General features: G+C 54.3%; 48 protein-coding genes and 1 pseudogene (2 of these 49 running past the window's edge). 35 read left to right on the top strand and 14 right to left on the bottom strand.

What is annotated here, in order from left to right:
• From ACH1XZ_RS08890 to ACH1XZ_RS08815, 16 genes are all read left to right on the top strand, one after another.
• A protein-coding gene (locus ACH1XZ_RS08890; RefSeq protein ID WP_395595581.1) for a type VI secretion system Vgr family protein crosses the window boundary here: on the top strand, positions 1-2,438 show its 3' portion. It extends 70 nt beyond the left edge of the window; the window shows 2,438 of its 2,508 coding nt (coding positions 71-2,508); its start codon lies off the left edge, out of view; it ends in the stop codon at positions 2,436-2,438.
• A gap of 14 nt (positions 2,439-2,452) precedes the next feature.
• Positions 2,453-4,762, top strand: coding sequence for a hypothetical protein (locus ACH1XZ_RS08885; protein ID WP_395595242.1), 2,310 nt, complete (start codon positions 2,453-2,455; stop codon positions 4,760-4,762).
• Positions 4,762-5,733, top strand: coding sequence for a formylglycine-generating enzyme family protein (locus ACH1XZ_RS08880; protein WP_395595241.1), 972 nt, complete (start codon positions 4,762-4,764; stop codon positions 5,731-5,733). The genes ACH1XZ_RS08885 and ACH1XZ_RS08880 overlap by 1 nt, the downstream gene beginning before the upstream one ends.
• 126 nt (positions 5,734-5,859) lie before the next feature.
• A complete protein-coding gene (locus ACH1XZ_RS08875) occupies positions 5,860-6,393 on the top strand; it encodes a hypothetical protein (protein ID WP_395595240.1) in 534 nt (177 codons plus the stop codon).
• Positions 6,394-6,403: 10 nt separating this feature from the next.
• Positions 6,404-6,661 (top strand): PAAR domain-containing protein, encoded by a 258-nt coding sequence (locus ACH1XZ_RS08870; protein ID WP_395595239.1) that lies wholly within the window; start codon positions 6,404-6,406, stop codon positions 6,659-6,661.
• 3 nt (positions 6,662-6,664) lie between these two features.
• Positions 6,665-7,846, top strand: a complete 1,182-nt coding sequence (locus ACH1XZ_RS08865; RefSeq protein ID WP_395595238.1) for a hypothetical protein — start codon at positions 6,665-6,667, stop codon at positions 7,844-7,846.
• Positions 7,847-7,867: 21 nt separating this feature from the next.
• Positions 7,868-11,305, top strand: coding sequence for an ImcF-related family protein (locus tag ACH1XZ_RS08860; protein WP_395595237.1), 3,438 nt, complete (start codon positions 7,868-7,870; stop codon positions 11,303-11,305).
• Positions 11,305-12,891 (top strand): type VI secretion system protein TssA, encoded by a 1,587-nt coding sequence (gene tssA, locus ACH1XZ_RS08855; protein ID WP_395595236.1) that lies wholly within the window; start codon positions 11,305-11,307, stop codon positions 12,889-12,891. The genes ACH1XZ_RS08860 and tssA overlap by 1 nt, the downstream gene beginning before the upstream one ends.
• Before the next feature lie 31 nt (positions 12,892-12,922).
• Positions 12,923-14,686, top strand: a complete 1,764-nt coding sequence (tssF, locus tag ACH1XZ_RS08850; RefSeq protein WP_395595235.1) for a type VI secretion system baseplate subunit TssF — start codon at positions 12,923-12,925, stop codon at positions 14,684-14,686.
• The gene (gene tssG / locus ACH1XZ_RS08845) at positions 14,641-15,735 is read left to right on the top strand and encodes a type VI secretion system baseplate subunit TssG (RefSeq protein WP_395595234.1); all 1,095 of its coding nucleotides are present in this window, start codon (positions 14,641-14,643) and stop codon (positions 15,733-15,735) included. Before tssF ends, tssG begins: the two co-directional genes overlap by 46 nt.
• On the top strand, positions 15,716-16,252 hold the full coding sequence (gene tssJ, locus ACH1XZ_RS08840) for a type VI secretion system lipoprotein TssJ (RefSeq protein ID WP_395595580.1): 537 nt from the start codon (positions 15,716-15,718) through the stop codon (positions 16,250-16,252). The genes tssG and tssJ overlap by 20 nt, the downstream gene beginning before the upstream one ends.
• Position 16,253: 1 nt before the next feature.
• Entirely contained in the window at positions 16,254-16,709 is a 456-nt protein-coding gene (gene tssE, locus ACH1XZ_RS08835; protein ID WP_395595233.1) for a type VI secretion system baseplate subunit TssE, read from the top strand.
• A 27-nt stretch (positions 16,710-16,736) separates the two neighbouring features.
• Positions 16,737-18,065, top strand: a complete 1,329-nt coding sequence (locus ACH1XZ_RS08830) for a VasL domain-containing protein (RefSeq protein WP_395595232.1) — start codon at positions 16,737-16,739, stop codon at positions 18,063-18,065.
• A 94-nt stretch (positions 18,066-18,159) separates the two neighbouring features.
• Complete coding sequence (locus ACH1XZ_RS08825; RefSeq protein ID WP_395595231.1) at positions 18,160-18,648, top strand: hypothetical protein; 489 nt, start codon at positions 18,160-18,162, stop codon at positions 18,646-18,648.
• 466 nt (positions 18,649-19,114) lie between these two features.
• Complete coding sequence (locus ACH1XZ_RS08820; protein ID WP_395595230.1) at positions 19,115-19,756, top strand: hypothetical protein; 642 nt, start codon at positions 19,115-19,117, stop codon at positions 19,754-19,756.
• Between the two features lie 1,073 nt (positions 19,757-20,829).
• Positions 20,830-24,252, top strand: coding sequence for an autotransporter outer membrane beta-barrel domain-containing protein (locus tag ACH1XZ_RS08815; protein ID WP_395595229.1), 3,423 nt, complete (start codon positions 20,830-20,832; stop codon positions 24,250-24,252).
• A 37-nt stretch (positions 24,253-24,289) separates the two neighbouring features.
• Here the strand turns inward: ACH1XZ_RS08815 and ACH1XZ_RS08810 are convergent, their stop codons facing one another.
• Complete coding sequence (locus tag ACH1XZ_RS08810; protein ID WP_395595579.1) at positions 24,290-25,174, bottom strand: LysR substrate-binding domain-containing protein; 885 nt, start codon at positions 25,172-25,174, stop codon at positions 24,290-24,292.
• A gap of 107 nt (positions 25,175-25,281) precedes the next feature.
• Between ACH1XZ_RS08810 and ACH1XZ_RS08805 the strand changes: the two genes are divergently transcribed.
• The 3 genes from ACH1XZ_RS08805 to ansP all read left to right on the top strand — a co-directional run bounded on the left by ACH1XZ_RS08805 (position 25,282) and on the right by ansP (position 28,491).
• Complete coding sequence (locus ACH1XZ_RS08805) at positions 25,282-25,863, top strand: nuclear transport factor 2 family protein (protein ID WP_395595228.1); 582 nt, start codon at positions 25,282-25,284, stop codon at positions 25,861-25,863.
• Between the two features lie 270 nt (positions 25,864-26,133).
• On the top strand, positions 26,134-26,733 hold the full coding sequence (locus tag ACH1XZ_RS08800) for a transporter (RefSeq protein ID WP_395595227.1): 600 nt from the start codon (positions 26,134-26,136) through the stop codon (positions 26,731-26,733).
• 315 nt (positions 26,734-27,048) lie between these two features.
• On the top strand, positions 27,049-28,491 hold the full coding sequence (gene ansP / locus ACH1XZ_RS08795; RefSeq protein ID WP_395595226.1) for an L-asparagine permease: 1,443 nt from the start codon (positions 27,049-27,051) through the stop codon (positions 28,489-28,491).
• A gap of 44 nt (positions 28,492-28,535) precedes the next feature.
• On the opposite strand, the gene ACH1XZ_RS08790 is transcribed toward ansP, so the two are convergent.
• Together ACH1XZ_RS08790 and ACH1XZ_RS08785 are read right to left on the bottom strand one after the other, a co-directional pair.
• Entirely contained in the window at positions 28,536-29,861 is a 1,326-nt protein-coding gene (locus ACH1XZ_RS08790) for an OprD family outer membrane porin (protein WP_395595225.1), read from the bottom strand.
• Positions 29,862-29,925: 64 nt separating this feature from the next.
• A complete protein-coding gene (locus ACH1XZ_RS08785; protein WP_395595224.1) occupies positions 29,926-30,714 on the bottom strand; it encodes a histidine phosphatase family protein in 789 nt (262 codons plus the stop codon).
• Between the two features lie 501 nt (positions 30,715-31,215).
• Here ACH1XZ_RS08785 and surE point away from each other — a divergent pair.
• The gene (gene surE / locus ACH1XZ_RS08780) at positions 31,216-32,091 is read left to right on the top strand and encodes a 5'/3'-nucleotidase SurE (protein WP_395595223.1); all 876 of its coding nucleotides are present in this window, start codon (positions 31,216-31,218) and stop codon (positions 32,089-32,091) included.
• Positions 32,092-32,097: 6 nt separating this feature from the next.
• Here surE and ACH1XZ_RS08775 read toward each other — a convergent pair whose 3' ends face one another.
• Positions 32,098-33,051, bottom strand: coding sequence for a hypothetical protein (locus tag ACH1XZ_RS08775; RefSeq protein WP_395595222.1), 954 nt, complete (start codon positions 33,049-33,051; stop codon positions 32,098-32,100).
• Positions 33,052-33,219: 168 nt separating this feature from the next.
• Here ACH1XZ_RS08775 and ACH1XZ_RS08770 point away from each other — a divergent pair, with 168 nt between their 5' ends.
• The 7 genes from ACH1XZ_RS08770 to ACH1XZ_RS08740 all read left to right on the top strand — a co-directional run bounded on the left by ACH1XZ_RS08770 (position 33,220) and on the right by ACH1XZ_RS08740 (position 40,765).
• Entirely contained in the window at positions 33,220-33,582 is a 363-nt protein-coding gene (locus ACH1XZ_RS08770) for a hypothetical protein (protein WP_395595221.1), read from the top strand.
• A gap of 47 nt (positions 33,583-33,629) precedes the next feature.
• A complete protein-coding gene (locus ACH1XZ_RS08765; RefSeq protein WP_395595220.1) occupies positions 33,630-35,669 on the top strand; it encodes a protein-disulfide reductase DsbD family protein in 2,040 nt (679 codons plus the stop codon).
• Positions 35,670-35,675: 6 nt separating this feature from the next.
• The gene (locus tag ACH1XZ_RS08760; protein WP_395595219.1) at positions 35,676-36,398 is read left to right on the top strand and encodes a DsbA family protein; all 723 of its coding nucleotides are present in this window, start codon (positions 35,676-35,678) and stop codon (positions 36,396-36,398) included.
• Between the two features lie 44 nt (positions 36,399-36,442).
• Positions 36,443-37,201, top strand: coding sequence for a thiol:disulfide interchange protein DsbG (gene dsbG, locus ACH1XZ_RS08755; RefSeq protein ID WP_395595578.1), 759 nt, complete (start codon positions 36,443-36,445; stop codon positions 37,199-37,201).
• A 491-nt stretch (positions 37,202-37,692) separates the two neighbouring features.
• The gene (gene glsA / locus ACH1XZ_RS08750) at positions 37,693-38,706 is read left to right on the top strand and encodes a glutaminase A (protein ID WP_395595218.1); all 1,014 of its coding nucleotides are present in this window, start codon (positions 37,693-37,695) and stop codon (positions 38,704-38,706) included.
• Positions 38,707-38,709: 3 nt separating this feature from the next.
• Positions 38,710-40,317 (top strand): MFS transporter, encoded by a 1,608-nt coding sequence (locus ACH1XZ_RS08745; protein WP_395595217.1) that lies wholly within the window; start codon positions 38,710-38,712, stop codon positions 40,315-40,317.
• Positions 40,318-40,384: 67 nt separating this feature from the next.
• Complete coding sequence (locus ACH1XZ_RS08740; protein WP_395595216.1) at positions 40,385-40,765, top strand: hypothetical protein; 381 nt, start codon at positions 40,385-40,387, stop codon at positions 40,763-40,765.
• 49 nt (positions 40,766-40,814) lie between these two features.
• On the opposite strand, the gene ACH1XZ_RS08735 is transcribed toward ACH1XZ_RS08740, so the two are convergent.
• The 5 genes from ACH1XZ_RS08735 to ACH1XZ_RS08715 all read right to left on the bottom strand — a co-directional run bounded on the left by ACH1XZ_RS08735 (position 40,815) and on the right by ACH1XZ_RS08715 (position 44,785).
• The gene (locus tag ACH1XZ_RS08735) at positions 40,815-40,955 is read right to left on the bottom strand and encodes a hypothetical protein (protein ID WP_368300672.1); all 141 of its coding nucleotides are present in this window, start codon (positions 40,953-40,955) and stop codon (positions 40,815-40,817) included.
• 49 nt (positions 40,956-41,004) lie between these two features.
• Positions 41,005-41,241: a hypothetical protein gene (locus ACH1XZ_RS08730; protein ID WP_395595215.1), complete on the bottom strand. Its 237-nt coding sequence runs from the start codon at positions 41,239-41,241 to the stop codon at positions 41,005-41,007.
• 548 nt (positions 41,242-41,789) lie between these two features.
• On the bottom strand, positions 41,790-42,917 hold the full coding sequence (locus tag ACH1XZ_RS08725) for an ABC transporter substrate-binding protein (protein ID WP_395595214.1): 1,128 nt from the start codon (positions 42,915-42,917) through the stop codon (positions 41,790-41,792).
• A gap of 24 nt (positions 42,918-42,941) precedes the next feature.
• Positions 42,942-43,715 (bottom strand): ABC transporter ATP-binding protein, encoded by a 774-nt coding sequence (locus ACH1XZ_RS08720; protein ID WP_395595213.1) that lies wholly within the window; start codon positions 43,713-43,715, stop codon positions 42,942-42,944.
• Positions 43,712-44,785, bottom strand: a complete 1,074-nt coding sequence (locus ACH1XZ_RS08715) for a FecCD family ABC transporter permease (protein ID WP_395595212.1) — start codon at positions 44,783-44,785, stop codon at positions 43,712-43,714. The genes ACH1XZ_RS08720 and ACH1XZ_RS08715 overlap by 4 nt, the downstream gene beginning before the upstream one ends.
• A 428-nt stretch (positions 44,786-45,213) precedes the next feature.
• Here ACH1XZ_RS08715 and benC point away from each other — a divergent pair.
• Positions 45,214-46,224: pseudogene (benC, locus tag ACH1XZ_RS08710) on the top strand (benzoate 1,2-dioxygenase electron transfer component BenC); the annotation flags it as partial.
• Between the two features lie 33 nt (positions 46,225-46,257).
• A complete protein-coding gene (locus tag ACH1XZ_RS08705; protein ID WP_395595577.1) occupies positions 46,258-47,991 on the top strand; it encodes a cytochrome P450 in 1,734 nt (577 codons plus the stop codon).
• On the opposite strand, the gene ACH1XZ_RS08700 is transcribed toward ACH1XZ_RS08705, so the two are convergent.
• Positions 47,988-48,941 carry a helix-turn-helix domain-containing protein gene (locus ACH1XZ_RS08700; RefSeq protein WP_395595211.1) on the bottom strand — a complete coding sequence of 318 codons (954 nt, stop codon included), beginning with the start codon at positions 48,939-48,941 and terminating at the stop codon, positions 47,988-47,990. The two genes, ACH1XZ_RS08705 and ACH1XZ_RS08700, sit on opposite strands and share 4 nt — an antisense overlap.
• On the opposite strand from ACH1XZ_RS08700, the gene ACH1XZ_RS08695 reads away from it, so the two are divergent.
• From ACH1XZ_RS08695 to ACH1XZ_RS08675, 5 genes are all read left to right on the top strand, one after another.
• Positions 48,940-49,149, top strand: a complete 210-nt coding sequence (locus tag ACH1XZ_RS08695; protein ID WP_395595210.1) for a hypothetical protein — start codon at positions 48,940-48,942, stop codon at positions 49,147-49,149. The two genes, ACH1XZ_RS08700 and ACH1XZ_RS08695, sit on opposite strands and share 2 nt — an antisense overlap.
• A gap of 68 nt (positions 49,150-49,217) precedes the next feature.
• Positions 49,218-50,954 carry an FAD-dependent oxidoreductase gene (locus ACH1XZ_RS08690; RefSeq protein ID WP_395595209.1) on the top strand — a complete coding sequence of 579 codons (1,737 nt, stop codon included), beginning with the start codon at positions 49,218-49,220 and terminating at the stop codon, positions 50,952-50,954.
• An 11-nt stretch (positions 50,955-50,965) separates the two neighbouring features.
• Positions 50,966-52,087 carry an NADH:flavin oxidoreductase/NADH oxidase gene (locus ACH1XZ_RS08685; protein WP_395595208.1) on the top strand — a complete coding sequence of 374 codons (1,122 nt, stop codon included), beginning with the start codon at positions 50,966-50,968 and terminating at the stop codon, positions 52,085-52,087.
• Entirely contained in the window at positions 52,084-52,398 is a 315-nt protein-coding gene (locus ACH1XZ_RS08680) for an NIPSNAP family protein (RefSeq protein WP_395595207.1), read from the top strand. The genes ACH1XZ_RS08685 and ACH1XZ_RS08680 overlap by 4 nt, the downstream gene beginning before the upstream one ends.
• Positions 52,399-52,508: 110 nt before the next feature.
• Positions 52,509-53,408: a helix-turn-helix domain-containing protein gene (locus tag ACH1XZ_RS08675; RefSeq protein ID WP_395595206.1), complete on the top strand. Its 900-nt coding sequence runs from the start codon at positions 52,509-52,511 to the stop codon at positions 53,406-53,408.
• 3 nt (positions 53,409-53,411) lie between these two features.
• Here ACH1XZ_RS08675 and ACH1XZ_RS08670 read toward each other — a convergent pair whose 3' ends face one another.
• The gene (locus ACH1XZ_RS08670) at positions 53,412-54,227 is read right to left on the bottom strand and encodes an SDR family NAD(P)-dependent oxidoreductase (protein WP_395595205.1); all 816 of its coding nucleotides are present in this window, start codon (positions 54,225-54,227) and stop codon (positions 53,412-53,414) included.
• Between the two features lie 158 nt (positions 54,228-54,385).
• Here ACH1XZ_RS08670 and ACH1XZ_RS08665 point away from each other — a divergent pair, with 158 nt between their 5' ends.
• Complete coding sequence (locus ACH1XZ_RS08665) at positions 54,386-54,997, top strand: class I SAM-dependent DNA methyltransferase (RefSeq protein WP_395595204.1); 612 nt, start codon at positions 54,386-54,388, stop codon at positions 54,995-54,997.
• Between the two features lie 18 nt (positions 54,998-55,015).
• Here the strand turns inward: ACH1XZ_RS08665 and ACH1XZ_RS08660 are convergent, their stop codons facing one another.
• The 3 genes in view from ACH1XZ_RS08660 to ACH1XZ_RS08650 are tightly spaced (each overlapping or abutting the next) and all read right to left on the bottom strand, a layout consistent with a single transcriptional unit that may run on beyond the window.
• Entirely contained in the window at positions 55,016-56,011 is a 996-nt protein-coding gene (locus tag ACH1XZ_RS08660) for an ABC transporter permease (protein WP_395595203.1), read from the bottom strand.
• Positions 56,008-56,943 carry an ABC transporter permease gene (locus ACH1XZ_RS08655; RefSeq protein ID WP_395595202.1) on the bottom strand — a complete coding sequence of 312 codons (936 nt, stop codon included), beginning with the start codon at positions 56,941-56,943 and terminating at the stop codon, positions 56,008-56,010. Before ACH1XZ_RS08655 ends, ACH1XZ_RS08660 begins: the two co-directional genes overlap by 4 nt.
• Positions 56,921-57,671, bottom strand: the final stretch of a protein-coding gene (locus ACH1XZ_RS08650) for a dipeptide ABC transporter ATP-binding protein (protein ID WP_395595201.1). 890 nt of this gene lie beyond the right edge of the window; only the last 751 of its 1,641 coding nucleotides appear in the window; the start codon falls outside the window, past its right edge; it ends in the stop codon at positions 56,921-56,923. The genes ACH1XZ_RS08655 and ACH1XZ_RS08650 overlap by 23 nt, the downstream gene beginning before the upstream one ends.

The following is a 57,671-nucleotide window of genomic DNA, read 5'->3' as shown; positions in this document are numbered from 1 at the left end:
CGATACTGGATGTGGAAGAATTCAGTGGTAAGGAAAACCTGAGCGAGCTTTATTATTACTACATTATCTTTACCAGTCCGGATAAAGATATTGATGCCACACTGCTGGTCAGTAAACCGGCGACACTGACGATGGGCGGCGGCGTATTGCAGAGCCTGACCGAGTGCAAACGTGTCCATGGTGTGGTGACGGCCTTCCGGCGGATCAGCTGTTCGGCGGACCAGTCGACGTATCAGATAACCCTCGAACCTTTTCTTTCCCTGCTGGATAAACAGTTTCGCACGCATCGCTTCTTCGTCAACAAATCGGTGCCGGAAGTGGTGGAGCAGGTCTTACAGGACCATGCGCTGCACGGCTGGGAGTATGAGTTTAACCTCAAACAGAGTTACCCGAAGCGCGAACAGATAAACCAGTATCAGGAGAGCGACCTGGCGTTTATTCAGCGTCTGCTGGCAGAGGTGGGGATATTTTACTACTTCACCCTGCAGGAAGATGCGCAGACCGAGGTGGTGCATTTTATTGATGCCCAGCGGGGGCTGATATTTGATAAGACGCTGACAGTAAACAGCCCGTCAGGGATGAGCGACAGCGGGGCAGAATCGGTGTGGGGGCTGAATGTCTCTCATAACGTGGTGGAGGCCAGCGTCACCACCCGGGATTACAACCACCGTGAGGCGCAGAGTGTTCTGCAGTCGGTTCCGGCGGATATGACCCGTGGCGACGGTGAGGGAAATACCTACGGTGAGGTGTATCACTATAAACTGCGTCACCTTGAGCGTGGTGACAAAGTTGACCCCACAGCAGAAACGGCGAACTTTTACGCCCGCCTCGACCATGAACGTTTTCTGGCAAACCAGACGCGGATAACCGGCGTCAGTACGGAGGCGTCACTGGCCCCGGGGCAGGTGGTCACCATTACTGATAGCCTGCCGCCAACCTTGCCGACGCCGTTAGAAAAACCGATCCTTATTACCGGAACCGGGTTTACCGCCAGCCGTAAGAGTGCGTTACAGGTGGGGATGATTGCCGTTCCTTACAGCGAAACCGTGTGCTGGCGACCGCCGTTGCTGCCGCGCCCGAAAATCAGCGGTACGCTGACGGCACGGGTAACCAGCGCCAAAGCGAATGATATCTACGCCTGGCAGGATGCATCCGGCCTGTACCGGGTGAAATTTGATGCCGACCGGGATGATAAAAAACAGGGCCAGGAGAGTATGCCTGTACGCCTTGCCAAGCCTTACGGCGGCGATGTGTACGGTTTTCACTTCCCGCTGATTCAGGGCACGGAAGTGGCGATAGCGTTTCACGAGGGGGACCCTGACCGTCCCTATATTGCTCATGCGCTGCATGATTCGCGGCATGTTGACCATGTGACTGAAAAGAATAGTACCCGCAATGTTATCCGCACTGCTGGCCTGAACAAACTGCGGATGGAGGACAAGCGCGGCGAGGAACATATCAAGCTCAGCACGGTTTACGGAGGCAAGACCCAACTGAATTTAGGGCACCTGGTCAACGCAGACAGGGAGTTGCGGGGGGAAGGTGCGGAACTGCGAACAGATAAATGGGTGAGTATCCGCGGTGGTGCAGGGGTGTTCATCACTGCCGACAAACAGCCATCGGCCAGTGGGAATATGCTGGATATGAATGCAGCGATTGCACAGTTACAGAATGCATTGCAGCTAGTGACATCGCTGGCACAGAGCGCGAGCGTCTCCGGTGCGATGAAAGCAGATGCCGGATCTCAGCAGCAGCTTGGTAATGCCCTCGCTCAGCTAAAAGGTGCTGGATTACTGGCTTCCGCTCCTGCTGGTATTGGTCTGGTTACGCCGAAAAATATCCAGCTTTCCGCAGGCCATACTCTGACCGCGACAGCGGGAGAGAATGTGGATATGGGCATCATGAAAAAACTCACTGTTGCAGCAGGTGAAGCCATCAGTCTGTTTGCCCAAAAGATGGGGATGAAATTGTTTGCCGCCAGAGGTGTGGTGGATATTCAGGCGCAAACGGACGCTATGCGCCTTCAGTCAGATAAAGCAATGAATATCAATAGTGTCAGTAGTGAAATCGTATTAAATGCCGCGCAGGGAATAACATTAACAAGTACTGGCGGCGCTTATATCAAAATCAAAGATGGTTCCGTCGAGATTGGTGCCCCAGGTAAAATTGACCTTAAAAGTAGCACCATTTTGTGGGGAGGAAACGCTTCGCTTGAGCGGGCTCTTTCCCCTGTAACGATAAGCGATCCGGAGTTTCATAATCCGATGAATGGTGGTTTTCAGGTGTTGGATCAGTCCAGTAATCAGCCGAAAGCATATATTCCATATCGTATTGAAACCGAAGATGGGCAAATTATTCGTGGTGTGACGGATGAGAATGGCTATACGCAAGCGCATTATGGTATCGACCCTGATGCAATCAAACTATTTTTTGAGTAGTCAGGGAGGGGATAATGAGCGAACAAGAAACGCCAGTTGCAGAGCATACGTTAAGCAAAGTAGAAAAAAACGTTAAAGTTGCTTTTCATAAATCGTGCCAGTGCTATTTCAGGATAGAAACGCTTGAGCTGATTTTTATTGATGAAGCTGATGCCGCAGAGTTTGAAAAGGTCATGAGCAAACTGAGTGAGTTGATAGATAAACAACATAAAGCCAAAGCTGATTACTCGGATGCAATAGAGAACTACGGTAATAATCTGAAAGATATTGCGAATAAAAATAAGCTACCAGAATATGAGGATAAAATTACCTCATCTGAAACCGCTCTCGACAAAGCGACTAAAGATCTCCAGGCTGAATTGGGTGAGTTCAATGAGCAGACTGGCTATACGCCAGTGATTGAGTTGATTCCCATTCAAGCTTTAAATAAAGGTGTTTATGGTCGCTGCTATTCATATGTTAAACAATCCGATTATGATTCATTTAAAAATAAATTTATTATTATTTCGATTGATGCATTTAGTGGAGATGCTATCTTTACGAAAGACGATAACGGCAATATTACAGGAATCAATATCAGCGCGTTAAAAACGAAGCTAAGTTCAGCACAAACCGTCATCAAGCAAATGATGGACCCCACCATGACGGTCAGCGCTGATATTAGCTATGAAACAACGTTGACTGACTGGGCTAATGCATGGAACAGTCAGTATAAAGATTGCAGCAAAAAAGGCAATTACATTGATGTTTCTGCCGGCGCTCAATTTCTGAGACTTACGGCAAATGCCTCCACTCTGAACACCTGGAACCCGGATACCGGTGAAGCCCGGATAAAAGGGGAAGCGCATGCGGAATTAACACTTTTGACCGGGAAAGTGAATTCAACTATTTATGTTCCGGATCGGGTTGGCTGGCCGCTTAAATTTATGGTTACTGACAGCAAGGAGGCGAATATTGGTGTTTTACGGGCAAAGATTGATGGCGAGTTGACCGGCTATGTTGGTGCATCGGCGCAGGTGGAAGGTAACCTACAGTTTGTGACATTCAACAATAAGCAGTTATTGATGGGAAACCGCACGCCAGGTTCGCGTTTTGCTACCCGAAAAAAAGGGGTGACAATCAAAGACAGCAAAGAAAAACCTCATGCACTGGAAGTTAAGGGCGAAGCCTTTGGTGGGGCGAAAGTCGGTGGCAGCCTGGGAGGGGCGTTACAGTGGTTAAAGCCCTTTGATTCACTGGTGGATGAGCTTCCCAATATGCTGCATACCTTTGGACTGGACTCCCCCGCACTGGAGCAGATCATTCTCCCTGTTCAGCAGTCTGAAAAGAAAAAAGATGCGCAACTGGGGAAATTTACGGACTTTGCGTCTCTGACTGTAGGGGGGGATGCAGAGTTAGGTGTGGGGTTAAGCGGCGAGTTTAGGGTCCGCTTTGTGAAAGGGCGTTTCAGATTTCATATTAAAGGTAGTCTGTGCCTAGCCGCAGGCGCTAAAGGAGAGGTGGAAGGGGAAATATCTCCAGAGTTGTTCGGTGAGTTTGCTATATGGGTGATTTATCAGTTATATGGGATTGATTATAAGCATTTAACGATAATTACCAGTGAAGCATTTATGGCGTTGTCCTATATGTTGGTGATGGGGGGCAAGAACATATATAAATATTATTATGACGAACTTTCTGCTGAAATTGCAAATGTTAAGCAAGACTTTATCGATTTTATTGATGAAATGTCGAATGAATTTATTGATGCTAGAAGTCAATCTATCGAACGGAATAACTTCGCTGACGTAATTAATGCAAATCCAGGCAGCGTATATCTTTTTTCTCCAGAAGCGAAAGGTATAGCGCTGTATGTTTTGACCGGGGATGGCGCATACGATCGTATCGATATTAATAACCAGGGGGATGGTTTTTTCCCTGATACAAATAAAAATCGAAAAACGGCGGTGTTGTATATTTTATCCAGCATTCAGACCAAGCGAGAGTGGAAGAAAGTACTGACACGAATTACTAAAGATGGCAGTATTTTCCCTGGTAATGAGGATACCATAGTCGAGTTGGCTCAGAAAAATCTAAAAACATTTTTACAGATAGGACTCAACCGAGATAAAGAACTGGAAGATATAATTAACAGGTTAGATTTGCGGGATTTTGACGAAGTGGTCAGACGTCTGAAAAATAATCCAGCCAGGGGTTATGCGTTTTCTCCTAACTGCACTAAACAATACCTTGCGCATTGTGATGACAACATATTTTATACCTCATTATGTTACTTTGAACCGGTGAATACGCAATATAAACAAAAGTGGGAAGGGAATGAATAATGAGAAAATATAGTTTTTATAAATACGGTGTTCCCCTGCTCTTGCTCCTTGGCGGTTGTGATAATGCCACTAAGCCAGTCAAACATACGCCGCAGGAGCAGGCAGAATTACAACAATATATAAAACGCGTTAAATCCGACATGGTATATGTCAAAGGTGGAATGTTCTGGATGGGCGATTTTTGTAAAAAAATGCGTGATGGTGGCCCTTATTGTTCACCGGAGAAAGATACCAAACCTGTTCATGAAGTAGAACTCAGCAGCTTTTCTATTGGTAAATTTAAAGTAACCCATGAGGATTACAGGTTTTATCTCGAGATGGCAGGTTTACCAGAACAGCATTTTGAAAAGAAGAGCTATGATGATGTTTTTCTTGAAGTGACACATTTTAAAAATAGTCCAGCCATAGTGACTTGGACTGAAGCAGATAATTACTGTACTTGGTTGAAAACAGAGACTGGATTACCCTTTTCACTCCCAACTGAAGCTCAGTGGGAATATGCGGCCCGCAGTCGGGGTCAGTATATTCTGGTGGCAACGGATGATGGTGTTTGGCGAGAAGATGAAAAAACCGGGAAAGGTGAAAATTACGCTACAGATGAGGATCGGCAAGCAGTGGAAGATACTACAGGAATTGATAGTACATCGATTCATTTTCCTGTTGATAAATACCCACCAACTCCATTTGGTTTGTATGGTATGGCAGAAAATGGTTACGAGTGGGTGAAAGACTGGTATGATCCTAATTATTATAGGAATTCGCCAAAAAAAGATCCTCAGGGGCCAGACAAGCCTATTATTAAAGATAAAAAAACCGGACAATATCGCAAGGCGCGACGAGGAGGGAATAATCCAGATCCAACAGGAGATGTTGGATTAACATTTTTTCGTGGCTATAGCATTAAAGATAATAACTTCCCTGACAGTACCACTGTTCGCTGTGTGATTAACTCACCTGAGCCGATAAAATGAAATCAATCTCATCTGTGATATATGTGGTTAAATTCAATATATTGATTTTCGGTTTAATTAAGTTTAATCAAATGATATTTTTTAAATGGGTTTAGGGATAATGTCCTTATGATAATTGAGAGCGATATGAACAGTGAACAGCCCGTTTCTACATCAGAACTAAAACGTCGACTTCTGAATTTGAATTACAGAGATGATATTCCATTTTCTGTGATTGAAAAAAAAGATAAACTGATTGCTTCATGGAAAATTGTGGATACAAAATGGATTGAGTTATTTGGTGCTGGTGGGCTAAAGAAACAATATGAGCTGACATTACGTTTTGATGAGCTGAATAACCTGGTGCGTTATAAAGAAAAATCAACCGACATCGAAAGTGAGATAAGTACAGAGAGATGTGGTTTCAAAAAGGAAGTTCGATGGGGTAGTCGCAAAGAGTTTAGCTTCGGAAAGTCCTGGGGAATGAAAACTGATGGTTCTGTTGGAGAACAGTACTCTTATAAATTCAGTACATCAGATATAAAAAATCCCGTTTTTAGTATTATCGATAAATCCGGGTGGACACTCAAAAGAAGCCTTATTGATAAATATGGATTTCGTCTGGTCTGGCTAATTTTTATCGCGATAATGTTACCTGTAATAATTTATTATCTGGCTTAAGGAGTTATGTATGCGGGGCGTTATTCGTATTAATGATAACACAACCCACGGCGGTACTGTCCTTGAAGGAAGTTCTGGTGTGAAATTCATGAGACTGGAAATTGCCTGTCTGATGGATAAAGTTTCCTGTCCTGAACATGGCGAAACCTATATTGCCGAAGGTGATGATGGGGCAAAAATCAATGGAAAACCTATCGCCCTTCACGGACATCGCTGTGGCTGCGGTTGCACGCTGATTTCTTCATTACCCAACGCCGGAAAACGTTAATTTATGCCTGTTGATCTTAAACAGATCCCGAAGGCGGAGCCGTTACCCGTTCCTCCGGATAAATACCGCTGGTTGCTTGTGATTGTTTTGCTCGTTATTGCGGGAGCCATACTGGTGCTTTCCCTCTGGCCTAGGGAACTATCCACGCATTCCGCATGGTTCTGGTTCTGTACACTGATGCTCCCTTTCACTGTCGGGCTGGCAGGCTATATTGTCAGGCTGCGGCACTATGAAAACGAACGTGATCGCGTTCTGTGGTGGAATCGTTTACATCAGGAGCATCATGACAAGCAAATCTTACTGGGTCAGCAGTCGGTTGGTGTACTGGGGATGAGTTACATCACTCCGGTTGCCAGTAATAAACTTGCTGCTGCGCTTTTGCAGGGAGGAAATGCGCTTCAGACACAATATTCACCGGCCCTTCCGGCAGTGCTGACCACTGCTTCACTCTCTCCGCCATTAAAAATACTTACTAAAGCAGGATATCAGTCACGGCTGGAATCAATGCTGACCAGCATTATCCGACAGCTTCATACAGAGCTGGCGCAATTTAGCGGTAACCTCTCTGTTCGTCTTCATCACGATGGCACTCTGGAAAATGAGCTGGTTATCATGGCCTGGCAAACTGTTTTTCCTGCGTCATATGCTGTCAGTAACGTCAGTGCCAGTATGGAAAGCGACGGTCTGATGTGGATTGATGAGTGGCTGGACAGGCAGGATGAAGCGCTACTCCTTTGTGTAGAAATCAACCTGTTTCTGCAAGCACGCGACCAGCAGGCTGAATCAGTATCTGCCCTTTTGTTGGCTTCTCCTGCGTGGCTGGAGACGCGAAGCATAAAGCCGAAAATGTGGATACACCGCCCGGTTGTGATGAAGGACGCTGATGAATCGGTCGCCGATGTGGCCCGCTGGGGGGATATCTCCCCCGGATTACCCTGGTACTTCTGGCGTGCGCAGATAAAAAGCGACGCACTGGCAGTTGTCCTTCAGGCGATGGATAAATCCGGGTACATATCCGCAAGAAAAGGCGAGCAGATTCTGGAGGATGCTTTTGGCAGGCCAGGGGCGGCGGTGGGCAATATTACCCTGATTTGTGCCTGTGAGTATGCTGTTGCTTCCGGGCTGGCTCAGTGGTTGCTCGTTGGCGATAAAACCACGCAAATGGCCGTTGTCCGCCCGGCATAATGTTACGCAAAGGATAATGATGTGAAAAAGAAAAAACGGCTCAGTACATGGTTAATTATTCTGCTGATAGCGGTTATCGGCGGGGTTCTTATCTGGACTGAGAATCCTGTCGTTCATCTTCGTACCACAGAGAAAAAACTGACGGTATCGCTGGCTGTGGCCGGGTGGTGCCTGTTTATTCTGCTCTGTGACGATGTATTTGTCCGGTTGTGGCAGTGGCTCATTTCACTGAGTTTTATCCAGCAGCTTCGCGAATTATCGGGTAAAAGCCAGCAACAGGAAAACGGGAGGCGTGCTGCGGATAAGGAAAAGTATAGTGAAACACTCAAAAATATCCGCCTGTATCTTCGCCATACCTACGGTCGTCGCTGGCCCCGCAAAGTCCGCATCCTGCTGGTGACCGGCAACGCTGCCGATGTCGAACAACTCACCCCAAAACTCCCCCGTGAACTCTGGCAGGAAGACCAGGGAACGTTGTTGCTGTGGGGAGGCGATCCGGCTATGCCCGCCGATACGGCCTGCTTTACCGCACTGCGTAAACTGCGCCGCCGCCCGGTGGATGGCATGGTGTGGGTGACATCCGCATTTGACCGCCTGTCGGGGGCAGACACGGAGTTTCCTGCGCCGCTGACGCCTGAATCCATGGATACCCTGGCCCATGCCCTGAGCCGTCGTTATGACGCGCTGGGCTGGAAACTCCCCCTCTATGTCTGGTCCCTGCATCTGCGTAGTGGAGTGCCGTCGGGCCGGGTGACCCAGCCCGTGGGCTGCCAGCTGCCAGCTGGTTGTATCCCGCAGACCCTGGCCCGTCAGGTGACAGCCCTGATCCCGGCGCTCACCGCCCGGGGCATTCAGCAGATTTGCGATAAGCCACAGCATCATTTTTTACTGGCCCTGGCCGATCAGCTTGCCCGTGAGCCGGAGAGTCTGGCCGGACCGTTATCGGTGCTGCTGAACCCGTATCGCCCTTTACCGCTGGCAGGCATCCTGTTCAGCCCACCATCCGTCGGGGCGGCGCGCAGCATCGCGCACCACTGGGGTAAGGATAACCGCTGGGATATTCTGCCGGACAGGATGACGGAATTACCCGCAGGCCTGCGCCCGCGTAAACCGGGCGTCAGCTGGCCGCAGATGGTGGGGGCGACGGCGGTTACCCTGATGGCGCTGTGGGGGATATCCATGGCGGTCTCCTTTGTTGCCAACCGTCACCTGGTGACGGATGCCACCGAGCAGGTTGCACGGCTTGCGGCGGATAAACAGCCGCTGGCGGTGCGACTGCATGCCCTGGCTGAATTACAGAAAACACTGTCCCGCCTGCAGTACCGCTCAGAGCAGGGTGTTCCCTGGTATGCCCGCAGCGGGCTGAACCAGAATGATGCCCTGTTGACGGCGGTATTCCCGCACTATGCTGAAAGCGCTTTACCGTTGCTGCGGGATGCGGCTGCGGAGTACCTGACCCAACAATTGCAGGCGTTTGTCCGGTTGCCGCCGGACAGCCCGTTGCGTGAACGCATGGCAAAACCGGTTTACGACCAGCTCAAGCTGTACCTGATGCTGGCCCACCCGCAGAGAGTGGATGCCGCCTGGTTTTCCGGAACGCTGATGCGCGACTGGCCGCAGCGTACCGGTGTGACTGCCGGTGTCTGGCAGGGCAGTGGCCCTGCGCTGCTCTCTTTTTATGCCGCGAATCTGGCGACGCATCCGCAGTGGCGTCTGCACGCCGATGAGACGCTGGTCAGCCAGACGCGCACGCTGCTGGTGCGCCAGATGGGGATGCGCAATAGCGAATCCACCCTGTACCAGAAGATGCTGGCGCAGGTGGCGAACCAGTATGCCGATATGCGTGTGGCGGACATGACCGGGGAAACCGATGCGTCGCGCCTGTTTACCACGGATGAAATCGTGCCGGGGATGTTCACCCGTCAGGCATGGGAGGAGGCGGTACAGCCTGTCATTGATAAGGTGGTGAATGAGCGTCGCGAGGAGATGGACTGGGTGCTGAGCGACAGTAAACAACCTGTCTCGCAGCAGGTGTCGCCGGAGGCCCTGAAGCAACGACTGACAGAGCGCTACTTTGCTGATTTCAGTACCGCCTGGCTCGATTTTCTCAACAGCCTGCGCTGGCAGCGTGCCGCCACGCTGTCGGATGCCATCGACCAGCTTACCCTGATGGCGGATGTCCGCCAGTCGCCGCTGGTGGCGCTGATGAACACCCTGAATATTCAGGGACGCACCGGCGAGACCGGAGAGGCAATATCCGATTCGCTGGTGAAATCGGCGAAAAATCTGCTTGGCGGTGATAAACAACCGGCGATTGACCAGAGCGGCGGGGCGCATGGCCCGCTGGATGCCACCTTCGGGCCTGTACTGGCGCTGATGGATAATCAGCAGAAAGGCGGCAGCGATACCGACCTGAGTCTGCAGACTTATCTTACCCGGGTGACGCAGGTGCGCCTGCGTCTGCAGCAGGTGACTAACGCCGCTGACCCGCAGGAGATGGCGCAGACTCTGGCACAGACCGTATTTCAGGGGAAAGCGGTGGATTTAACCGAGACCCGTGACTACGGCAGCCTGGTGGCTGCCGGGCTGGGGCAGGAGTGGAGCGGGTTCGGCCAGACGGTATTTGTTCGTCCGATGGAGCAGGCCTGGCAACAGGTACTGCAACCGGCGGCGGACAGTCTGAATGCCCAGTGGCGCAGTGCGGTGGTGGATGACTGGAACAGTGCCTTTGGCGGACGCTATCCGTTTAAGGATGTCAGCAGTGAAGTGTCTCTACCGCTACTGGCGAAATACCTCAATGCCGACTCCGGGCGTATCACGCACTTTCTGCAGACCCGTCTCAATGGTGTCCTGCATAAAGAAGGCAGCCACTGGGTGCCGGACAGCATTAATGCGCAGGGACTGACGTTTAATCCTGCATTCTTACAGGCAGTAGATTTGCTCAGTCATATTTCCGATGTGGTCTTCACCAACGGGGAGGCGGGGCTGTCCTTCGAACTCCGGCCGGGTACTGCCGATGGCGTGATGCAGACCACGCTGGTGATTGACAGCCAGAAACTGGTCTACATGAACCAGATGCCCGCCTGGAAGCGCTTCAACTGGCCAGCCGACACCGAAGCGCCCGGTGCCGCCCTGAGCTGGATAAGCACCCAGGCCGGAACCCGGCAATATGCTGATATGTCCGGTGCCTGGGGCTGGATACGTCTGCTGGATAAGGCGAACGTCAGCGCTTATTCCGGAACGGGCAGCAGTTACAGCCTCACCTGGCAGGCGCAGGATGGCAGGCCGCTGAACTACACCCTGCGTACCGAAGCTGGTGAAGGGCCGCTGGCGCTGCTGAAACTGCGGGATTTCCAGCTGCCGGAGTCCATATTCAGTGTTGATGCCACCGCGACGGCACAGACAGAGGGCATCAGTGATACGGCTGATGCGGATACCGGTAACGGAGAGATGAACTGATGGCCTCCTCTGATTCACTGCTGACGGCCTGCCATGCCGAAGCGAATGTCCTGGCACAGCAGACGCAACAGCGTCTTGCCTTGTGGGACAACTGGTTACAGCCAGTATCTGCTGACAATCCGGCCGGGGAAGATCCCGGCTATCACGATGATTTTCAGCAGATGCGCGAGGAGGTCAGTCAGCTCTCCGGTGCGGATACGGAATGCGTCTGCCAGCTTGCTGAAAAATTACTCACCACCACCACCAAAGATATCCGCGTCGCCACGTATTACGCATGGGCACGGTTGCATCGCGATGGCGAAACCGGGCTGGCTGACGGGCTGGAACTGCTGGCCGGGTTATTACAACACTTCGGCGCACAGCTACACCCGCAGCGCGACCGTAGTCGCAAAGGGGCGCTGGAATGGCTTGCCAGCGCCAGAATGCTCGACAGTCTGTCTCTTTATCCGGAGGTCAACAGCGTCGATACCCTGCGCATTACCGGAGCATTGCTGCTGATTGCACAAACGGCCGATGGATTAGCGCAGGAAAGTCGCCCGCAACTGGATTCCCTGTATCGCGCGCTGGAGAACCGCCTGCAGCAGTCCGGCGGTACGGATGCCGTGGTCCCGCAAAATGCCACCAGTACGCCTTTACCGTCACACCTCAGCCCGCCTGAACTGACCAGCATTCGTTCCGGGCAGGAGTTGCTGGCGCAGGCGCGCATTCTGGCGGCATACCTGCAGGAACAACCTGACGGCTGGCTGGCGGCACACCGGCTACTGAAGAATATCCGTCACGACACCCTGACGCAGCTTCCCGCACTGGCTGGCGATGGCCGGACCCGCTTTGAACCGCCGAAAGCGGATCCCCGGGCGCAGCTCAGACGGTTGTATCTGCAACAGCAATGGCAGCCCCTGCTGGAAACGGCAGACGATCTGTTATCGCGCGGTGCCTGCCACCTGTGGCTCGATCTGCAGTGGTATCTGCATCAGGCGCTGTTAAAGCTGGGCCGGGAAAATGAAGCGACCATCATCCGGGATGACCTGAAAGGGCTGCTGAACCGTTTGCCCGGGCTGGAGAATCTTGCCTTTAACGATGGAACGCCATTTGCGGATGAGGTGACTCTGGCCTGGATACAGCAGCAGGTGCTGGATACGCCTCTGAGCTTTCAGGATGCACCGGTCGCTACTCCCCGGTTATCAGGGGACAACGACATTCTGCAACTGGAGCCGGAAGCGCTCGCGCTGGCCGACAGCGAGGGCCCGGAGGCCGCCATGGCCTGGCTGCAAAATCGTCCCGGTATCGCCACTGCACGGCGTCACTGGCTGCTGCGCCTGCTGATGGCGCGACTTGCCGAGCAGACGGGTAAAAATGACCTGGCACTGCATCTGCTGGCAGAGCTGGATACCCGCGCCACGACCATCACATTGACGCAGTGGGAGCCTGACCTGTTGTTTGAGGTAAAGGCCCACCGCCTGAAACTGCTGCGCATGAAATACAGCCGCAGCGAGGCGGATAAAGCGCGCCTGCAACCCGACATGGAGTCCCTGCTTGCCGGGCTGATCGCCATCGACCCGGCGCGGGCTGCTGTACTGTGCGCTTAACCTTCACCACTCTCTGAATCTGAGAAAATAAATGGAAGATTTAACCCTGCGTTATTTTGATGCCGAGATGCGCTGGCTGCGTGAGGCGGCCAAAGAGTTTGCCCTGGCGCACCCTGACCGTGCGGCGATGCTGGACCTCGACAAAGCCGGAACGCCGGACCCGTATGTTGAACGGCTGTTTGAAGGCTTCGCCTTCTCAGTGGGACGGCTGCGCGAAAAAATTGACGACGATCTGCCGGAGCTGACCGAAGGGCTGGTCAGCCAGCTGTGGCCGCATTATCTGCGCACCATTCCGTCGCTGTCGGTGGTGGCCTTCATGCCGGACGTTCCGGCAATGAAGATGGGGGAGCGGGTGCCCGCCGGGCTGGAGGTGATGTCCCGGCCGGTGGGGCCGAAAAATACCGTCTGTCGTTACCGGACGACCCGCGATATGGCGCTCAACCCGCTGGTGGTTTCTGCTACCACGATGACGACGGAGCCTGATGGTCGTTCTGTTCTCCGGATGCGTTTCTCCTGCAGTCCGCAGGCCGACTGGTCACAGACTGACCTCAGCCGCCTGGCGCTGTACCTCGGGGAAGAGCCGGTAACCGGGAGCCATCTGCATCTGTGGCTCACGAAGCGTCAGGCCGGGCTGTACATTCGTCTGCCGGGACAGGCTGACCGGATACCGCTGGATGGGTTCTTCTCCCCGGGCGGCTTTACAGATGAAGACCGTCTGTGGCCGAAGGGCGACAGCGCATTCAGCGGCTACCAGCTGTTGCTGGAGTATTTCACCTTCCGCGAAAAGTTTATGTTTGTGCACCTCAACGGGCTGGACAATATCACGCTGCCTGCGAGGATGGCTCACTTCGATATCGAGATGGTGTTCAGCCAGGTCTGGCCGGGAGATTTGCCGGTCACTGAAAACAGCCTGCGCCTGCACTGTGTACCGGTGATAAACCTGTTCACCCTGGAAGCCGACCCGCTGACCATCAGCGGGCTGGAGAGTGAATACCTGCTGCGCCCGAAACGGCTGCAGGACGGACATACCGAGATTTATTCGGTGGACAGTGTGACCGGCTCCGGCCGGACCGGGGATGCCCGCTATGTGCCGTTTACCAGCTTTCGCCATCAGGGCGGGATGCTGCGCCGGCAGGCTCCTGAACGCTACTACCACACCCGCGTGAAGCGGGGTGTGACAGGGATGCACGATACCTGGCTTATCCTCGGCGGACAGCAGTGGGAAACCGACCGGCAACTGGCAACAGAAACGGTATCGCTGCGTATCACTGGCACCAACGGCCAGTTGCCACGCAGGGCGCTGATGAGCACTCTGCTTGACCGCTGCGAACAGGTATTCGAAACCCCGGTGGCCGTCCGTAATGTCTGCAAACCGACGTTGCCGGTTTACCCGCCTGCCGAAGACCGTTTTCACTGGCGGGTGATGAGCCATCTGGGCACGCGTTTTCTCAATATGATGAGCAGTGCTGATGTGCTGCGTGGCACCCTGTCGCTTTATAACTGGCTCGATGATGAGCTGAATAACCGTCGCCTGGAGGCGATTCAGTCCGTACAGCATCACCGTATTCAGCGTTTTGAGGACGGCTTTCTGCTGCGCGGGCTGGATATTGAGGTGACCCTCGACAGTCACGGTTTCAGCGGTGAAGGGGATGTGCATCTGTTCGGTGAAATGCTTAATCGTTTTTTCGCGCTGTATGCCGACATGAACCAGTTTAACCAGCTTACGCTGATTGTTCAGCCTGAAGGGAAATGTATCCGGTGGAAAGAGAATCACAGTCCGCGCCTGCCCGGCTGATGGAACACCTGCGGCATCACTTGCCGTATATGAATTTTTACCGTTTCTGCCAGCTACTGGAACGCAGCCAGCCGGGTGAGCCTGTTTTTGGCAGCGACGGGCAGATTCGTCACGAACCGGTCCGTTTCCGTCCGCATGCGGGCATGGGGTTTCCGGCCAGTGAAATAAAAGGGATGGTCGACCCGGAGTATTCGCATCTGCCGCCGTCGGTGCAGGTCACGTTTATGGGGCTGTACGGTGTGGAGTCACCGTTGCCGACGCACTATATCGACGATATCACCCAACGGCGGGAAGGCTTCGAAGCCACCCGCGATTTCCTCGATATCTTCAACCACCGGCTGATTACCCAGTATTACCGCATCTGGCGCAAGTACTCGTATCCGGCAACCTTTGAGCCGGGTGGCACCGATAACACCTCACAGTATCTGCTGGGGCTGGTGGGGCTGGGTTTCCCGGGATGTGAAAAGGCCGCCGCCACGCCATTGTCACGGTTTCTGGCGCTGCTGCCGCTGATGCTGCTGCCGGGGCGCATGGCAGAGGGGCTGGATGCACTGGTGCGCCTGCTGGCCCCGGATACCCGTGCCAGGGTATACCACCATGACCGTTGCCGCATTCCGCTGAAAAACCAGGTTGCCATGAGCACGCAACGTCCGGTCAGCCTGAAACATCGCCCCGTCATGGGCACCCACGGCACCGATGTTAACAGCCAGGTGTTGCTGCAACTGAGCACAGACAATGCTGAGGAGGTCCGGAGCTGGCTACCCGATTGCGAACTGTATCAGGACCTGATGGCACTGCTGCATGTGTATCTCGGCTCGCATCTGGATGTCCGGCTGCAGCTTTGTGTTAACCGGAATTTGCTGCCGGATGCACAACTGACGTGTGATAAAACACAGGCGGTTCAGCTCGGTCGTACGGCGGTTCTACGGCCCCTTAAGCCGCAACAGAACGCAGACACTGTTATCACCATTAATCTGGGCCGCTATCAGCGCGTCCAGGAAAATATCCACCGAAGAGAGAGCGATGAAGATGGCGATTACCGCTGGTAAGGTTTCCGGTACGCTGCTGGCACTGGGCCTGATGACGACATTAACTGGCTGCGGCCTGACGCAGAGCGTGACGGACAGCACCGTTTCGGTCACAAAATCCATTTTTTACAAACAGGTGAAAACCCTGCATCTGGATATCCAGGCCCGTGATGGCGTAAACAATAATGCCAGAGGCGCGGCTCTTGCCACCGTGGTGCGTATCTACCAGCTTAAAGACCGCAAGGCTTTTGACAGCACTGATTATCCGTCGCTGTTTGCAGACGACAGCCAGGCGATCAAGACGGACCTGGTGGCGGAAAAGGATATCCGCGTTCGCCCGGGTGAGTCGGTGACGCTGGATATGCCGATGGAGGAGACGGCGCAGTATGTGGCGGTCGCGGGGATGTTTATGGCCCCGGACCAGGTGAACAACAGCTGGCGTATCACCCTGACCCGCGATGACCTTGACCCGGACAAGCCGCGCGTTATTGAAGTCAGCAATAACCAGCTGACGCTGCAACCGCTGAAGGATGACTGAGATGCCGGGACAACATCGAAATCCTTCACTGTACGACATGCTCTTTGGTAACTTCACCGGTGGGCTCGACCTGCATCAGGTTAGTGAGAATGACCAGGTGATTTTGTCTGTGCTGGATAACATGCAGCGCATCCTGAACTGCCGCGCCGGGACACTGGCCCACCTGCCGGACTACGGCCTGCCGGATATGACCAAAATCCTCCAGGGGATGCCTGGTACGGCCCATCAACTGATGACCACGCTCTCTGAGGTGTTGCTGAAATACGAACCGCGCCTGCGGCGCATTGATGTGGTGATGCTGGAACAAGCTATTCCCGGCGAACTACGCTACGCCATTGATGCGGAACTGAAAGGCGTGGGTCTGGTGCGTTACGGTACCGAATTTATGCCGGAAGGGAAGATACTTATTCGCCATCTGAAACAGCAGCAGTATCTGGCCTCCCGTACCGCAATATAGTTTCCCATTCTGAATGAACCTACCACGATGACCACACACTCTGAACGTTATCTTAAAACGGGCGGTGACCCGCGCACGCTGGCAGATTACGCCGCTCTGCGTGATGAAATGAACAAGCTGACCCATCCGGCGCGCCCGGACGTCAACTGGCAGTATGCAGAAAAACTGTGCCTGTCGCTGTTTGAGCATAATGGCGTGGAGCTTCAGACCGCGGCGTGGTACACGCTGGCCCGTGTACAACTGACCGGTCTGTACGGGCTGAACGAAGGGCTGGCGATACTGGATGCGCTGGTCTCCCGGCAGTGGGGGAATCTGTGGCCGCAACCTGTCCCTGCGCGAATGGACATTCTCAGCGCGCTCAGCAAACGCCTTCAGCAGACCGTGCGCACGCTGACGCTGACATATGCCGACCTCAGTCAGTTATACCGGGCGGAGCAGCACCTGACGCATATTAGCGAGGTACTGCAGCGTCTGGAGCTGAAACACCTCAGCCAGACGGAGACGCTGCGTGCGCAACTGCATAATGCGGCGGTCAGGCTGGAAAGCGCCGGGAATGGCGGGCGGCAGGATATGTCACTCGCTTTTGCAGGCGCGTTACCCCCTGCCGCCAGCGCGGGCGAGTCCGACCCGGTTGTTATGCCTGAGGTCCATCGCCAGTGGATATTTGTGGCGCAGCCGGAGCCAGAGCCAGTGATGAAAATCATCGTACCGACTCACCCCTGGAAAGCGTTTGTGGCGGGTATGGCGTTGACGCTGGCGGCGGGTAGTGCGGCACTGTGGGGCTGGCAGGCATTTCATCGTCCTGACCCGCTGGTGGCACAACTGAACGCCTCGCTGGCGCTGGCGCCTGAACCGCTGACCGCTGTACAACTGCAGACGCTGCGGCAGCAGAACCTGTCGCCGGACGTTATTTCGAGGACGCGGCAACAGCTGGAACGCCTGTCCCGGTTGCCGCCGGACTACGCTCTCCGTCGGGGGGAACTGCTGATGCAACAGTTACAGACGCTGTTACCCGAAGACCCTACGGTACAACAGCTTGCACGCCAGTGGAGGCAGCAGCGTGAAGCCGTCGCGCTTCCTGTGGAAGCGCTCGGCGGCTGGCATCAGGGGATGATGCAGCTACAACAACTGACGAATCAACTGAACGCGCTGGATGAAAAGCGTGGGAAATACATGACAGTCAGTGAACTCAAATCGCAGGTGTTTGCCATTACGCAGTCGTTCAGCCAGACGCCGCCGGTGGAAGAGCAGCTTCGGCAGTTACAAACGCAGCCGGTCTCTCCGGGATTGTCTGACGCCACCAGTAGCCATCTGCGGCAGTTACTGAGTCGCTATGTATTGCTGGAAAACAGATAACGGGACGTATGCGCAGTGGAGAAAGCCCGGGGCAGTTGTTGAAAAAAATGGACCCCGTTAATCACGCTGACGAAATGATAAACCAGGAGTGAATGTGTCAGCCAGAGAGCGTTTTTTTAAGAAAATGCAGCAGAATAAGGTGTTCCCCCGAAACGATGGGCCGGTAGAGGCCGATATCCGGGCATTTTGCCAGCAAATGGATAAACTGTCGGGGCAAATTGAGGAATGGCTGGAAGGGGCCGGGATAGACATTATTCTGGCAACAAAATACCTCAATGATCTCAGCACGCTTGGCGTCAGCCTTAACAGCGGTGTGTCACGCTATGAGATTGCCACCATCCGGCTACAAAACGGGAACCGGAGCGTCTGTATTATTCCGGAGCAGTTGTACAAACCCGGCGAAAAAGGATGCGCCACGCTGATTGTGGATGTGCCGGGTCGGCCCGCTGGCAAGCAGACACTTTTGCTGACAATGGCTCCGGATGAGGGCTGGTTTATTCGCGGTCAACATCAGGACTTACAGCGTCGTATTATGTTGACGGAAGAGTGCTTCTTTCGAACGATTGACTGTCTGGCCGGATGAAATCCCATTTACAGGATAGTTCTACGCACGTTTCAGAGTTCAGGGGTTACCGGAAGGTAACCCCTTTTTACTTAACACCGCCGCTTTACCCAATGCTTTAAGGCTTACCCCTCCGTAATTTAGACGGCTATATCTTTTTTTGCCGGACACTTCTTTACGCTTTTACTCAAAATAGCGTTCACTTTCCTCTCGTTTAATTAAATCACCAAATTATTAACGTGATAACTAGTATCATGCTCTTTATATCATTCGCGAACGTTAGATTAATTTTTGAATGATAACAAGCCTTGCCAGAACGCAAATATATTTGGCCTCCTGTATCCCACGTACTTTCTTAGTCTGCCATACTCAACGTCTGATAAATAAGAAATTAGTTTTACCGACTTTTCATTTCATTATAGATTTTAAAATTTCGTTGACAGCCCTATATCAGGATGGAAGTATTGAATTATAACCAAGGAAGGTGATGATGTTGCTGAGTATTGATTGTGAAAGAATCAACTGTATGAATTGTGCTTTAAAACCAGAAGCGACAACTGATGATGTACGGAACAGGGTGTTCTGTCAGGATGAGTGTTTTCGTGCCTGGCCTAAATCCAGCCCTTATTTTTCATTGGGCGTAATGGAAGGGCTGTTAGATTCTAATGATAGAAAACAGTGTTCTGGGTTTGTATTTATTGACTTTTCTATCAGCTACCTACGTTTTTTTATCGATGAGCGATGGGTAGATTTTCTTGTGGATAAAAATTTAAAGGTAATCATTGTCTGCGATAAATACCTCAGACCATTAGCAAACTACTGGCTTAAGTATAAAAAAGAATTGTTTTTAGCTATTTATCATGACGTTAATGTTATTAATGCCTGTGATCTTTTAAAGAAAAAAATGATGTATCAACGTGGTGCCTTTAATAGAGGTGATGCGCTCTCTGCGTTAGAGTTTCTGGTACTCAAAACGCTTATTGCAGGCCGAAGTTGTCACGGGTTGGCTGATACGCTGAATGTTAATATCCGCAGAATCTACTCTGCAAAACAGCGCGTAGAAAAGAAAATGGGCGCTGATGTCAATACACTCTTTTTGTTGTCCTACCCAGTAGTGTCATCACGATAGTCATTTTTAACTAGTGCTAGTCTCAGCGTATATATCGCGTCGTCAGGAGATAGTGGTAATATTCTTATTTTACTGGAAAGAATCATTTTTGATATTTATCAAATTGTCTTCTTTTATTCTATTTATTGCATTGATAGTGCAATCATCGTGGTTCAAATAGTTCCGCAGAGTTAAGAGTTGAACAGCAATGTTGATCTGCCTAATACATAAGAAAGGCTATTCATTTTTTTATTTTAATGCGTTAAACAAGAAGAACATGGCTTTTATGGGTGCTAATTGATTAGCGTTGTTACATGATCATGTTTTTGATTGATTGGCTGTAACATTAAGATTTTTACCAATTATAGATTTTATCTATCGATTCTTTTGACGTGTTGTTAAAAAATCTATTGGAAACAATTTGTTAAATGTTCAACTCTTAAATAGAGGAAATGATACTTTTTAATAAAGATGGTTATGGATTGCCACTGAATAATAAATTGACTGGTTTCTGCGTCTGTTAACCAACGCCATTGTCTGCGATTTATTGCCCATGCTTTACGAATAAGCAGGCCGCTTTTCGAATCAAACCATCCGATAGCATATGTAGGGAGACATAATGTATGAAATTTCATAATATAATAATATCACAAATACTACTCACAACGATAGTTGGGAATAATGCGTGGGCACAGAGTACGTATACTATAACCGATGGGGTGCATGACTGGGATGTCGATCGGGTTATTAATGGCGTATCCGGTTCACCGGGTAGTGGTTTACGCGGTGATGGTAGTTTAATCGCAATAATAAATTCCGCCAGCAACATTGATGTCAGCAATAATTTTAGCGGTATGTTCTTATCCAATAGTGCATCGGTAACGATAAATAACACAAACACCGACAGTGTATTCTCGGCGAGCGATAATGGTTGGGAAGGCATTCTGGTCGAGTCTGGGGCCGACTTGACCGTCAATGGTATGAATATCAGTGCTAATGGCAACGTGGATAACGGTATCCGGGCCGATACTGGAGGGGTAATAACGATCACCGACGCGGGTAAATTAACTTTTAATAATAACGAAAAAAAAGGCATGTTTGCTTTTTCGGATGACAGCGCGATGAGTATTACGGGTAAAAATGATAATTCTTCCTACCTCTACGTCAATGATAACAATACCGCTGACAACTGGGGGGGCGGAATATGGTCGGAAAACAATGCGCTAATTAGTCTCACTAATATGAACATCGAGGTGACCGGCAATGGAGTCGCGGGGATCATGCTATTGTCCGGCGGTAATATGGATATCTCGGGTGATGGCCGACAATATCTCCAGGTAACCGATAATGGAAAGGGCAGAGATGGTGGTGTCGTCGTGAAAGGACAATCATCGCTCAATATTATGGGCATGAACCTGAAGGTTGAAGGTAACGATTCCTACGGGATACGCGCTACCGAAGGCGGGACCGTCGACATTGTGGGAACCCATAATAACCAGTTGAACGTGGCGAAAAACAATAGCGCCGATGGCAACATGGGGAACGGTATTGTAGCAGATCGCTCTTCTTCCGACGGAACCCGTTCGGTTATCAATATCCAGGACATGAATATCAGGGTCGACGATCAGGCCTATCAGGGCATTGCCGCTCGCGACGGCGGGTTGCTCAATATCAGCAGCACTCAGGGTACGCATACTCTGGAAGTTTATAACACCCGAATGGCCACCGATCATGGACAGGACTTAGGTAAAGGTATCCACGCCAAAGGTGCTGACAGTGCCTCAAAACAGGTCTCGACGATTGTTATTACCGACATGGATATCATTGCCAATGATAATGAGCTGGAAGGCGTTGTGGCGGCGAACAGCGGCATTATTCATATTGAAAGTACATCGGGAAACAATACGTTAACGGCAAATGAGAACCGTCGCTATGCAGCCAGCACCCCGGACGACTGGACATACGGCGCCGGGCTGCTGGCTCACGGCGTGTCTGCGGATACCCCAGAAAATCAGGCCGCCATTATCATCAGAAACATGAATGTTGAGGCGAATGACAATGGCCTTTACGGTCTGTATGCGCGCGACGGCGGCATTATTTCTATCATCGGCGATGGCTCTCACACTCTGAACCTTATCGGTAATAAATCCACCGCGGACGATACCTATGACGCGGGTATCGCGATTGAAGGATTGATAGCAGGCGCTACGTCAGAAATACCTGCGGTCATCGAAATCAACAATATGGAAATCACCATTAAGGATAATGGTGGCTACGGCATTGATGTTGCCGGTGGTGGGAAAATGTCGGTCTCGAGCGACAGCGGCAATACCTTAACCGTCTCAGGCAATCAAAAGGGGGATACCGGTAATCGTGCCGGGGTTGGCATCAACGTTAACGGTATTTTTGATGGTTTCCGCTCGCAGTTAGCGATTACCGATATGGATGTGCTGGTCGACGGTAGCCCGGATGCCGGTGTGAAAGTGGCGGACGGCGGCCTGATTAATATTGTCAGCCATAGCGGCAATAACCAGCTGAAAGCCAACGACAATGATAACCACGGTACGCAATATAACGAGGGCGCGGGTCTGTTTGCCGTTGATTCTGAAAGCACGACCAATGAGGTCGCGACGCTGAATGTGATAGGGATGAACATTGAGGCGAAGAACAATGGCTCTTACGGCGTACTCTCGGAAGGCGGGAAGATTGCTATTCAGGGGGACGGCGCTCACATCCTGGATGTTGACGGTAATGGTCGCTACGGCTTACTGGCAAAAGATGGCGGAAGTATGCTGATTTCTGGTATGCAGGTTTCCGGAAATTCATCAGAGCACTCATTGGTCGGTATCGAACGCAATGGGCTGATCCATTTCGCCAACAGTACTATTTCCACTGACAATAATGCGTTGTTTTATACCTGGAGCGATAGCAACTCGCAAAAGAGCCAGTTTATTCTGGATAACGCCACCGCTATCGGTAATGGCCAGATGTTGGCAAACTTTACGGCGGCGAATACTGCGCTCGACGCAACGAATTCCTGGCTGGTCAATGCGATCGTCACCGATTACTCCTCTGATGCAACATCAACGGTGACACTCGATAACTCCGTCTGGCAAATGAAAGCCGATAGCAACATCACCGACCTGATAGCCAACGGTGCTTATTTAGACCTCCGCGGCGCGGCAAGTTTTAATACGCTGACGGTGGATAATAGCTACAAAGGCGCAAATAGCACGCTGGAGATCAATACTCGATTGGGTAATGACAGCTCACCAACGGATAAGCTGGTGGTGGCGGGCGATACCTCTGGTACCACCACCGTGGTGGTGAACAATGCTGGCGGCAGCGGTGATAAGACCCTCAACGGCATTGAAGTCATAGAGGTCGGCGGGCGTTCGGACGGTGAATTTGTCCAGTCCGGCCGTATCGTGGCGGGTAGCTATGAATACTCCCTCGGTCGCGGCAATGGGACAAACAGCAGCCAGTCTAACTGGTATCTGACGAACACCGTATCACCAGCAGACCCGGATGGACCGTCGGTTTATCGCCCGGAAATAGGTTCTTACCTGGCGAACCTGATGGCGGCCAACACCATGTTCAACCTCCGGTTACACGACCGCCTTGGCGATACGCAGTATACCGACCTGCTGACGGGGGAAGAGAAGGTGACCAGCCTGTGGCTGCGCCAGGTTGGTGGGCATACCCGTTTTGATACGGCACAGGAGCAACTCCAGACGCAAACCAACCGCTATGTTGCACAGCTTGGCGGCGACATCGCTCAGTGGAGCCATGATGGTCTGGATCGCTGGCATCTTGGCGTGATGGCGGGCTATGGCAACAGCCAGAGCAATACGGAGTCGAACGTCAGCCACTATCGTTCGCGTGGCCATGTCACGGGCTACAGTCTGGGGCTGTACGGTACATGGTATGCCAACGAAGAGGATAAAACCGGCAGTTATCTCGACAGCTGGGTGATGTATAACTGGTTCAAGAACACCGTGTCCGGTGAGGGACTTGCCAGTGAAAAATATAATTCCGATGGCTTCACGGCGTCAGTGGAAGGGGGATACAGCTTCCTGCTGGGGCATCGTAAAGATGGGCGTTCTACCTACTGGCTACAGCCAAAAGCCCAGGTCACCTGGATGGGCGTGCAGGCGGATACGCATACCGAAGAGAACGGAACGCGCGTCAAAGGCAAGGGCGGCGACAACGTGGAGACGCGTTTGGGCATCAGAACGTATATCAAAGGGCACAATGCGATTGATGACGGTAAAACCCGGGAGTTCCAGCCGTTTGTCGAGGCAAACTGGATCCACAATTCGCGCAGCTATGGTGTCGCCATGAACGGGGTGAGCAGCCACATTCAGGGGGCGCGCAATCTCGGAGAACTGAAGCTCGGCATAGAAGGCCAGCTAAACCGAAATCTTCATGTGTGGGGCAACGTGGCAGAACAGATAGGAAGCAAAGGCTATAGCGATACTCAAGCCATTCTGGGCATGAAATATACTTTTAAATAAAAACCGGCACCTGGATGCAGACCTCGGCATCCAGGTTTTAATCAGGCAAACGGATTGCATGCTGCCTGAACGCTCTCACCGCCTCGCTCGACTCCTGCTCGCGATAGATCAACATCAGATTCGCGCTGAGCGCAATGTCTTCCAGACGGCGATAAACCAGACCGGGGATCTGCACCTGCTGTAAGGGCTCTGGAATTAATGCGATACCTAATCCGGCCGCCGCAATAGCCAGGACGCTTAGCGTACTGCTGGAACGCTGAGCAATATGTAGCTGTTCACCCAGCATTTGCTGTAGCCCTGTAAACAGTCGTTCATGAGCATCATGTGCTTCGTACAGAATCAGCGCGTGCCCGGCAAGCATGCCAGGCGTGATGCTCTCATTGGCGGCCAGCGGATGATCCTCGGGTAGTGCGACGAGAAACGCCCAGCGTCCGATTTGCTGCGCCAGAATACCCGGTTCAGTGGTTTTGCTGCTGTCGGGCGCATAGCCTATATCAAGTTGGCCCGCCAGAATGGCCTCAATCTGTTGCTGAGGAGCGGCTTCTTCTATTAACAGCTCCACATCCGGATAAGCATGACGAAACTCGCGGAGATCGGTCGTCATCTTGCCGCTAAAAATGGCGTTACCGGCAAAACCGACCCGCACTCGCCCGGTCTCACCGCGCAGCGCGCGTTCAACGGCATCGCGGGTATGTTCCGCCTGCTCGAGCGTTCGTCGGGCCTCCGTCAACATGAGCCGTCCGGCTTCGGTGAGTTCAACGCGGCGGCTGGTGCGGAGAAATAATGCGCCACCCAGTTCTGATTCCAGTGCTTTAATTTGCATACTGAGCGCAGGTTGCACGATGTTGAGTCGCTCAGCGGCGCGGCCAAAATGGCCCTCTTCGGCAACGGCCAGAAAATAGCGGAGGTGACGGAGTTCCATAGTGATTTTATTAATCATTAATAATGATGGATCGGTAATATCAATATATTTGAATTGCATCTCGCTTGCCAGCACACTCATCCCACCACCTTACTGGAGATACCTTCATGCAAACGCAAAATAACGATCGCCAACAGCTTAACGACCTGGTCAACGGATGGATCCACCGCGATCTTGGCGAGTGGACGCAGCTACGGAATCTTTTCCATCCGGACGGCACCATTGAGATCACCTGGTTTGAAGGGCTGGCGAGTGATTTTGTCGATGGCTCGATGCGTATGGGGGCATCAGATTTACGTACCAAGCATCTTATTACCTTACCCCGCATTACCTTCAATGCCGAAGGAACCAAAGCCACTCTGGAGACCAACGCGGTGATTATTGCCGAGAACGTCAAACTGAATATCGGCTGCGAATGTCATAACCGCTTTTTCGATCTGGCGGAAAAACGTGATGGCGTCTGGAAGCTGTTTCATCGCCAGAGCATTTACGACATGGGCACCTTCACCTTCCCGCAGGGTTGGGTGGAGATAGAGCCAGGCGTGGTAGCCCGTTATCCTCGCGAATATGCGCCGCTGGCTTATTTGCTGGAAAAGAGCGGTTTCCCACTGAGCCGCGTTTTTGCTACCCGCAGCAGTGAACTGGAAACCAGAATGAAGACGGAAGGGCAACGCTGGCTAGCGGCCTGATGCAGAGAGGTTCATGAGCGGTTGTCGCCGAGGCGGGCCGCGCTGAATGTTTGAAAAATACGCATTGAAGACGATGTTTTTATATCGATCTTAATATACTCGTGAGTAGATTCTCATACTGAAATATTTTACCTGTGTCATGGTGGTATTTATTATTATTCTGGAATAACGCAATAATTGTTAAATTTTGTAGCCATTGAGGCACATAAGGATAAGTTTGGTTATGGTCTGTGATGTAAGCTGCTGCTTTATTAAAAGACCGTGAATATTATGATCTTAGTTAATTTATTTTTGCGCTGTTTCTTTTTATCGCTGGCGACCGGCGTTGCTATTTTATGCCTGCACATCGATGTCAATATTCTCAAAAATGGCCTGTCTGAAGTCTCACTCACTGAGATTGTTCAGGAGTCTATTCTCTTGCTTATCGTCCTGATTCACCTCGTGGCTGCACGTAAGCAACCCGACATGCGCCAATGCAATGTCTTGATTGCTGGCTTCTTTATGGCCATGCTGATTCGAGAGCTCGACGGCGTTTTTGACCTCATTCACCATGGCAGTTGGGTATGGTTTGCGCTGATAGTCAGTATTATTGCAGCGGCCTATGCCGCTCGCCAGCCTCAACGGGTATTAAATCAGCTCACCCAGTACACGGCGAAACCCGCCTTCGGAATGATGCTGTCAGGATTATTAGCGACGCTGGTATTTTCTCGCCTGTTTGGTATGTCGTTGCTCTGGCACTCTCTTTTACAGGATGGCTACGTCCGGGCAGTGAAAAATATGGTGGAAGAGGGGACTGAACTCTTCGGCTATATTCTCTGCCTGGCAGCCTCGGTGGAAATATTTCGTCGGTCGAAGGTTAATCACCGTTAAATCTTGCACGTAAAAAATCATCGCGTTTTTAAAGGCTTCCTTCAGGAAGCCTTTTTTACGCCTATTGCGCAGGCAACGGCGGAGGCCCAGCGTAAGTCACCGGGGTTTTCCTTACAGGCACCGTTTTCTAGCGGAAGTTGTCCCTGGAGTAACCGTATGTTTTGCACCGCTTAATAATTGCAGGTAGGATGCTTCGCGGCAGTTTTATCCCTACGCAGAATGACGGGAAGAACGGCACGGGGCTTCATGGATATGCGTTCCATATTCATTTGAAAACCTTATGTATTCCATAAATCAGACAGGTACAGGGAAATAATGGAAACACAAAACACACAGGCTGCGGAACAACACGCGGCAAAACGACGCTGGCTGAACGCCCACGAAGAGGGGTATCACAAAGCGATGGGCAACCGGCAGGTGCAGATGATCGCCATCGGTGGCGCCATCGGTACTGGCTTATTCCTCGGCGCCGGTGCGCGTCTGCAGATGGCGGGTCCGGCGCTGGCGTTGGTTTACCTGGTTTGCGGCATCTTCTCGTTCTTTATTCTCCGCGCGCTGGGCGAGCTGGTATTGCACCGTCCGTCGAGCGGCAGCTTCGTCTCCTACGCCCGTGAGTTTCTCGGTGAAAAGGCCGCCTACGTGGCGGGCTGGATGTACTTCGTCAACTGGGCGATGACCGGCATTGTTGATATCACCGCCGTGGCGCTCTATATGCACTACTGGGGCGCGTTTGGCGATGTGCCGCAGTGGGTGTTTGCGCTGGGGGCGTTGGCGATTGTCGGCACCATGAATATGATAGGCGTGAAGTGGTTCGCCGAAATGGAGTTCTGGTTTGCGCTGGTTAAGGTGTTGGCGATTGTGGTGTTCCTCGTCGTCGGGACCGTGTATCTGGGCAGCGGCAAACCGCTGGATGGCAACGCCACCGGCTTCCATCTGATAACCGACAACGGCGGCTTCTTCCCGCACGGCCTGCTGCCTGCGCTGGTGCTGGTGCAGGGCGTTGTCTTTGCCTTTGCCTCCATTGAGCTGGTGGGTACTGCGGCGGGTGAGTGTAAAGACCCGCAGACCATGGTGCCGCGCGCTATCAACAGTGTTATCTGGCGTATCGGTCTGTTCTACGTGGGCTCGGTTGTGCTGCTAGTGCTGTTGCTGCCGTGGACGGCCTATCAGGCGGGGCAGAGCCCGTTTGTCACCTTCTTCTCCAAACTCGGCGTGCCTTATATCGGCAGCATCATGAACATCGTGGTACTGACGGCGGCGCTCTCCAGTCTGAACTCCGGCCTCTACTGCACCGGGCGCATCTTACGCTCGATGGCGATGGGCGGGTCCGCACCGAAGTTTATGAGCAAAATGAGCCGCCAGCACGTGCCGTACGCGGGCATCATGGCGACGCTGGTGGTTTACGTGGTGGGCGTGTTCCTGAACTATCTGGTGCCGTCTCAGGTCTTCGAAATTGTCCTGAACTTCGCCTCGCTGGGGATTATCGCCTCGTGGGCGTTTATCATGGTTTGCCAGCTACGTCTGCGTAAGGCCATCAAAGAGGGCAAAGCCGCGGATGTGAACTTCAAGCTGCCGGGCGCGCCGTTTACCTCATGGCTGACCCTGCTGTTCCTGCTGAGCGTGCTGGTCCTGATGGCGTTCGACTACCCGAACGGCACCTATACCATCGCTTCGCTGCCGCTGATTGCTATTCTGCTGGTGGCCGGATGGTTCGGCGTTCGTAAACGGGTCGCGGAAATTCACAGCACCGCGCCGTAACCTTTCTTAAGGGCCTGATAGGTTCACTATCAGGCCTGCTTGTTTTAGAACATCCGGAACCGATACTCAATAATCGCTTCAGACGATAGCGTATGCGTTCGCGTATAGTGACCGTTCGTGAGTACGGGTGTTTTCCCACTGGTTTTATAGGACCAGCCGGGGCCAAACATCAGCCATACGGTGAGATTTTTCATCGGCATAGCGGAAGGTGTCCAGCGGGTAAACGCATTAATCTCGCCGGTGCGAACGTGGTTATCTTTATAGTTAAACTGAGCGATATTTCCCGCCAGCCCAATGGCAAGATCCGGCGTTATCTTATAATCGGAGATATTAGCCAGTACCAGTTCGCCATCACGCATATAATCGTCGCCTGCGTAAGCCATCGAGATAAACGTGCCTCGTGAGTTTTTACTCATATGGCGAGGATAGAAGCCCACCTCGTTCTCTTTTTTAGCACTGGTATAGCCAACGCCCCATTTTGTACTCCAGCGGTCTGCCTGCCAGGTAGCATCAAGAGCAAAATGCCAGGCGTTATGATCGAAATCGCGCTTGCTCGCCGGCATGGCGAGGTATTCGTCCAGCGCCTCGGTGGCGTAAATTTGCGTGCCGATACTCAAACGGCTGAGAGGACGTAACTGGGTAAACAGCAAATGGCGGCGTAGGTAGTTTTCACTCTCTCCATAGCCATATTGCAGGCTGAATGGCTGACTATTCCACAGCAATTCACCAGAGGCCAGGTGGTTAATTTTGGCCCCAGTGTTGGTCTGGAACTGCTTCTTATCCGGAGAGTTTCTATCCATCGAATTTTCCACATAGGCACCACGCAGCGTCAGGTTTTCGTTGCTGATGCCACCGCTAATGCCTGAGTAGGTTGTTGGCGATAAGCGGTTTGATGTGGAAATCACCCCGTAGTTTTTTAACACCTGCCAGCCCCAGCGGGCATTCAGTTGGGTATCGCCAACAGTGTATTTAAGCTTAATATTGCGTTGGCCGAATTTTGAATAACCCTCGGCGTTACTTTTTTTATTCCCATCACCGTTATTATAAAGTACGCCTCGAGAGTTAAAATAATCACTGGCACCTAATTTGACTGCGCCATAATAAACGGCATCCACACCTATAAAGTCAGCAAAGTAGCCTGATTGATAGTCAACGGCCACGCCCTGGCCCCAGGCATTGTGAACGTGCGTTGGATTGGCATTCTCTTCTTTAAGATACTTCCAGTAATTCTTTAATGACAGCGTCATTGATGAATCGCTAAAGAAAGGATCGGCGAATAAATTATTATCAGTGTGACTCGCATCAGCAGCCCAAACGGACGCGTGGCTGCCCAGCAGCAGCATTGCTGCTGCCAGTGTTTTCATTTTCATTGTTTTATCCCAGAATAGCGCCGCGGGGAAATGGTGTTCCGCGGCTTAAAAAGGTGTAGGGCTATTATTGGTTGTTCAGACGCTGTTTACCGGCCTCAACATATTGCAGAGTGCCAATTTCCGGTACGCGGTAATGGCCATCCTTATAAATGATTTTAACGACGGCGGCATTTGCCAGCGGTTTGTTTTTGTCGGCTGAGTCGCTGAGATCGGAAATCATAATTTGCATCGAGGTTCCCGATGAAATGGCCAGCACGTTTTTATCGCCGTTTTCCTGCGCCTGTTTGACGATAGTCGCCAGCGCGGCCTGAGTTCGGGCCTTCACCTGTTCATAATTTTCGGCAAGCCCTTTCGGGTCTGCTTTTGCCAGCGCATTCTGTGAATCTTTCACCGGCAGCGTTCCGGCCTTCATCGCAGCGAAAAGCGCCGCGCCGTTTGCCAGCCCTAGCGCATGTGCACCTGCGTCGGCCATGTCTTTGTTAAAACCGCCCTCAAAACCGCCGAAGAACGCTTCGCGCAGACCTGTGAGTTCATTAAGATGGTAGCTGGTTACGCCCATCTGCTTCAGGATAACGGCCATGGTTTCACGCTGACGGCCTGCGTCACTGGAGTAGAAACGATCAAACTTGATACCTTTTAACCCTTCACCAAGGTAGCGGGCGACCCGTACGCCGTCCTCGGTTAATGGGGTGTCCGCCCAGCCCTGGACGCGGTCAAAAGTATTAAACAGCGTTTTTCCATGACGGGCAAAATAGATGGTAACCGTATCATCTTGTGCTGAGGGCGGGGTATCTGCCGCAAAACAGGTTGCTGCGCTGGTAAGCGTAACGAGAGCAATGAGCCACTTTTTCATCGGATATCCTTTTTATATTTGTAATAAACAAAAAAACCTGCGTTCTTTCTCAACTGCTGAAATAGCATGGTTGAGAAAGAACGCAGGTTTTGCCTGTTGAAAACAGTAACAATCCAGTTTTGCTGGACAATATCACTATCGAAATAGAATGGAAGCAAATTTTTTGTCACAGGCCAATATTTGTGATCATCCTCAAGTCTTAGATTTCGATATATATGATCAAATTTATTTCATCAAATAATTCCCCCGATATAGTTACTTCGCTAAATTAGGTTGTGGAAAAATGGGAGTATTTCTTTGGCTGTTTATGATATCGGTCACAGAATGCGGATAGTGTATCTGGACGCTGGGGGCTATAGCGGTTACTTTCTCTTTCATATCAGGATTGCTACTGAATAAAGGCAAAACCTAAGACATTTTCTGCTCAGCATGAGTGGGGAATCTCTTAGGTTTTTTTTTGCTTGTCATTTGGACTGACTAATAACCTACTAAGGAGTCACTATGAATTTACCTAAGATAATCGCATCGGTGCTGGCAATATGCGCTTTTTCTGTTCAGGCGGGGGCCGCACCGTTGAAAATACTCATTGTGAATGATGACGGTTGCGAATCACCGGGAAGTACATCGCTTCAGGATAAGCTAAAAGCTAAAGGCTATGATGTCTGGATGGTGGCACCGGCCACTAACCAGAGCGGTATTGGCTCGGCTATTACCTTCAAAACGGGCAAGGTTTTTGACGTGAAAAAAGTAGCGGAGCAGCGCTACTGCTTCCCCGGTACGCCAGCAGATTCCGTGGATTTTGGTCTGAAGGGGTTGCTAAAAAATGCCGCACCCGATCTGGTGATTTCCGGCGTTAACGACGGGCCAAATACCGGCATGGCACAAGTGAACTCCGGCACCGTTAGCGCCGCCGCCCGTGCGGTGCGTTACGGCGTTCCGGCGATTGCGGCCAGCATTGGTTATGTTTTCACTGAAGAAGAGATGAAAAATAAATGGCCGAGCACCCACAAATACTGGCCTGACTCGGTGGACTATGTCGTCAGCGTGGTTGATAAATTAAACGCTCAGCATACGCCGGGGCAACCGCTCTTACCGGCTGGAACGGGGCTCAGTATTAACTATCCGGCACTGGCATCCGCAGACATTAAAGGTGTGCACTATGTTGAAAATCAGCGTTTCCCGGTCGCGCAGATTGGTTACGATATTCTGGAAGATGGTACGGCCAGGCAGACGATGAATCCCGAATCTCTTAAGGCCGTCATGGATGATACCGACTCCGGTTGGTTGAATAAGGGCTATATTACTTATACGATTTTTGATGGTTCCTGGAATGCGCCACAATATGAAGCGCAGTATAAGGCGCTACTGAAACCCTGAGGGCCGTTAAAAGCTCATTGCTAACCCCACGCCGTAGCCGCTGGTGCCGTTGCCAAACATATAGCGCGCCACCAGCCGCGTGCGGGTAATAAAGACCGGGTATTTGCTGCTGTCCATCTCAATCCCTAACCCAACCGAACTCAAGCTATCAAACCCTAAGGTGCCGCGCTGCTCGCCGAGATATTCGGTATGCGCGCCTTCCAGCACGTAGCGCACCGGACTTTTCAGCAGCGTCCAGTCGAAAAGCGGCGCACGACGCCGCAGGTAGAGGCCGAGGTTCTGCGCCGTGGCGCTGCCCTCAACGGCGCTTGAGGTGCTGCCGAAACTCTGTAGATTCATGCCTGTATAACGCAGCTCAATATCAATATCCTGAGCCGCTGAAACCAGCTCATAGTCGAGCATCAACGAGCCACCCAGCCCATAGGCGTTTAATCGGCCGCCGTCGAGGAAGTCGTACTCGGTATTGCGGCGGCGTTCCAGCGCCCACTTCCCGACGCGCAGATCGCTTGCCATGGTGCCGAGCATAAAGTTGGCTATCGGGCGCAACACCAGATTGCCACCCCAGCGGTCGCGGTGCAGGCTAAAATCCCAGCCGATGCCGCCGGTGGCGGTCAGGCTGTTCCATTTGGTGGGAATGCGTCGGCTCTGGTCGCCATCACTTATCACGAACTGCGGATCGTAGCGGCTGTAGCCCATCGCCCCTTCAAGATAGAGCGGAAAGGAATCCCCCAGCGTCGCACCGCCGCCAAACTGGGTAATCGACAGCTCGGTTGAATCATCTGAGCCGGAGCCAATATTGAGGTCGCTGGCGGTAATATCCGGCACAATCATATAGCTCATCAGCGACAGCACCGCATCGGCACGCTGCTTAATGCGATGGCCGTCAGCCGCCTGCAGCGTTGCGCTGAAGGTGAGGGCGGAGAGCAGAAGCAGAAACGTGCCGGGAAATGCCGCGATCATGGTTGGTGTAGCCTCAATCGGGTAGCGATGAATTAACTATAGAGCAGGATTTTCACTCCGGTGAACCCGGCTTACTCCGCCGCGCTAAGACAAAACCTTACACGCGCGCCCCTTGCGCATTGGTGAGGATTGTTTATGATTCGGCTGTTGTGAAACGTCTGGTAATTTATGCGAAATCGTCAGCTTCTTGCGAAAGGGTTCTTGATAGTCACCTGCCTTGCCATGGCGCTTTGCCTGGTACAGCGGGCCGTTTATCTGCACCATTTTCTCGAACAGGCGGGCAACCCGGTTCAGACTCTCTCCACCCCTGCAACGGACGAATCCCAGGTTGGACCTTCGCCGTGCCAGCTTAGCGCCAACTCTCTGTTGTGCGCACAGCCTATTTTCTTCGACGGCGCGCTGCCTGCCGTTATCGTCTTCCTGGCCCTGATTCAGCTATTTGCTGAAGTGCGTGCGTTCGCCTTCCGCGACGTGCCCAGACGGCCGCCCACGGTTCGAATACACCTCAAAAACTGCGTTTTCCGTGAATGATTCATCGTCCTGACGACGATTGATTATTTCATTTACGGAGAAAAAACATGTTGAACATCTTCAGGGGATTATTCCTCCTGTTGCTCGGCTGCATGGCTACCGCTCATGCTGCCGATACCGGGTGGCTCACGTCACCACAAAATGACCACGCGAAAATTCGTTTCCAGGCGGAAAGAGGTAAGGATCGCCTGTATGGCTTGCTGACCGTAGAGCTGCAATCCGGCTGGAAAACCTACTGGCGATCGCCGGGAGAAGGGGGCGTGGCGCCCGACATTCACTGGAAAAACGGTGAAAAGGCGCAGTGGTACTGGCCGACCCCCTCGCGTTTTGATATTTCGGGGCTGATGACTCAGGGCTACCATAACCGGGTGGTTATCCCGATGGTTATCACCGGCAATCCGGGCGACGTGCTGGACGGTACGCTGACGCTCTCGACCTGCAGCAACGTTTGTTTGTTAACGGACTACCCGCTGCATCTCGATTTTAATCAGCCGGTCGACGGCCAGTTCCAGGATGCCTTTGAGCAGGCAATGCGCGCTATTCCGGCGGAAAGTGGCCTGTCGGACGATCTGGCGGCGCACCTGGCGGGCGATCGTCTGGTCATCACCGGTACCACCACGGGCGCATGGCGTTCTCCGGGGATCTATTTCGATCCGCTGGACGGCGGTATTCTTCCCGGTGAGCCGAGCATCAAAACCGACGGCGCGACGTTGACCATCAGTGCCCCGGTGACGGACGAATGGGGCGATAAACCGAAGACGCTGGCGGGTAAAACGCTCTCGTTCGTTCTCACCAGCGACGGCAAAGCGCAGCAAACCACGCTGACGGTTGGCGCCGATGAATCGGCCGCGACACCGCCTCCGGTTGCCCGAACCGGCATCGGCCAGATGCTGCTTTTCGCGCTGCTTGGCGGCTTGATCCTCAACCTGATGCCCTGCGTTCTGCCGGTAATGGGGATGAAGCTGAGCGCCGTGCTCCATGCGGGGTCGGATACGCGCAATATCCGTCTGCGTTTTCTGGCGACCAGCGTCGGGATCCTGGTCTCCTTCGCGCTGCTGGCGGCGATGGTTACCGCGCTGAAGTTAACCGGCGCGGCGCTGGGGTGGGGCATCCAGTTCCAAAGCCCGTGGTTTATCGGCCTGATGGTGGCGGTGACCTTTATCTTCGCGTTGAATCTTTTTGGCGTCTTCGCGCTGCTGTTGCCGTCATCAATGGCGAGTCGCATGGCCACCGCGGGGGGAAGCGGCTGGCTCGGGAGTTTCTTTGAGGGCATGTTTGCCACGCTGCTGGCCACGCCGTGCTCGGCGCCGTTCCTGGGTACCGCAGTCGCCTTTGCTTTGGGCGCGCCGTTGCAGGAACTCTGGCTTATCTTTATCGCCCTCGGCGTCGGGATGGCGATTCCCTGGCTGTTTGTGGCGCTGGTGCCGCAAACCGCTGCGCTGCTGCCGCGTCCTGGTCGCTGGATGGCAATAGTCAAAACCCTTCTGGCCCTGATGATGCTAGCCTCAAGCCTGTGGCTGGCCTCATTGCTGAGTCAGCATCTGGGCGAGTTCGTCAGCAATGCTGTCATCCTGGTGCTGGCGCTTGCCGCGCTGGTGGCGGTCTTTATTCGCGGCCCGCGCGGCGGATTCGCGTTCTATCTGGTGGTGTTCGCGCTCACGGCGTTGAGTGGCTATCAGCTTCGCGGGTTGATTCAAGCCCCTGCGACATCTGAACTGGCAACACAGGCTCGCGCAGACATTCGCTGGCAGCCGCTCAGCGAAGACGCTATTGCGCAGGCGCTGGCCGACGGCAAGCGCGTTTTCGTTGATATTACCGCCGACTGGTGTGTGACCTGTAAGGTGAACGACATGCGCGTACTCACCCAACCGGAGGTTATCGCCGCGCTGAATGCGCCTGACGTGGTGGCGCTTCGGGGCGACTGGAGTAAGCCGTCTGACGCGATCTCAGCATTCCTGCAGACGCGTAACCGTTATGCCATCCCCTTCAATGAAGTTTACGGGCCGGGCCTGCCGCAGGGAGAGATGCTCTCTCCACTGCTGGACTCACAATCTCTGCTTCGCGCTCTGAAACATGCCAAAGGTTAATACACCATGAAATACACGCTTCTTTTTACGCTTTTGATGACCGCCTCCCTGCAGGCTATTGCGGCTCCCGCTCTGACACCTGCCCAGGAGGCTCGCGTTCAGGAACTGGTACAGGAGACGCTGCTCAAGCATCCGGAAATTCTGGTCGCCGCGGCGGATAAACTGGACCAACAAAATGCACAGGCGAACCAGCAGCAGTTGAAAAAGGTCATCGCGCAAAATAATGATTTTCTATTCCATGACCCGAACTCCCCGCGTATTGGCGCGGCAAACCCGCGGCTGACGCTGGTGGTCTTTACCGACTACAACTGCCCGTACTGCAAAAAGTTCGATCCTTACCTGGAGAAGATCGTCGCCAAATATCCGGACGTTGCCGTGGTGTTTAAATTCCTGCCTTACCGCTCGGAAAGCTCGGTTACCTCGGCTCGAGATGCGCTGACCGTCTGGCGCGCGCACCCTGAACAGTTCATCAAATTCAACGACGTGCTGATGGCGAAAAAGGGGTATCACGATGATGCCAGCATTGCGCAGGCGAAAAAGAAAGCCGGCGTGGTGGTGGATACGCCGGATGACGAAAGCCTGGTGACGGTCAAGAAAAGCCTGGCGGTAGCACAGGAGCTCGGCATTCAGGGCACGCCCGCGACGCTGATTGGCGATGAAATGCTCTCAGGCTGGGTTCCCTACGACGATTTTGATGCTATGGTCAGCGAAGCGCTGAAAAAACAGTAACTTTATTCTCGGGGGAGGAATCCCCCGTTCACGGAGAGACGATGATGAAATCGATTATCTTAACGTCGCTGGCGCTGCTCCCGGCGTTCGCCTATGCCAGCGCGCCGCTTCCCGATGTTGTTAAGCGTTTTAGCGAGCAGCAGAACATTACCATCATCAAAGAGGTGGATGCTCCCGGCGGCCTGAAAAGCTGGGTGGGGCAATATCAGGATATGGGCGTTAACCTGTTCCTGACCCCGGATGGTAAGCATGTGGTTTCAGGCTACCTGTATGATGATAAAGGGAAAAACCTGAGTGAAGACTACTTCACGCAGGCCATTTACGTGCCGATGGGTCAGGCGATGTGGAAAAAACTCAACGCGGCCCATGCGCTGAAAGAGGGCGCTGAAACCGCGCCGAGAAAGGTCTTTGTATTTGCCGATCCTTTCTGCCCTTACTGCAAAACGTTCTGGGCGGCGGCCCAGCCTTGGGTTGAGGCAGGCCATGTTCAGCTCAATACGTTGCTGGTGGCGTTTCTGAACCCGAAAAGCGGGCGCAACGCGACGGCCATTCTTAACGCGCCGGATCCGGTCGCGGCCTGGCGGGATTACGAGTTGTCTAACGGTAAGAAATTACCGCGTTTTGACGGGACCACGCCGCGCGAAACCTTCAATCTGCTGCAAGCGCATCAGAAGATGATGGATGACTTAGGGGCGAACGCGACACCGGCGATTTACTATATGAACGATAAGAATGAGCTGCAGCAGGTGGTGGGGATGCCTGATGAGAAACAGCTTGAGGCGATGTTTGGCCCGAAACCCTGATCTCTCAGTGCGGTTTTTCCCCCTCTCCCTTCCAGGGAGAGGGTAATATCTGGAGCTGGTGGTAGGTAAGAAAATAATCGACATATTACACGGCAATCAAACCGGTTATTTACCATTATTACCCACAGCAGATGATTAAATTATTCTATATATACCACTTTGTGGTTATCTTATTCCATCGCCAACCTAAATGACACTTATTTACATTCAACAGGCTAATCTTTGACAGAAATAACGCTATAATTCTGCCGCTCTAAGGGAAAACATCAACCATTCATTACCAATAAGTCATGTGCTATGGATAAGCAAATGTATATCACCACGCGAAGTCAACGCTACCTCCAAACTAAACCGCCTTCCACACCATAATTACCCCCGCTGTGCCTCACAGCATCTTATTTTTTTTGTCTTTCTATACGCTAATGAGTATCGCAGAATCGATGTGTTAGATTTTGCCGTGCCGCCGTGCGTAAAAACAAAGGAACGTCTTTATGGAATATTATTCCAGGGACCACTATAGCCAAAATATGTCACTGCCCAGCGGTGAAACTATCGAACGTCTTATTACGGACGTTTATTCCGCACTGCGCCAGGAAAGTGAAGGCGCTATTTCGACAGTCTATCCTGCGCTGACGCGCGTCGACCCGAATCTGTTTGGCATCTACCTTAAAGGGGTGGATGGGTACGAATTCTCCATCGGTGATGTAACGACAGAATTCACCATTATGAGTATCTCAAAACCCTTTATCTTCGCGCTGGTGTGTCAGGCCATAGGGCCGCAAGCCGCGCGGGAACGCCTTGGTGTTAACGGCACCGGGATGCCCTTTAACTCGGTATCGGCTATCGAACAATCCACCACCAAACTGACCAACCCGATGGTCAACTCGGGGGCGATTGCCACGACAAGCTTCACGCCGGGAAAAACCAAAGAAGAGAAATGGCAATATATCTATAACGGCCTCTGTGGTTTTGCAGGCAGGAAATTGACAATTAACGAAGAAATATACCAGTCGGCCTGCCAGAGTAATTACCGCAATCGTGGCATTGCCAATCTGCTTTATAGCTACGGACGGCTAGGATGTGACCCGGAAATGGCGACCGATCTTTATACCCGCCAATGCTGCCTGAATATTAATGCCCGTGACCTCGCCGTTATGGGGGCCACACTCGCCGACGGCGGAATAAATCCGGTAACCGGAGACAAAATTATTAATAACGCAATTTGTCATTATACCCTCGCCGTGATGTTGACCTCAGGCATGTATGAAACCTCTGGTGAATGGCTATATGAAACGGGGCTGCCGGCCAAAAGCGGCATCGGCGGCGGTATTGTTGCCGTATCGCCGGGTAAATGTGCCTTAAGCGCATTCTCACCGCTGCTTGACGGTGCGGGAAATAGCGTAAAAGCGCAGAAAGCGATTCGTTCATTGTCACGATGCCTGGGCATGGATCTTCTGGTCGCCAAACCTTATACGGACAACAGCAGCCTCACGGCTCAGGAGTAAATCATGAGTACAATAACGGCAGAAAATAATCATCAGCAGCACTCCTGGGCGCCGATGATTGCCATCGCGCTGGCGCAGGTGCTGATGTCATTTAACGTGGCTTCGCTACCGGTGGCGCTTAGCGGGATGGTCAACAGCTTTAATGTGCCGCCGACGGATATTGCTACCGGCATCATTATGTATTCGCTGAGCGTCGCCGCATTTGTGATGGTCGGCTCGAAGCTCAGCCAGCGCTTTGGCCCGGTAATCGTCTTCCGCGTGTCGGTACTGGTGTTTGGCGGTGCACAAATCTTTATGGTGATAAGCCAGAACGTGCAAACGATGATTGCCGCGCAGGCGCTGTGCGGCCTCACCGCTGCCGCGCTGGTACCGTCTCTGGTGGCGCTGATTGCGGAAAACTACAAGGGTAAGCAGCAGGCGACGGCGCTGGGCTCGTTGGGTTCCGCCCGTGCGGGGGCAGGCGTCGCCGCGTTTCTGATTGGCGGTGTCTTTGGCACCTGGATCGGCTGGCGGCCGGTGTTCGCCATCATGATTGTCCTTGCACTGATTACCTTTATGCTGAGCTTCCGCTTGCGTAAAGACGAAGGCGACCCGAGCGTGCAAATAGACATGATGGGCATGCTGCTGGCTGCCTGTGCCATCGTGTTGCTTTCCATGGGCTTTAATAATCTGAATGGCTGGGGGGGCCTGATAGCGAAACCTGCCGCGCCGTTTACTCTGAATGGTCTGTCACCGGCACCAGTGATGATTGTGCTGGGCTTTATCCTGTTACAGGCCTTTGTGATGTGGAATCGTCATATCAAACAGCGTGGCCGCACGCCATTGATTGCTCTTGAAGTGATGGACTCACCGTCTGAAAAAGCCGCGGTTATCGTGATGTTTGCCGTGGTGGCCTTAGAGGCGATGCTGAACTTCACCGTGCCGCTGTACATCCAGATTGTGCAGGGACGCACGCCAATGGCGACTACCGTGGCGATGCTGCCGTTCAACCTGTCGGTATTCTTCTCCGCGCTGCTGGTCATTAAGCTGTACGACAAATTCACCCCAAAACAGATTGCCACTTCGGGATTCATCATCTGCTGCGTGGCGCTGGTCTGGCTCTCCTGGGTGGTGACAAATAACTGGAGTGAATGGCCGGTGATGATCGGGCTAATTGTCTTCGGTATGGGACAGGGGGCGCTGGTGACGCTGGTGTTCAACGTGCTGGTCAGCTCTTCGCCTAAGTCGCTAGCGAGTGATGTCGGCGCGCTTCGCGGCACCACCAGTAATCTGGCAAACGCCATCGGTACCGCGGTTGCAGGCGCGCTGCTGGTTGGCCTGCTAAGCGCCAGCGTTATGAAAAGCGTGGTGGCCTCGCCGGTGGTGACCGCAGAACTTCAGGCGGAGGTGAATCTGGATAACATCAACTTTGTCAGCAACGAACGTCTGGCGACCGTGCTCGAGGATACGTCGGCGACGCCTGCGCAGGTGCAGGAGGCGTTGGAAATTAACGAGTCGTCCAGGCTGAAGGCGTTGAAGCTCGGGATCCTGATTATGGCGCTTATCTCCGCGCTGGCCATCCTCCCGGCTCGCAGGCTGCCGGGTTACTCACCGGGCAATCTTCCGGTGTAACTTCCCTTTTCAGCGTTGAGGTCATGCAATCTGCCTCAACGCTGTTTGCTCTTAAATTAAGGATTCTATGATGACGCGTATCGCTTTCTGGAAGGGCGTGATGGCGTGGGTAAAGCTCGCCTCGCTGCTCTTTTTCACTCTGTTTATTCTGCTCGCGCTGCCGTATCTGGGTGTTGCAGGGATGAATTTCTCGGTGCAGTTTTTATCGTTCAAACTAGTGATTGTGCTGTTTATCGTCGCCTACCTGGCGTTTGTGTTTTCCTATGGTCAGCTGCGCTTAAAGCGTCGAGGCTTTTTGATGGCGGGCGTGGGACATATTCTGGTGGTGGCGCTATTTAGCCTGCTGTTCTACCCGATCGTCGGTTTTGCGATTGCGCTGTTTTATCTCGCGGCGGCGTATAAGTTTGCGAGCATTAAGCTTGGCTGCCAGTGCAGCGCGATGGGCTAATCGTGGTGATGGGTTACCGATGCGGGCGCATCGGTAACCCATCAAGCCATCAGGACGGGTCTTTAATACCGTCGAGCAGCTTTTTCACCCGTGGGCCAAGTATCCAGAACAGCGCCAGAATAATCAGCAGCAGCAACGCCGACAGCCCTTTATGGTTATTGATGAGGATAAAAATCATTGCCAGAGTCAAGGCGTGAATCCTTATTGTTGTGCGTTGTGTGCTTTATGCCGCGGTGGGATTATCCCCAGACGCGAATAAAGTTAGTTGCGATAGTGATAATTACCCATACCAGTAAATAATAACGACGGGAATCATTACGTGATTCCAGAGCAGCGAAATAATTAGCGCTATAAAATGCGGAAATAATAATGGCGACGGTGATGACAATATGCCAGACACCTTCTCTGATACCGATAACGGCGCTAATGGAGGCAAAGCAGATAACGATAGCAACGCCATTCAGGGCATTACACATCAACCAACCCCATAGGCTCGATGGCCTGCTAAACATCCGTTCAAGTCTTAAAACCAATTAAACATTCACCCTGTCAATATGAAGAGCGCTATAAAATGCATTTTATAACTATGCAGGGAGTTGACTAAAATCAAATTTAACGGTTTCTATAGGGAATTAGTTTGAAAGTGATATATATCAATTTACGCTATATTTCTTGCGGTGGTTTTGTTTCAAAAAAAGTAAAACCGATAAACCTCTATGATATGTAAAGATAAATTTAATAATGGTGATGTTTTGTTTTTACTGGTTTTTTTGTTTTGTTACCCCATTGGTGTGAGATTAAATACCACTGTTTAGCGAATGATAATCACTGTCTTTATTATTATTTTAGCAGGATGTTATCAGCGTTAATAATGGTTTCACAATAGCGATCGTTGATCGCTAAAATAAAAAAGGTAGGCCGGATAAGCGCAGCGCCATCCGGCAGAACCTGAGTACATTGCCGGATGGCGCTTCGCTTATCCGGCCTTCAACGTCCCTTTAACTGACTAGCAAAGGCTTTTACTTTATTTTCCAGGCGTATAGCTCAGGATCACCTTATCATCCGGAATATGGGTGAATTGGGTAATCAACTGATGATAATCCGCCAGCGGGTCGACATCTTTAAACTGCGTCGGATAGAAAATCTTACTCAGCGTCTCGATGGCGATAATGTTGTACGGGTTGTTATAGAAGTGATGGTACAGCGCACCGGTATGACCCGCGACCACGGCCGGAATACTGCTCACGCCCTGACGCGCCAGCAGCGCATTAAAGGCGCTCACCACATCAGCCTGCGGGACGTTGTAGCCAAATGGAATGATCGCCGTGCCTTTCCCTGGACGTTTAGAACCGGTCATCAGGTAGTAGTCCGGATTCATGGAGATGATTTTCTCCACCGAGATATTCCCGCTTGCGCCAGGCAGCAGCTGCGAACCAATGTTCACGCCGCCCGCCGCTTCCACCAGACCGCCCCAGCCGTTACGCGCATGGGTAAAGCAGCAGCCGTTATCCAGCCCGGCAACCCCAGCGATAGGCTCGATAAACACGAGTGGTTTTTTCTCGACCTTGGCCAGGCGCTGGTGAATGGTGTCCAGACGCTGCTGGTAGAAGTTGATATAGGCCTGTGCGCGTTCGTTCTGGCCCAGGATCTTACCGAGCATCGCGATGCTTGGCATGGTGTTCTCAACCGGATGCAGTTCGTAGTCAACGAAAACGACCGGCACGTGCAGCGCGTCGAGCTTCGCCAGCACGCCGCTTTGCACCAGCGACGGCTTCGCGCGCAGTTGAGCAATCATCAGGTCCGGATGGCGAGAGATCACCGTCTCCAGATCCACGTTCCCTTGGTCGGAGAATTTCATATCGAGGATCTTATCCGCTTCGGGCCATTTACGCTTCAGCACGTTCCAGGTTTCGGTATCCTGCTTTTTCGGCAGGTTGTTCCACGCCACCACTTTGGCGAACGGGTTGTCGCGCTCCAGCACCGCCAGCGTCAGAATATCGCGGCCATCCTGCAAAATAATGCGCTGCGGCTCCTGGCTAACCGTCACCGTCCGGTTGTCCATGTCTTTGACCGTGACCGGCCAGTTGCCTGCCATGGCCAGCAGCGGCGAAAACAGCAGCGCTGCGCCTAATAGTGCCTTCTTCATCGTCATGATTTCCCCATCTTGCAATTATTGTTATGTCGTTAAACCATCGACCACCACGTGCGGCAGCCCTTGTGAACAATGTTCGACCCGGCCACGCACGCCATAAACGGTCGCCAGGTTTTGTGGAATCACCACCTCATCCGGTACGCCGCTTGCGACCAGCGCGCCGTTTTCCATCATCACGGCATATTCGGCGTGACGCAGGGCAATATTGATATCGTGGATCACCACCACGGTGACGATATTGCGTTGTCGCGTCTCTCTGGCGACGATATCCATCACGTGAAACTGGTAGTTGAGATCAAGCGCGCTGAGTGGCTCATCAAGCAGCAGCAGATCCGGCTGACGAATCAGGGACTGCGCCAGGCCAATCAGCTGTTTCTGGCCGCCGGAGAGCTGGTCGAGGAAGTGCATCGCCAGATGGGCGACGCCGAGTTTTTCCAGAATGGCGTAGGCTTCCTGCTCAGCGTTACCTTCGTGATAGCCGCTGGCGCGTCGCGCCACGATAACCGACTCCAACGCGTGCAGGTGTACACCGGCAGGCAGCGACTGAGGCAGATAAACCACCTTTTGGGCCCGCTTAGCCGGCATCAGCGTCATCAAATCTACGCCGTTCAGCGACAGCACGCCCTGCGCCGGGTTGAGATCCGCCAGCGCGCGCAGCAGCGTCGATTTACCCGAACCGTTGGGGCCGAGTAGGGCGGTAATCTTGCCGCGCGGCAGCAGCGGCGTGGTCAGGCCGTCGATAATTTTCTTTTTGCCATACCCGGTGTGCAGGTCGCGAATCGAGAGTCCATCCATCACAGCGTCCCCCGGTGGCGAATTATAATGCTCAGGAAGAAAGGCACCCCGACCAGCGAGGTCACGATACCCACCGGAATAATGACCCCGGTGACGATATTTTTAGACACCACCGACGCCAGCGACAGCACCAGCGCGCCAATCAGCATGCTGCCGGGCAGATAGAAGCGGTGGTCTTCGCCGAACATCATGCGGGAAATATGCGGTGCGACGAGGCCAATAAAGCCAATTGGCCCCACAAAAGCCACGGTTAGCGCCGAGATAATGCTGATGCGCAGCAGCGTTGCCAGGCGTAGCTGACGGACGTTGATACCAAAGCTGACGGCACGGTCTTCACCAAGACGCAGTGCGGTGAGCTTCCAGGCATTTTTTAGCGACAGCGGGGCGATTATCACCAGTGCGACCGCCAGAATGGCGAGCTTATCCCACGAGGCGCGGGCCAGACTGCCCATCGTCCAGAACACCAGACCCTGCAAAGTATCTTCGCTGGCAACGAACTGCAAAATAGAGATCAGCGCGTTAAAGGTGAAGACCAGCGCGATGCCAAACAGCACCACGCCGGAGGTGGCAACCCGCGTCCAGCGGCTGATGCCGTCGAGAATAAAGCAGGCCATCAGCGCAAAGACAAAGGCGTTCACCGAGATAAACCACTGGTCGGGAATGCCCGGAATGCCGAGCCCCAGAATAATCGCCAGCGCCGCGCCGAACGAGGCGGCGGAGGAGACGCCGAGGGTAAACGGGCTGGCGAGCGGGTTGTTGAGGATGGTCTGCATCTCGGCCCCGGCAAGCCCTAGGCCCATGCCAACCAGAATCGCCATCAGCGCGAACGGTAACCGCAGCTCCCAGACAATCACGCGGGTACCGGGGTCGGCTGCGTCGGCGTGGAATAGCGTCTGCCACAGCGTGGATACCGAGATGCCCGAGGGGCCGAGGGTGAAATCAAGCAGCAAGGAGCAGAGGATACAGAGCAGCACGACACCGGCAAGCAGGTAACGCTGCATAACCACCCGGCGGTAGCGGGCGGCAATCGCCAGCGCGGGGGAGTCGGCGCTGGAGGTAAGGCTGGAATTCATCGGATAACCTTATGGAACAGGGTAAATTCAGTGAACCTCCCGCCTGTCCCGAGGCGATAAATGCAGGATATCCAATATCCTGGAGAGAGCTGGCGACAATATATTGAATTGATAATGCTTATCAATTCAATATGAAAATAATTAGCGTTCCATTGATTATTTGTTTAACTCCCCCAACGATGCCAATCGGTCCCCTCGCTCCTTTGGGGAGAGGGTTAGGGTGAGGGGAAAAACACCGCAAAAGCCCTGGTTTCTATAAGTCTAATTCCCTTCTTTCCCCTCCCAATAAATGTGACCGCCCCCGCTAACCCAACACCATGCCGGTTTTGTCCTGCTTAATGTCATCTCTGTCCGTTGTATCAGAACGCCATCCAGCATTTGATGAGGCATCAGATTTTCCGACCGCAAAAGCCTGGAGAATGAGAGAGATGACCCATCAGATTACCCTTCGTTTTGAAGATGGTGCGATGCAGACCATCGCCTGCCGTACCGGTGAGACCGTTGCCGATGCCGCGCTGCGCGCCAGAATCAGCATTCCGCTCGATTGCCGCGACGGCGTCTGCGGGACCTGCAAGGCCACCTGCGCCTCAGGCGACTATCAGCACGGCGACTACGTTGACGATGCGCTCTCAGCCGAAGAGGCCGGTGCGGGCAGAGTACTGACCTGCCAGATGCGCCCGTCCAGCGACTGCGTGGTAGAGATAGCCGCCGTCTCAGGCGCGGCCTGCGTGACAACGTATCAGGGGCATATTACCGCCAGCCGCGCGCTGTCGCCGACCACCTTAACGTTCTCCATTGCGCTTGACGACCGATCGGCGCTGAGCTTCCTGCCGGGGCAGTACGTCAACGTAACGGTGCCCGGCACTGACCAGACGCGTTCGTACTCCTTTAGCTCCGGGCCGCAGGATACAGAAGCCTCGTTCGTCGTGCGTAACGTGCCGCAGGGGCTGATGTCAACCTGGCTTAGCGAGCATGCCCGCGTGGGTGATGCGATGTCGTTTCGTGGGCCGATGGGCAGCTTCTACCTGCGCCCGGTGGAGCGTCCGCTCCTGTTTCTGGCGGGTGGCACCGGAATCGCGCCGTTCCTGTCGATGTTGGCCGCGCTGGTGGATGACCACGCCATACACCAGCCGGTACACCTGATTTTTGGCGTGACTCGCGATGAAGATCGGGTAGCGCTTGAGGCTCTCGATGACTACGCGCGTCGGCTACCTAACTTCAGCTATCGCTGTACCGTCGCCGACCCGGAGAGCGACTACCCGCACAAAGGCTTCGTCACTCAGCATATCGATGCGAGCATGCTGAACGGCGGTGATGCCGACGTTTACCTCTGCGGCCCGCCGCCGATGGTGGATGCTGTGCGCAGCTACCTGGACGCCGAAGGGCTGACGCCGCGTAACTTCTACTATGAGAAGTTTGCTGGCGCAGGGCAGGCCGCGCCGAGCGAGACGGCACCGATTGCCGCTGCGGATGTGGACGATGCCTTTGATTTGCGTCTGGCGCTGGAGCTGGGCGCCGTTCAGTTGACCATGGGGCGGCTCAGCGGCGAGCAGTTGACCACATTCCGTCGCCTGGCCGACGCTACGGCGGCGTTCGTCACCGGTCGGCGTTTCATTGATGTACCGCGCTACGTCGAAGCTAATCATGCCTTTCATCAGTTCCTGATTGAGGCCACCCGTAACGCGCAGCTGATTGCGCTCTACGCCCAACTGACGGTGCGTGACTATATTGACCGTGCGCTGACTATCAGCGTAGAGATAGTCGGCGATATTGTGCAGCAGCATCGGGATCTGGTCTCGGCCTTTGAATATGGCGATCTCAATGCCGCCCGCGACGTGCTGGTTCAGCACGCGCAGCACTCGCGCACCACCATGAGCCGGGCGCTGGCGCTGAAGGCGACACCTGCAGCCGTACCCCTGACCGTCGCGCTACCTGCGACGGAACCCGAAGCCCCACGCTGCCCGTTCCACGATCTGCTGCCGCCCTCGCTGCCACCATACTCCCACGAACTGGCGTGGCCCGAGGGGTTAGCGCCCTTCAAAGTGGTGGATGACGGATCGCAGGGTGACCCGTATGAACACTACCGCTGGATGCGCGAACATGCGCCAGTGCTCCGCTGCCAGTCAGCCACGACCGATGTCTGGTTCCTGTCACGCTATGACGATGTCTATCAGGCAATTCGCAACCCGAAACGGTTCTCCTCCGAAGTGGTGAGCCCGCCGCCGCTGACCTTCCTCACGCTGTTTGATGCACCGGGGCATACCCGCCTGCGCAAAGTGGCGCAGCCGTCGTTTATGCCGCTCTCGCTGGAGCCGTTTATCCCTGAAATCGAACGCCGTGCTGAGGTGCTTATCGACCAGATGCTGGCTAACGGCGGCGGTGACGTAGTGGAAGATTTTGCCATTCCGCTCAGTATCGCCACCATTTCGGCGATGATCGACGTGCCGAACGAAGACGAAGAAAAAATGAAGTTCTGGTCAGACGAAACCTTCAGCTACTTTGGCCGCCTGGCGCGTAACGCCCCCGGCACCGGCACCGATGAGCAGAGCGCGATGGCCTTCTTTGCCTATCTGAAAGCGGCGATGGAGCGGCTGTATCTCAGCAACAGCCAGTCGATTGGCGGCCATATTGCCCGTATGTGGAAAACGGGGCTGCTGAGCGAAAAAGAGGCCAAAGAGCTGTGCGCCTTCGTCTTTATTGCCGGGCACGATACCACCACCATTCTGGTCGCCAACGCCTTCCGCATGTTTGCCGAACAGCCGCAGCTGGTCGCGCGCCTTCGCGACAATGAAGATGATGCCGATCGTTTTGTGGAAGAGGTGGCGCGCTATCGTGGCACCGTTCAGCGGGTGAGTCGCATCACCACTGAAGCCACCGTTGTCGCGGGCGTAGAGATACCCAAAGGGGCGGTGATACGTCTATTGCTGTCGGCGGCGAATCGCGATAGCCGCAAGTTTATTGATGGCGAAACGTTCAATATCGATCGCGATAACAGCGGGCATCTCGGCTTTGGCAACGGCATTCACAAGTGCCTCGGCCAGCCGCTGGCCAAGCTCGAAACCCTGATTGCCGCGAAGCTGGTGGCGCGCAAGGTGGGAGAGATTTGTCTGGATCCGGCGCGCCCTATCCAGTACGTCCGTGGCAACAACCTCACCAACTCGGGCCCGGAGCATCTGTTTGTGCAGATGCGCCCTCGCAAAGATTAGGTGGCGCGTGATAAGCGGCCCTGTTCCTGATGGCGGTATTCGGTGGGCCGCAGCCCGGTTTGCTTACGGAAAAAACGGCCAAAGTAGGCCTCGTCGCGAAAGCCCAGTTCACGGGCTATCTGCTTGACGCTGAAGCTGGAGTACACCAGCAGCCGCCGGGCCTCGTGTACGGCGCGGCGGTCGATAGCCTCAATGGCGGAGATCCCGAAAGCCTCGCGACAAATGCGGGTGAGCTGACCGGCGGAGATGCCCATGGCATCGGCGTAGCTGGCCACCGGTTGGCGGGTACGACAGCGTTCGTCGAGCAGCAGGCGAAAGCGTTCAATGCGGGCGACCAGTGCGGCGCGGGCCGGGTTGCCAGCCAGACGCGCTTTTTCGCTCAGGCGGGCAATCTGCACGAACAGCGCAATGGTCAGCGCCAGTCCGGCGGTGTACTGCCAGCGTTCCGGGTGCTCTGCCTCGCGGCCAATGGCATCGAACAGCGCTTCCAGCGGTGCACCGCGAGGGCTCGTCGGATCGACAGCCAACACCGCAGGCATGCGGACGAAGGTCAATAACTCAGGGGCGGCGGTCATGGCGATCGACTCAATGGCCGACTGGGCCGTGGTAATCACATGCCCGTCAATGTCGTCGCGAAAACGAAAACCGTGAACGGAGCGCGCCGGAATAACCACCAGACAGGGCGCTTCCAGTTGCCAGGTCTGGCCGTCTATTGACGTCTCGCCGCCGCCGTGGGTGATGTACAGCGTCTGGATGAGCGCTTCATGAAAGTGTGGCTCAATCTCGAATTCGAAGCGGCTGGCCCGCGACGGAATACGCTCATGATGCACGCTATCGACGGCCGCAGGAGCGTCCTGTGCACCGTAAAGGGCGTAGTTGGGCAGCGTTCGGCGGGGAAGGGTATGTGCGGGCATGATGCCGGTTTTGTCCTGTTTAGGCGAGCGGTGCATGGATGGCGAATACCGTTTATTCGGCGATAAAACGCGCAACCGTGCAAGTGCGGGATCGCCATGTTGTGACGCGGAGCGGGTAGAAACGGACGCGCTTCTCTATGGCGATAACAGTGAAAAATTTGCGCCAGAACACACTTCCTGGCAATTGTCGAAAAGTGCAGGTTTTGGTGTGAAAGTGTCCTTCATTTTCCGCTGTGGGCTGTGAAAAATGCATATGTAACGTTTTTGTAACATCAGCAAAATAATAAAAATCATTCATCTGCGAGGTACCCTATGGCTGTAGAACTCCCCGTCCGCGAATGCGACGTGCTGGTGATTGGCAGCGGCATCGGCGGGCTATCGGCTGCGGTGACCGCGGGCCTGAATGGGCTGGATGTTCAGGTTATCGAAAAAGAAGCCGTCTTCGGCGGCACCACCGCATTTTCCGGCGGCGTGCTGTGGATCCCCGACAACCATCTGGCTCGCCAGCAGGGCATTGAAGACAGCCAGGCCGCCGCGCGAACCTATCTGCAAGGTGAAGCGGGCGACAGCTTCCGCCCGGAGGTGGTGGACGCCTTCCTCAAAAATGGCCCGGAGATGCTGCGCTATTTTGAAGAAAACACCCGCTTTCGCTGCAACCTTTACCAGTACCCCGACTACCATCCCGATGCTCCCGGCGGTGTGATGCGCGGACGCTCGGTGGTGCCGGAGGCGTTTGATATCCGTGAACTGGGCAAGTCTATGCCGCGCCTGCGCAAACCGCTGCGCACCATCACGTTCATGGGGATGATGTTCAGCTCCTCAAACAACGACCTGAAGCACTTTTTTAACGCTACCCGTTCGCTGAAATCTTTCGCCTACGTGGTTAAACGCCTGAGCCGTCATCTGCTGGAAGTGGCTCGCTATGGGCGCGGGATTACCGCCAACGGCGGCAATGCGGTGGTTGCCCGTTTAGCCTGCTCCGCACAGGATCTCGGCATACCGATCCATACCGGCGTAGTGGCGAAGGATTTGATCGTGGAACGCGGCGTTGTGCGTGGCGTGGTGGTTGAACTGAACGGTGAACGGGTCAACCTGTACGCCCGACGCGGCGTGGTGCTGGCCTCCGGCGGCTTTGCCCGCGACGAAGCGCGGTTGAAAAAACTCTACCCGCACGTGCGCCGTGGCGGCATTCAGCTTTCGCCGACGCCGCCCGGCGTGGATACCGGCGACGGTATTGCGATGGCCGAGCGCATTGGTGCCCGCTTTGACGACAGCTATGCCAACGGCGCGGCGTGGATCCCGGTCTCGAAGGTACAGATTGGCCGTCAGTCGTATGTGTTCCCGCATCTGGTCGACCGTTATAAGCCCGGTTTTATCATGATCAACCGCCACGGCGTGCGCTTTTGCAACGAGGCTGATTCCTATCACGACGTCGGTATCGCGATGATCGAAACCTGCCGCGACGACAGCGAAACCTTCGCCTGGCAAATCTGCGACCATCGGGCGCTGCGCAAATACGGCATGGGTTTCGCCAAACCCGCGCCGATCCCCGTCTCAGTCTACCTGAAAAGCGGCTATCTGCTGGAAGGGAAAACCCTTAGCGAGCTGGCGCAAAAAATGGGGGTTTCCGCTGAAGCGCTGGAAGGCACCGTTAACCACTACAACGCCCACGCGCGTCAGGGCAAAGACCCACAGTTTGGGCGCGGCGAGTCGGCCTATAACCGCTATCTCGGCGATGCCAACCATCAGCCGAATCCGTGCGTCGCGCCGATAGCGCAGGGGCCGTTCTACGCCGTAAAGCTCTACATGGGCGATCTCGGTACCTTCCACGGTCTGAAAACCGACGGTGAAGCGCGGGTGCTGGATAACCAGGGGCTGCCCATTCCGGGGCTTTACGCCGCCGGTAACGAGATGGCGAGCATGATGGGCGGCAGCTATCCGGGTGCCGGGATCACCATTGGCCCGGCGGCCACCTTCGGCTATATCGCCGCTCGCAGCATGGCGGCGCGTGGTGATACGGCATTGCCGCCCGAACGTGAAGCCTCATAACTCAGGAGAACATGATGTCTACACTTTTTAGTCCACTACAGGTCGGCCCGCTGACGCTGGCCAACCGTATCGTTGTCCCGCCGATGTCGCAGTACTCCGCGCAGGCGGACGGCATGGCTACCCCGTGGCACGCCCAGCACATTGGCGGTCTGGCGATTTCCGGTGCCGGAATGGTCATTTGCGAGGCCAACGGCGTCACCGCGGACGGGCGCATTACCCCGCACTGTCTTGGGCTGTGGAATCGCGAGCAGGCGCAGGCGTTACAAAAGTTGCTGGCCGATATTCACACCTACAGCAACACGCCGATTGGCGTGCAGCTCAATCATGCGGGCCGCAAAGCGGGCACCAATGCGCCGTGGCGTAATCAGGGAGCATCGCTGACGGATGAAGAGGGCGGCTGGCCGACGGTCGCCCCTTCGGCTATTCCGTACAAACCCGGCTGGCGCGTGCCGCAGGTGCTAGACGAAGCGGGAATGGCCCGCATCACCCAGGGCTTCGTTGATGCCGCCCAGCGGGCGCTGAACGCCGGGGTCGATTTTATTGAGCTTCATGCCGCCAACGGCTATCTGCTGAACCAGTTCCTCTCGCCGCTTAGCAACCAGCGTGAAGATGATTACGGCGGTAGCCCGGAAAATCGGATGCGTTTTCCGTTACAGGTGGCGCGAGCGCTGCGTGAAGTCTGGCCGAAAACCCGTCCTTTGGGCGTGCGCTTTAACGGTGGCGAATTTGCCGAAGGCGGGTTATCGCTTGACGAAGCGGTACAGTTTGCCCGCGAACTACACGCGTTGGGCTACGACTACCTGCACGTTTCCGGCGGCTATAACATCTATAACCAAACGCCGGATGCCGACAAGCCTGGCTATATGGTGCCGTTCGCCGACGCGGTGAAAAAGGCGCTGCCGCAGGCAGTCGTGATTACCGTCGGGTTGATTTACGAAGCACCGCAGGCCGAGGCGATTGTGCGGGAGAATCGGGCAGATTTGGTGGCGATTGGTCGTGGGATGCTCGATGACCCGAACTGGCCGATTCACGCCGCTATTGCGCTTGGCGAAACCGCGCCGTGGCCAAAACCCTACGACCGCTTCGGACCGCTTGGCTGGCCGACGCATCAATCGCAGGAGGCTAAATTATGACGCTACCGATTATCGATCACCGTATTTACACCATTCGTCTGCGTAAAATGAACGCGTTTCTTGACGTGTTTGACCGTCTGGCGATGCCGGTGCTGCGAGAGACGCTGGGCAACCCGCTGGGGTTTTACACTAGTTTTGTCGGGCCGCAGAACCAGTTTGTGCACCTGTGGGGCTACGAGAGCCTGGCGGAGTATGAGCGTCGCAGCCGCCTACGGGATACGCATCCGGATTTCGCCGCCTATCTTAAAGCCTCTGAGCCGTTTATCGTGGCGCAGGAGACGCGGTTGATTCGGGCGACAACGATAAAATAAGCGCGATAAAACGTAGGCCTGATAAGCGTAGCGCCATCAGGCAACCCGGCGCAGATTGTCGGAGGGCGGCGTTACCTTATCCAGCCTACATGTCCACCAACGGAGGCACCATGAACCTCGCCAACAGTATTCCGGTATTCAAACTCTACGGCGAAAGCTGGCATTGGCCGACGCCGGACCTCCTGCACTGTGAGTCGATTCAAAGCCGCAGCAGCCTCTACGACTGGAGTATTCGCGCCCATCAGCATGCCGATCTGGTACAAATCCTCTATATCCAGCAAGGGCAGGGCGAAATTGAAATTGAAGGCGTCCGCCAGCCGTTCACCGATGCCTGCGTGCAGATAATGCCCGCGCTGTGCGTCCACGGTTTTCGCTTCTCGCCGGGGACCCAGGGATTTTCGCTATCGCTTGCCGCGCCGCTGGTGGCCAAATTTGAACAGCAGTTTGGCCGCCCGCTGCAGGTGCTGAACCGCGCCGTTCGCGTGCCGGTTGGTAGTGCAGGGGAGCAAATTCATACGCTGTTTCAGACGTTACAGCAGGAGTACCAGGCCGATAACGACGCGCGCGATATGATGCTGCATTCGCTGCTTAGCGCGCTGATGGTCTGGCTTAACCGTCAGACCAGCGGGTCGGTTGAAGTGAGTGATAAAGTAGAGCGCAAGCGCGCCGCTATTCGCCGTTTTAATCAACTGGTGGAAAACCACTACCGCGAACATTTCGCGCTGGCGCATTACGCCCGTCAGATTGGCATGTCCGGGGTGCATCTCAACACACTATGCCGTGAGTTTCACGGCTGCAGCGCGCTGAGCGTGCTGCACCAGCGCCTGTTGCTGGAAGCCAAGCGTAGCCTGCTTTATACCAGCATGACAGTCAGCCAGATTTCGGACTATCTCGGCTTTAGCGACGCCACCTATTTTTCCCGCTTTTTCCGCCGCAGCACCGGCCTCTCGCCGCGTGATTTTCGCGAGAAGCCGACGCAGGAATACGCTGAGCCTGCTCAGGCTATGTAGCGTTTAGCGGGTAAAACCCGGGCGTGGCAGTTTGCCCATCAGCATGGTGGGCAGGCCGCCGTCGACGCCAATTTCCGCCCCGTTGATATAGCTCGATTTATCGCTCAGCAGGAACAGCACCGCATTGGCAATATCTTCCGGTTTGCCAATCCGCTGGCTGGCAGTAAACGCCTCGCGGCTCTCACGCACGCCCGGTTGCGCGTAATACTCGGCGGTCAGCGCGGTTTCAATCATCCCCGGTGCCACCAGATTACTGCGAATCCCGTCCTGGCCCCATTCCACGGCAATCTGCTGCGACAGCAGACCAACGGCGGCTTTACCGGGGCTATAGGCGCCGCTCCACGGCTGTGGAATGCGCCCGGAAATGGAACCGATATGCACCATGCTGCCGCGCTTCGCCGCTCGCATATCGTGGGCAAATTCGCGGGCGCACAGCAGGTAGCCGGTCAGGTTGACGTTGAGCTGCGTTTGCCACTGTTCAAGGCTAATGTCCGCCAGCCCAGCCGGGCGCAAAATGCCAGCCGCGTTGACTAGCCCATCGCACGGGCCAAGCCGCGAACGCACGCTCAGCGCTGCTTCTTTAACCTGTTCTTCGCGGCTGACGTCGCAGGCCACCGCCACGCGTTTTCCCGGCAGATGTTCAAGCTTCTGCCGCACCGCATCGCAGCGCTGCGGGTTGCTATCGAGTAGCGCGACGTGGGCGCCTTGTTGCGCTAACGCGGTGGCAATGGCTTCGCCGATGCCGCTTGCCGCGCCGGTGACGGCAAATACCTTGCCGCTGAGGTCGAGCCAGTCCTGGGAAGCGTGCTGTTCAGTCATGGTTTTCTCCACGTTTTAATTGGGTACAGATGCTCTGCCATTGTTTGACGCGTGGCGGAGAAAGGGAATGCACGAACGACAACCAGACGGGGACTTTTGCCTATGAGATGGGCTAATCTGTGAATTCAACACGTCACTCCGCCACCATGAGGCCCACGATGGACCATCCAGCAGCGCGTACTATTCTCGACCTGTATCAGCGTCACGCCGAGGCGTTTTATCAGCAACGATCGCGCACGCTGTTTGAGCAACGCTGGCTGGATAAGCTGCTGGCGGCGATGGGGGGCACCGGGCGAATGCTCGACCTCGGCTGTGGTAACGGTCAACCGATTGCCGACTATTTTATTCAGCAAGGCTGTGTCTTGACCGGCGTCGACGGTGCGCTGGCGATGCTGACCCGCGCCCGCGCGCTTTTTCCCCTGCAGCGCTGGCTGCACCACGACATGCGCACGTTAAGCCTTGATGAAACCTTCGACGGGTTGATTGCCTGGGACTCCTTTTTCCACCTTTCCCAGGATGACCAGCGGCGTATGTTTCCCATTTTCGCCCGTCACAGCCATCCCGGCTGCGCCTTGATGTTCACCAGCGGTACCGGTCACGGCATCGCCATGGGTGAATTTGAAGGGGAGCCGTTATTCCACGCGAGCCTGGCGCCCGACGAATATCGTTCGCTGCTGGCGGAACACGGTTTTGCGGTGCTGGAGATGAAAATGGAAGACCCGGAGTGTGGTGGGCATACCGTATGGTTGGCTAAGCGAGGGGAGCGCTGACGCTCACCCCGCTTCGCGTTAGTGGGAATGACTACGCAAAAATGTCGCGTGGATAAGGTCGGTCAGTAAATTACAGACGATAAACACGCAGGCGGCGAAAATGGTGGTACCGATGACCACCGGGAAATCGCCGTCCAGCGCCGCATCGATGGCCAGTCGCCCGACGCCGTCAAGGCCGAACATCTTCTCGGTGACAATCGCCCCTCCCATAATGGCCGCCAGTTCCAGCCCGGTGAGCATCAATACCGGGCTAAGCGCCGGTTTTAGCGCATGGTCAAAATAGACGCGCCACTCGCGAACGCCTTTTGCCCGCGCGGTACGGATATAGTCCCGGTGCAGCACATCGAGCATACTGCTGCGTAGCACCCGCTGAAAAATACCGATCTCCGCCAACGCCAGCGTCAGCCACGGCAGGATCAGATGGCGAGCCCACTGCCATGGATCGTCACGAAACGCCACGTATCCCCCCGCCGGAAACCAGCCAATGTTGTGCAACGAGAGCTGATAGAACAGGAAGAAGATAATCAGCATTCCGCTGAGAAACGTCGGCAACGACAGCGCGATGTAAGCGAAGAGCGCCAGCACTCGGTCGATAAACCGTTCGCGATAGCGCGCGGCCAGTACGCCCGTCAGCAGTGAAATCGCCGTCCAGATGACCAGAGCTCCCAGCGCTAACGAAAGCGTGACGGGGACTTTCTCCAAAATCAACGGCGTGACCGGCGTCTGGAAACGGAACGAATAGCCGAGCGCGGGCGGCCAGTGCAGCATCCCGACCGGTGCGCCCTGAACATCCGGGCCGCGCAGCAGGAAATAGCGCAGTTGCTGATACCAGGGGTCATTCAGGTGCAGCGCGCGGGCAATGGCCTCAATGGCCTCCGGTGTGGCATTACGCGGTGCCAGCATGACCGCAGGGTCCTGATAGGCGATGCGGGTTAGCACAAAGGCCACAATCAGCACCAACAGCAGCGTCAGTCCGGTGCGCAGCAGGGTTTTAATGAGCGAAAAGAAAGTCATGGCTGTCGGCGCTCCAGATGAGGATCGAGGACGTTACGCAGGCCGCTGCTCAGGCAGTTAAAACCCAGTACCGTAAAGAAGAGCGCCAGCGCCGGAGCGGCTAAAAACCAGGGCTGCACCTGATACATGGCCGAACGCTGCACGTCGGCAATCATGTTGCCAAGGCTGGCGGCAGGGGCCGGGATACCCACGCCCAGAAAGGAGAGGGTAGCTTCGGCGATAGTATTGGTCGGTAGCTGAATAGCCCAGTAGACGCCCATCGTTGGCAGCACGCCGGGGATAATATCGCGCCATAAAATGCGCCACTGCGATACTCCCATCAGCGTGGCGGCTGAGACAAACTCCTGCTGGCGCAGATCCAGTACCAGTCCACGGCTGAGCCTTGCGAAGTAGCCCCAGGAGAAGAAGGTAATCACAAAGATAACTACCCACACCGGGTCGACGCGCGGCCCACTCTCGCCGCCCTGATTAAGTGCCAGCAGGCTTAACGCCGTCACCACAAACGGGAAGGAGAGCACCAGGTTTATCAACTGCTGGCAAAACGCATCGGTTTTGCCGCCGCGATAGCCGCCAATCAGCCCAACGAATAGGCCAATCACCATGGCGAGCGTGGTCGCGGGTACAGCGATGAACAATGAGACGCGGGTACCATAAAGGGTGCGTACCAACACATCGCGACCGTTATCGTCCGCACCCAGCGGAAAGGCGGCGGTGGGGCCAATGGGGATCCCCATATCCGACAGCGCGCTATCGCGAAACTGCTCGGTCTCACCGTGCCCCAACCAGACAGCGGTCAGCGGTGCTGCCAGCGCCGCCAGTACCATTAGCGCCACTATCACCAGCCCCCAACGGGCGCTGGGCTCCTGCCACAATCGTCGCCATAGTCCAGGGGCTGAGCGTTCTGGTGAATCAAAGAGCAACGGCAGCGTCATCGCGTATCTCCTTCGTTTCAAGCCAGGTGCGGCCCGGAATCGCTGCCAGCAGTTGGCGCGTCCATGGCTGCTGCGGCTGCTGGAATATCTGTTCAGTGCGGCCCTGTTCGATAATTCTCCCGGACTGCAACACCAGCACGCGGTCGCACAGTGCCGCCACGGCGTCGAGGTCGTGGGAGATAAACAGAATGGAAAGGCCGTAACGCTCACGCAGGCGGCTAAACAGCGAGATGATGCGGTGCTGGGTGGTGATATCCAGCGCCGATACCGCTTCGTCAGCCACGATAAGCCGGGGTTTCATCGCCAGCGCTCTGGCAATGACCACGCGCTGCCGCTGTCCGCCGGAAAGCTGTGACGGATAGCGGGAGGCCAGAGAATCCGGTAGCTCGACCTGCTCCAGCAGTTCAGCCACCGCCGCCCGCAGCGCGGCGGGTGAGAGCGGTTGGCCCTGTTCGCGCCGGGCGGTTAACTGGAGCGGCTGCGCCAGCGTATCGTCGATGCGCCGACGAGGATTGAGGCTGCTGTAAGGATCCTGAAAAACCATCTGTACTGCATGGCGAGCCGGATGATGGCTGCCCGGCATTCGCCAGGGCTGACCGGCGAAGGTCAGGTGGCCGTTGTCGGCGCGGTCGAGCCCGACCACAATCCGTCCCAGCGTGGTTTTACCGGAACCCGACTCGCCAACCAGCCCGAGGATCTCCCCCTCATGTATCGTGAAGCTAACATCG

It is taken from the genome of Kluyvera chengduensis, from assembly GCF_044197065.1.
Lineage (GTDB): Bacteria > Pseudomonadota > Gammaproteobacteria > Enterobacterales > Enterobacteriaceae > Kluyvera > Kluyvera ascorbata_C.
This window is presented reverse-complemented; position numbering and strand designations above follow the sequence as displayed.

What these genes read in the sequence shown, in the direction of transcription:
- ACH1XZ_RS08885 (WP_395595242.1), top strand. Translation starts at nt 2,453, where the DNA reads ATGAGCGAACAAGAAACGCCAGTTGCAGAGCATACGTTAAGCAAAGTA.
- ACH1XZ_RS08880 (WP_395595241.1), top strand. Translation starts at nt 4,762, where the DNA reads ATGAGAAAATATAGTTTTTATAAATACGGTGTTCCCCTGCTCTTGCTC.
- ACH1XZ_RS08875 (WP_395595240.1), top strand. Translation starts at nt 5,860, where the DNA reads ATGAACAGTGAACAGCCCGTTTCTACATCAGAACTAAAACGTCGACTT.
- ACH1XZ_RS08870 (WP_395595239.1), top strand. Translation starts at nt 6,404, where the DNA reads ATGCGGGGCGTTATTCGTATTAATGATAACACAACCCACGGCGGTACT.
- ACH1XZ_RS08865 (WP_395595238.1), top strand. Translation starts at nt 6,665, where the DNA reads ATGCCTGTTGATCTTAAACAGATCCCGAAGGCGGAGCCGTTACCCGTT.
- tssA (WP_395595236.1), top strand. Translation starts at nt 11,305, where the DNA reads ATGGCCTCCTCTGATTCACTGCTGACGGCCTGCCATGCCGAAGCGAAT.
- tssF (WP_395595235.1), top strand. Translation starts at nt 12,923, where the DNA reads ATGGAAGATTTAACCCTGCGTTATTTTGATGCCGAGATGCGCTGGCTG.
- tssG (WP_395595234.1), top strand. Translation starts at nt 14,641, where the DNA reads ATGTATCCGGTGGAAAGAGAATCACAGTCCGCGCCTGCCCGGCTGATG.
- tssJ (WP_395595580.1), top strand. Translation starts at nt 15,716, where the DNA reads ATGGCGATTACCGCTGGTAAGGTTTCCGGTACGCTGCTGGCACTGGGC.
- tssE (WP_395595233.1), top strand. Translation starts at nt 16,254, where the DNA reads ATGCCGGGACAACATCGAAATCCTTCACTGTACGACATGCTCTTTGGT.
- ACH1XZ_RS08830 (WP_395595232.1), top strand. Translation starts at nt 16,737, where the DNA reads ATGACCACACACTCTGAACGTTATCTTAAAACGGGCGGTGACCCGCGC.
- ACH1XZ_RS08820 (WP_395595230.1), top strand. Translation starts at nt 19,115, where the DNA reads ATGATGTTGCTGAGTATTGATTGTGAAAGAATCAACTGTATGAATTGT.
- ACH1XZ_RS08815 (WP_395595229.1), top strand. Translation starts at nt 20,830, where the DNA reads ATGTTTGCTTTTTCGGATGACAGCGCGATGAGTATTACGGGTAAAAAT.
- ACH1XZ_RS08810 (WP_395595579.1), bottom strand. Translation starts at nt 25,174, where the DNA reads ATGGAACTCCGTCACCTCCGCTATTTTCTGGCCGTTGCCGAAGAGGGC.
- ACH1XZ_RS08805 (WP_395595228.1), top strand. Translation starts at nt 25,282, where the DNA reads ATGCAAACGCAAAATAACGATCGCCAACAGCTTAACGACCTGGTCAAC.
- ACH1XZ_RS08800 (WP_395595227.1), top strand. Translation starts at nt 26,134, where the DNA reads ATGATCTTAGTTAATTTATTTTTGCGCTGTTTCTTTTTATCGCTGGCG.
- ansP (WP_395595226.1), top strand. Translation starts at nt 27,049, where the DNA reads ATGGAAACACAAAACACACAGGCTGCGGAACAACACGCGGCAAAACGA.
- ACH1XZ_RS08790 (WP_395595225.1), bottom strand. Translation starts at nt 29,861, where the DNA reads ATGAAAATGAAAACACTGGCAGCAGCAATGCTGCTGCTGGGCAGCCAC.
- ACH1XZ_RS08785 (WP_395595224.1), bottom strand. Translation starts at nt 30,714, where the DNA reads ATGAAAAAGTGGCTCATTGCTCTCGTTACGCTTACCAGCGCAGCAACC.
- surE (WP_395595223.1), top strand. Translation starts at nt 31,216, where the DNA reads ATGAATTTACCTAAGATAATCGCATCGGTGCTGGCAATATGCGCTTTT.
- ACH1XZ_RS08775 (WP_395595222.1), bottom strand. Translation starts at nt 33,051, where the DNA reads ATGATCGCGGCATTTCCCGGCACGTTTCTGCTTCTGCTCTCCGCCCTC.
- ACH1XZ_RS08770 (WP_395595221.1), top strand. Translation starts at nt 33,220, where the DNA reads ATGCGAAATCGTCAGCTTCTTGCGAAAGGGTTCTTGATAGTCACCTGC.
- ACH1XZ_RS08765 (WP_395595220.1), top strand. Translation starts at nt 33,630, where the DNA reads ATGTTGAACATCTTCAGGGGATTATTCCTCCTGTTGCTCGGCTGCATG.
- ACH1XZ_RS08760 (WP_395595219.1), top strand. Translation starts at nt 35,676, where the DNA reads ATGAAATACACGCTTCTTTTTACGCTTTTGATGACCGCCTCCCTGCAG.
- dsbG (WP_395595578.1), top strand. Translation starts at nt 36,443, where the DNA reads ATGAAATCGATTATCTTAACGTCGCTGGCGCTGCTCCCGGCGTTCGCC.
- glsA (WP_395595218.1), top strand. Translation starts at nt 37,693, where the DNA reads ATGGAATATTATTCCAGGGACCACTATAGCCAAAATATGTCACTGCCC.
- ACH1XZ_RS08745 (WP_395595217.1), top strand. Translation starts at nt 38,710, where the DNA reads ATGAGTACAATAACGGCAGAAAATAATCATCAGCAGCACTCCTGGGCG.
- ACH1XZ_RS08740 (WP_395595216.1), top strand. Translation starts at nt 40,385, where the DNA reads ATGATGACGCGTATCGCTTTCTGGAAGGGCGTGATGGCGTGGGTAAAG.
- ACH1XZ_RS08730 (WP_395595215.1), bottom strand. Translation starts at nt 41,241, where the DNA reads ATGTGTAATGCCCTGAATGGCGTTGCTATCGTTATCTGCTTTGCCTCC.
- ACH1XZ_RS08725 (WP_395595214.1), bottom strand. Translation starts at nt 42,917, where the DNA reads ATGACGATGAAGAAGGCACTATTAGGCGCAGCGCTGCTGTTTTCGCCG.
- ACH1XZ_RS08715 (WP_395595212.1), bottom strand. Translation starts at nt 44,785, where the DNA reads ATGAATTCCAGCCTTACCTCCAGCGCCGACTCCCCCGCGCTGGCGATT.
- ACH1XZ_RS08695 (WP_395595210.1), top strand. Translation starts at nt 48,940, where the DNA reads ATGGATGGCGAATACCGTTTATTCGGCGATAAAACGCGCAACCGTGCA.
- ACH1XZ_RS08700 (WP_395595211.1), bottom strand. Translation starts at nt 48,941, where the DNA reads ATGCACCGCTCGCCTAAACAGGACAAAACCGGCATCATGCCCGCACAT.
- ACH1XZ_RS08690 (WP_395595209.1), top strand. Translation starts at nt 49,218, where the DNA reads ATGGCTGTAGAACTCCCCGTCCGCGAATGCGACGTGCTGGTGATTGGC.
- ACH1XZ_RS08685 (WP_395595208.1), top strand. Translation starts at nt 50,966, where the DNA reads ATGATGTCTACACTTTTTAGTCCACTACAGGTCGGCCCGCTGACGCTG.
- ACH1XZ_RS08680 (WP_395595207.1), top strand. Translation starts at nt 52,084, where the DNA reads ATGACGCTACCGATTATCGATCACCGTATTTACACCATTCGTCTGCGT.
- ACH1XZ_RS08675 (WP_395595206.1), top strand. Translation starts at nt 52,509, where the DNA reads ATGAACCTCGCCAACAGTATTCCGGTATTCAAACTCTACGGCGAAAGC.
- ACH1XZ_RS08670 (WP_395595205.1), bottom strand. Translation starts at nt 54,227, where the DNA reads ATGACTGAACAGCACGCTTCCCAGGACTGGCTCGACCTCAGCGGCAAG.
- ACH1XZ_RS08665 (WP_395595204.1), top strand. Translation starts at nt 54,386, where the DNA reads ATGGACCATCCAGCAGCGCGTACTATTCTCGACCTGTATCAGCGTCAC.
- ACH1XZ_RS08660 (WP_395595203.1), bottom strand. Translation starts at nt 56,011, where the DNA reads ATGACTTTCTTTTCGCTCATTAAAACCCTGCTGCGCACCGGACTGACG.
- ACH1XZ_RS08655 (WP_395595202.1), bottom strand. Translation starts at nt 56,943, where the DNA reads ATGACGCTGCCGTTGCTCTTTGATTCACCAGAACGCTCAGCCCCTGGA.